The sequence below is a fragment of the Bartonella sp. CL435QHHD genome (assembly GCF_042195095.1).
In the GTDB taxonomy this organism is placed as follows: Bacteria; Pseudomonadota; Alphaproteobacteria; order Rhizobiales; family Rhizobiaceae; genus Bartonella.
The window spans coordinates 113,955-162,026 of record NZ_JBHINS010000054.1 but is presented as its reverse complement, the minus strand read 5'-3'; the positions used below and the strand labels follow the sequence as shown (position 1 = coordinate 162,026).

At 38.6% G+C, this 48,072-nt stretch carries 40 protein-coding genes and 2 pseudogenes (1 of these 42 cut by a window edge); 16 read left to right on the top strand and 26 right to left on the bottom strand.

Annotated features, from left to right (window positions below; genetic code table 11):
- Nucleotides 1–256: 256 nt before the first annotated feature.
- The 17 genes from ACFILH_RS03380 to ACFILH_RS03300 all read right to left on the bottom strand — a co-directional run bounded on the left by ACFILH_RS03380 (nt 257) and on the right by ACFILH_RS03300 (nt 9,990).
- Entirely contained in the window at nt 257–1,015 is a 759-nt protein-coding gene (locus ACFILH_RS03380; protein WP_375637539.1) for a type IV secretion system protein, read from the bottom strand.
- Nucleotides 1,012–3,483 (bottom strand): VirB4 family type IV secretion/conjugal transfer ATPase, encoded by a 2,472-nt coding sequence (locus tag ACFILH_RS03375; protein ID WP_375637540.1) that lies wholly within the window; start codon nt 3,481–3,483, stop codon nt 1,012–1,014. The genes ACFILH_RS03380 and ACFILH_RS03375 overlap by 4 nt, the downstream gene beginning before the upstream one ends.
- Before the next feature lie 2 nt (nt 3,484–3,485).
- Nucleotides 3,486–3,794, bottom strand: a complete 309-nt coding sequence (locus ACFILH_RS03370; RefSeq protein WP_375613868.1) for a type IV secretion system protein VirB3 — start codon at nt 3,792–3,794, stop codon at nt 3,486–3,488.
- A gap of 12 nt (nt 3,795–3,806) precedes the next feature.
- Nucleotides 3,807–4,115, bottom strand: a complete 309-nt coding sequence (locus ACFILH_RS03365; protein ID WP_375637541.1) for a conjugal transfer protein — start codon at nt 4,113–4,115, stop codon at nt 3,807–3,809.
- Nucleotides 4,116–4,240: 125 nt separating this feature from the next.
- Nucleotides 4,241–4,555, bottom strand: coding sequence for a VirB2 family type IV secretion system major pilin TrwL (gene trwL, locus ACFILH_RS03360; RefSeq protein WP_375637542.1), 315 nt, complete (start codon nt 4,553–4,555; stop codon nt 4,241–4,243).
- 58 nt (nt 4,556–4,613) lie between these two features.
- Nucleotides 4,614–4,928, bottom strand: a complete 315-nt coding sequence (trwL, locus tag ACFILH_RS03355) for a VirB2 family type IV secretion system major pilin TrwL (RefSeq protein ID WP_375667357.1) — start codon at nt 4,926–4,928, stop codon at nt 4,614–4,616.
- Between the two features lie 122 nt (nt 4,929–5,050).
- Nucleotides 5,051–5,365 carry a VirB2 family type IV secretion system major pilin TrwL gene (trwL, locus tag ACFILH_RS03350; protein WP_375667356.1) on the bottom strand — a complete coding sequence of 105 codons (315 nt, stop codon included), beginning with the start codon at nt 5,363–5,365 and terminating at the stop codon, nt 5,051–5,053.
- A gap of 119 nt (nt 5,366–5,484) precedes the next feature.
- Complete coding sequence (trwL, locus tag ACFILH_RS03345) at nt 5,485–5,796, bottom strand: VirB2 family type IV secretion system major pilin TrwL (protein WP_375643743.1); 312 nt, start codon at nt 5,794–5,796, stop codon at nt 5,485–5,487.
- 123 nt (nt 5,797–5,919) lie between these two features.
- Nucleotides 5,920–6,228: a VirB2 family type IV secretion system major pilin TrwL gene (gene trwL / locus ACFILH_RS03340; protein WP_375643745.1), complete on the bottom strand. Its 309-nt coding sequence runs from the start codon at nt 6,226–6,228 to the stop codon at nt 5,920–5,922.
- A 123-nt stretch (nt 6,229–6,351) separates the two neighbouring features.
- Nucleotides 6,352–6,672: a VirB2 family type IV secretion system major pilin TrwL gene (gene trwL, locus ACFILH_RS03335; RefSeq protein WP_375643747.1), complete on the bottom strand. Its 321-nt coding sequence runs from the start codon at nt 6,670–6,672 to the stop codon at nt 6,352–6,354.
- Between the two features lie 76 nt (nt 6,673–6,748).
- Nucleotides 6,749–7,063: a VirB2 family type IV secretion system major pilin TrwL gene (gene trwL, locus ACFILH_RS03330; protein ID WP_375667355.1), complete on the bottom strand. Its 315-nt coding sequence runs from the start codon at nt 7,061–7,063 to the stop codon at nt 6,749–6,751.
- 76 nt (nt 7,064–7,139) lie between these two features.
- On the bottom strand, nt 7,140–7,460 hold the full coding sequence (trwL, locus tag ACFILH_RS03325; protein ID WP_375643232.1) for a VirB2 family type IV secretion system major pilin TrwL: 321 nt from the start codon (nt 7,458–7,460) through the stop codon (nt 7,140–7,142).
- Nucleotides 7,461–7,599: 139 nt separating this feature from the next.
- Nucleotides 7,600–7,914 carry a VirB2 family type IV secretion system major pilin TrwL gene (gene trwL, locus ACFILH_RS03320; protein ID WP_375643233.1) on the bottom strand — a complete coding sequence of 105 codons (315 nt, stop codon included), beginning with the start codon at nt 7,912–7,914 and terminating at the stop codon, nt 7,600–7,602.
- Between the two features lie 135 nt (nt 7,915–8,049).
- Complete coding sequence (gene trwL / locus ACFILH_RS03315; protein ID WP_375643235.1) at nt 8,050–8,367, bottom strand: VirB2 family type IV secretion system major pilin TrwL; 318 nt, start codon at nt 8,365–8,367, stop codon at nt 8,050–8,052.
- Nucleotides 8,330–8,629 carry a KorA family transcriptional regulator gene (korA, locus tag ACFILH_RS03310; RefSeq protein ID WP_375630977.1) on the bottom strand — a complete coding sequence of 100 codons (300 nt, stop codon included), beginning with the start codon at nt 8,627–8,629 and terminating at the stop codon, nt 8,330–8,332. The genes trwL (ACFILH_RS03315) and korA overlap by 38 nt, the downstream gene beginning before the upstream one ends.
- A 117-nt stretch (nt 8,630–8,746) precedes the next feature.
- Nucleotides 8,747–9,376, bottom strand: coding sequence for a TrwN protein (locus ACFILH_RS03305; RefSeq protein WP_375667354.1), 630 nt, complete (start codon nt 9,374–9,376; stop codon nt 8,747–8,749).
- On the bottom strand, nt 9,376–9,990 hold the full coding sequence (locus tag ACFILH_RS03300) for a hypothetical protein (RefSeq protein WP_375667352.1): 615 nt from the start codon (nt 9,988–9,990) through the stop codon (nt 9,376–9,378). The genes ACFILH_RS03305 and ACFILH_RS03300 overlap by 1 nt, the downstream gene beginning before the upstream one ends.
- Before the next feature lie 128 nt (nt 9,991–10,118).
- On the opposite strand from ACFILH_RS03300, the gene ACFILH_RS03295 reads away from it, so the two are divergent.
- The gene (locus ACFILH_RS03295) at nt 10,119–10,406 is read left to right on the top strand and encodes an H-NS family nucleoid-associated regulatory protein (protein WP_015857007.1); all 288 of its coding nucleotides are present in this window, start codon (nt 10,119–10,121) and stop codon (nt 10,404–10,406) included.
- Between the two features lie 1,569 nt (nt 10,407–11,975).
- Here the strand turns inward: ACFILH_RS03295 and ACFILH_RS03290 are convergent.
- Nucleotides 11,976–13,253: a ubiquinone biosynthesis hydroxylase gene (locus ACFILH_RS03290; protein WP_375630903.1), complete on the bottom strand. Its 1,278-nt coding sequence runs from the start codon at nt 13,251–13,253 to the stop codon at nt 11,976–11,978.
- Between the two features lie 737 nt (nt 13,254–13,990).
- On the opposite strand from ACFILH_RS03290, the gene ACFILH_RS03285 reads away from it, so the two are divergent.
- The 7 genes and pseudogenes from ACFILH_RS03285 (at nt 13,991) to ACFILH_RS03255 (ending at nt 23,753) form a co-directional block, all read left to right on the top strand.
- Complete coding sequence (locus tag ACFILH_RS03285) at nt 13,991–16,432, top strand: DNA translocase FtsK 4TM domain-containing protein (protein ID WP_375643239.1); 2,442 nt, start codon at nt 13,991–13,993, stop codon at nt 16,430–16,432.
- 724 nt (nt 16,433–17,156) lie between these two features.
- Nucleotides 17,157–17,416, top strand: a pseudogene (locus ACFILH_RS03280) (DNA translocase FtsK); the annotation flags it as partial.
- 121 nt (nt 17,417–17,537) lie between these two features.
- Entirely contained in the window at nt 17,538–18,146 is a 609-nt protein-coding gene (locus ACFILH_RS03275; protein ID WP_273790530.1) for an outer-membrane lipoprotein carrier protein LolA, read from the top strand.
- Nucleotides 18,147–18,179: 33 nt separating this feature from the next.
- On the top strand, nt 18,180–18,995 hold the full coding sequence (locus tag ACFILH_RS03270; protein ID WP_273790529.1) for an exodeoxyribonuclease III: 816 nt from the start codon (nt 18,180–18,182) through the stop codon (nt 18,993–18,995).
- Between the two features lie 61 nt (nt 18,996–19,056).
- The gene (locus tag ACFILH_RS03265) at nt 19,057–20,538 is read left to right on the top strand and encodes an efflux transporter outer membrane subunit (RefSeq protein ID WP_273790528.1); all 1,482 of its coding nucleotides are present in this window, start codon (nt 19,057–19,059) and stop codon (nt 20,536–20,538) included.
- The gene (locus ACFILH_RS03260) at nt 20,535–21,761 is read left to right on the top strand and encodes an efflux RND transporter periplasmic adaptor subunit (protein ID WP_273790527.1); all 1,227 of its coding nucleotides are present in this window, start codon (nt 20,535–20,537) and stop codon (nt 21,759–21,761) included. Before ACFILH_RS03265 ends, ACFILH_RS03260 begins: the two co-directional genes overlap by 4 nt.
- A gap of 3 nt (nt 21,762–21,764) precedes the next feature.
- Nucleotides 21,765–23,753: a MacB family efflux pump subunit gene (locus ACFILH_RS03255; RefSeq protein ID WP_273790526.1), complete on the top strand. Its 1,989-nt coding sequence runs from the start codon at nt 21,765–21,767 to the stop codon at nt 23,751–23,753.
- Nucleotides 23,754–24,911: 1,158 nt separating this feature from the next.
- Here ACFILH_RS03255 and ACFILH_RS03250 read toward each other — a convergent pair.
- From ACFILH_RS03250 to ACFILH_RS03225, 6 genes and pseudogenes are all read right to left on the bottom strand, one after another.
- Nucleotides 24,912–25,134: pseudogene (locus ACFILH_RS03250) on the bottom strand (Arm DNA-binding domain-containing protein); the annotation flags it as partial.
- Between the two features lie 1,241 nt (nt 25,135–26,375).
- Nucleotides 26,376–27,041 (bottom strand): YdcF family protein, encoded by a 666-nt coding sequence (locus ACFILH_RS03245; protein ID WP_375667351.1) that lies wholly within the window; start codon nt 27,039–27,041, stop codon nt 26,376–26,378.
- 4 nt (nt 27,042–27,045) lie between these two features.
- Nucleotides 27,046–27,999 carry an ABC transporter permease gene (locus ACFILH_RS03240; RefSeq protein WP_273790524.1) on the bottom strand — a complete coding sequence of 318 codons (954 nt, stop codon included), beginning with the start codon at nt 27,997–27,999 and terminating at the stop codon, nt 27,046–27,048.
- Nucleotides 27,992–28,651, bottom strand: a complete 660-nt coding sequence (ftsE, locus tag ACFILH_RS03235; protein WP_273723097.1) for a cell division ATP-binding protein FtsE — start codon at nt 28,649–28,651, stop codon at nt 27,992–27,994. Before ftsE ends, ACFILH_RS03240 begins: the two co-directional genes overlap by 8 nt.
- A 535-nt stretch (nt 28,652–29,186) precedes the next feature.
- The gene (acs, locus tag ACFILH_RS03230) at nt 29,187–31,130 is read right to left on the bottom strand and encodes an acetate--CoA ligase (protein ID WP_375637556.1); all 1,944 of its coding nucleotides are present in this window, start codon (nt 31,128–31,130) and stop codon (nt 29,187–29,189) included.
- A gap of 1,781 nt (nt 31,131–32,911) precedes the next feature.
- The gene (locus tag ACFILH_RS03225) at nt 32,912–33,601 is read right to left on the bottom strand and encodes a YggS family pyridoxal phosphate-dependent enzyme (protein WP_375667349.1); all 690 of its coding nucleotides are present in this window, start codon (nt 33,599–33,601) and stop codon (nt 32,912–32,914) included.
- 165 nt (nt 33,602–33,766) lie between these two features.
- Between ACFILH_RS03225 and leuS the strand changes: the two genes are divergently transcribed.
- Entirely contained in the window at nt 33,767–36,409 is a 2,643-nt protein-coding gene (leuS, locus tag ACFILH_RS03220; RefSeq protein WP_375666872.1) for a leucine--tRNA ligase, read from the top strand.
- Nucleotides 36,396–37,004, top strand: a complete 609-nt coding sequence (gene lptE, locus ACFILH_RS03215; RefSeq protein ID WP_375637557.1) for an LPS assembly lipoprotein LptE — start codon at nt 36,396–36,398, stop codon at nt 37,002–37,004. Before leuS ends, lptE begins: the two co-directional genes overlap by 14 nt.
- Here lptE and fsa read toward each other — a convergent pair.
- Nucleotides 37,001–37,654 carry a fructose-6-phosphate aldolase gene (gene fsa, locus ACFILH_RS03210; RefSeq protein WP_273790517.1) on the bottom strand — a complete coding sequence of 218 codons (654 nt, stop codon included), beginning with the start codon at nt 37,652–37,654 and terminating at the stop codon, nt 37,001–37,003. The genes lptE and fsa overlap by 4 nt on opposite strands.
- A 1,152-nt stretch (nt 37,655–38,806) precedes the next feature.
- On the opposite strand from fsa, the gene ACFILH_RS03205 reads away from it, so the two are divergent.
- Nucleotides 38,807–41,002 (top strand): primosomal protein N', encoded by a 2,196-nt coding sequence (locus ACFILH_RS03205; protein WP_375667348.1) that lies wholly within the window; start codon nt 38,807–38,809, stop codon nt 41,000–41,002.
- Between the two features lie 830 nt (nt 41,003–41,832).
- On the opposite strand, the gene ACFILH_RS03200 is transcribed toward ACFILH_RS03205, so the two are convergent.
- The gene (locus ACFILH_RS03200; RefSeq protein WP_375637559.1) at nt 41,833–41,973 is read right to left on the bottom strand and encodes a hypothetical protein; all 141 of its coding nucleotides are present in this window, start codon (nt 41,971–41,973) and stop codon (nt 41,833–41,835) included.
- Between the two features lie 998 nt (nt 41,974–42,971).
- Here ACFILH_RS03200 and atpH point away from each other — a divergent pair.
- From atpH to atpC, 5 genes are all read left to right on the top strand, one after another.
- Nucleotides 42,972–43,553 (top strand): ATP synthase F1 subunit delta, encoded by a 582-nt coding sequence (gene atpH, locus ACFILH_RS03195; protein WP_273790514.1) that lies wholly within the window; start codon nt 42,972–42,974, stop codon nt 43,551–43,553.
- On the top strand, nt 43,553–45,088 hold the full coding sequence (gene atpA / locus ACFILH_RS03190; protein WP_273790513.1) for a F0F1 ATP synthase subunit alpha: 1,536 nt from the start codon (nt 43,553–43,555) through the stop codon (nt 45,086–45,088). Before atpH ends, atpA begins: the two co-directional genes overlap by 1 nt.
- A 20-nt stretch (nt 45,089–45,108) precedes the next feature.
- Nucleotides 45,109–46,020 (top strand): F0F1 ATP synthase subunit gamma, encoded by a 912-nt coding sequence (locus tag ACFILH_RS03185; RefSeq protein WP_273790512.1) that lies wholly within the window; start codon nt 45,109–45,111, stop codon nt 46,018–46,020.
- A 19-nt stretch (nt 46,021–46,039) separates the two neighbouring features.
- On the top strand, nt 46,040–47,665 hold the full coding sequence (gene atpD, locus ACFILH_RS03180) for a F0F1 ATP synthase subunit beta (RefSeq protein WP_375667346.1): 1,626 nt from the start codon (nt 46,040–46,042) through the stop codon (nt 47,663–47,665).
- Nucleotides 47,666–47,773: 108 nt separating this feature from the next.
- Nucleotides 47,774–48,072 carry the 5' portion of an ATP synthase F1 subunit epsilon gene (atpC, locus tag ACFILH_RS03175; protein ID WP_375667344.1) on the top strand. 118 nt of this gene lie beyond the right edge of the window, so the window shows 299 of its 417 coding nt (coding positions 1–299); its start codon is at nt 47,774–47,776; the stop codon falls past the right edge of the window.

Here is a 48,072-nt window from a genome sequence, read left to right as displayed (position 1 = left end):
CGTGACATATGTTTTTGTTATCTGATCAATTTTATTGAAAAGTTGCGTGAACACTGTAAAGTTCATGGAATTCCTCTTTAATGAATTTTCAACTTTTTATATGATTTTTAAGCATTTTTCGTTGATTTTTTTAGGATGGAATTAAATTTCGTAGACCTTTTCAGTTTATGAGAAAGGACTGAATATTATACATTAACTTTTTCTTTTTTCGAGCATACAAGAAAAATAATACAACGAAATATTGTTACAAAAAGCTTTATCTAATAAATCTTATGGTAGGCATTTTCGTGTTTTTACTATTTAAAATTTTTATGTTATGTTTGTCCTTCTGCTGTTTGATAAGTGCATGTTCAGCGTTGCGTAAATGTGCGACCATTTGTAGTTTTGCTGTTTCATTTTGTAGCTTAGCGAGCATTCCAATTATATATGCTTGTAACTCAGCAATACTTTTTAGATCTTTTGTTGTCTTGATTTCATTTAATAGTTCTTCAATTTGCTGAAAACGATAGTTTGCTTCTTCAAAAGTCTTTAAACTTACGGCTTTATCAGTGATGGCTGCATATTGAATACGATCGTTGATAAAACTGCTAGATTCATGGATAGAAATAGGAATTTCTTCTTCTTTTAAAATCTTTTTAAGTGATGTAGATAGCGCTGAAGATTCATTTCTATTGTAGAGCGTTTCTGGATTTTTGAGAAAAAAACTGCTGTGATCTGTTTGTGCACTTTTAAGTTTTTTAGTGTCGAACTTTTGGTTTCCCGTTATAGATTCGTGTATCTTTTTTGTTTCCTCAAGTTGTTTTTTTAGCATATCGAGAAGTTGGGCATCAGGTGGCGCTTTCTTTTGTTGTGGAGGTGTTTTCTTTGATGTTTTTGAACTCCCAAAAAAATTGGGCCACGTCGTTGGAATTGATGCAGACAAATCCGCTGCTCCAGCGCCAAAAACCCAGGCCATTGCTGGGTTTGAAATCCCTAAAGTTATTACAACTACTATTGAAATGACCTTTTTTTTCATGTTTCCCTCCTGTCATTTTTTGCGTGCTGTAAGAAAATTGGCAACCATATTGCTGGATCATCACCGACTTCCGCGATAATGCTTTCGGCTAATTCTGCGTTATCAGGTGTACCTGATAACACCAAGAGCTCGTCACTAAAGTCGTGTTCGATGGTTCTTCCATCGCGTGTCAGATGGAATTTACCAAGATTCAGTTCTGCAAGCGCAGATTGATCACCCTGCTTAATGAGGAATTGGCGACTAAACTCACCAAGTCCTTTAACGAGTTCAAATTCGGTATCTGTTAGTTTAAAGCCTTTTGTATAATCTTCATAGTTTGCTTTGGGGTTGGCTAGAAAAATGTAAGTTGCACACTGTTGAATGAGTGTTTTGGCAATATTACTTTCCAAGGCATCGCTAGGCTCTTGTGTTGCATAAACAAAAATACCATTTTGTTTACGGATAGTCTTTTGTTTATTTTTTGCTAAATCTTCAAAGTACGGATCTTGCAAAGGCTTCCAAAACTCATCAAAGATATACATAAATCGCTGTCCGCTAATCATGCCTTCTGTGCGGTAAAGCAAATACATCATCACTGGAGTGCGAGTTTCAAAATTATCTAAAAATTCCGTGATATCAAAGCCGTAAATTTGATGTGTTGAGAGATCAAGAGCATCATGGGGATTATCAAATAACCATCCATAATCACCACCTTCACACCATTTTAGTAAGCGAGCATGAACAGAAGGATGAGCATTATAATCACTTAAACGCGGATTTGGTAAAAATTGTACCAGAAAGGACAAACGACGGAGTGATTGGTCAATGTTACTGCTCATAACAGACATAACCGCTTTGTTAATTTCTTCCTCGTCGTGATGCGTGACCTCACCACCAGCTTCTGCCAATTTTTTAACAAATTGTTTCAGAAAAATAAGATTTTCTTGTGTGGGGGGGAGTTGGAAAGGATTGAAACCACTTCTCCTGCCTGGCTTGAATGTTAAATATTTTCCACCCATCGCCCGAATGGCAATTTCCATGCCACGATCTTTATCAAAAACAACAGTTGTCGGCTTAAATTTTTGTGCTTGTGCTAACAAAAAGCCGAGTAACACAGTTTTACCGGAACCAGATTGTCCGATAAGTGCGGTATTACCAAGTAAACGTTTATCTGTCGAGTCCTCTTCAAGTTTGGAGGCATGAAAATTGAAATAAAGCGGTGTTTTACTGGTTGTTTTAAGAATTGTGACAGCTGGTCCCCATGGGTTGCCAGTGGGTTTTCCTGACATAAAATTATGAAAAGATGAAAATGATAAAAAGTTCAATGATGTAATCGGAGCAGGACGTGGTCTCCATTTCCAATTGCCAGGAAGTTGCGCCCAATAGCCAGCTTCTATCGCTAAGTCTACAGGTTTGGGCAGTACCGCAACGTCTAGTAATGCTGCACTCGCTTTGGCCATATGGTCGCGTACTTGTTGAATTGTATCACCATAGATAGTCAATGTGCAGTGATGTTCTCCCATGACAAAATGCCCACTGATAAGCTGGTTTAGTGCTTCGTCAATTTGTTCAATTTGGCTCGTTGCTACATCTCGTGCATCAATAAGATTACGCTGATGCCGTTGTAAATAGTCTTTAGCAGCATGTCGAGAGAGTACTGAAAAGCTCTGCGTCAATACGAACTCGAAGTCACTTTCCAACAAAACATTTAATTGTCCTGGTTTGGTTGTTGCATCATATTCTTTAATTTCCAGCATTCCAAATCGACGCATTCCACTGGTTGTTCGCAGTTCACCAAGAGCACCCCATTTTGAGAAAAAAGGTCGATTGATAGACATATAGTCGGAAAAACGATCATGGCAAATTGGCATAGGGCGATATTCACCATTGACAAGCATTCCAAGGAATTCAAGTGCAGAAGAATAAACATGCCCATTTTTTTCATAAGCACCAAGAAGTTCTGCACCGTAACGGTTTAAAGATTGGCCTAAAGTACGGTTGATGTCATTGAGTTCTTTGATACATGTGTCTTGTCGCATCTTTTTTTGATCAAGCGTTTCACGTTCATGTTTAGAAAAGAACGACATAATTTTATCCGCTATCGGTTGAAAAATAACAGTCAGATATAAATCATTGACCATCAAATTATAACCAGTAAAGCTTTGTCGATATTTTTCATCAAGTTGATAGCAAAACATTTGATCAAATGTTGAATCGGGATATTCATAAACACGACGGCGCACAATATGCGTCCAAAATGATAAATTGGCTGATGCAAGACCCCGTAGAGTATTGTTAAGCTCTTTTATCCATTGAAAAATATCTTCTTCTGAAGCGCTTTGATGCGAACGCCCATCAATTTTCCAAATTGACAAATATTCCGCATTTTTAGTAGAAATAATCGTATCTGTAATATGATGTGAATAAGGCAGAAACAGGCTTACAGGTGTCTCTGATGCAAGGCGTTTGCTGCTTTCAACAGCTGTCATGTTTATCTCCTTTTACTATAATCAGAGGGACTATAACTTGATGCGCCCCAAAAACCTTTGTTACGATTGCGAAACTTAGTATCGATCCATAACCACCAAATACGAAACGCTTTATCATCGTTTTTAGTAATTTGCACCATAATGAACCATAATGGAGGTGCTATAATCCATAAAAAGATACTTACTGTCATGGCAATAACAGCGACCCCCATAACCATAACGATAAATGGCATCATGGGGACACCCCATATCGTTGGAACACGTGTTGCTCCCTTGAATAGGGGGAATTCTTTTTTTTCTTGCGATTTCATGGAATGTCCTCGTCACTGGAGGTGAAATAATATGTGGCTAATATAAAAAGCTGCACCAGCAATAATGACACTGAATGCCCATCGCATAAATGTAGCTCTTGCGATGATGCGAAATATATAAATAAGCAAAAGTAATAAAAGAATGATAGCAGCAACGATAGGAATAATTATACTTAATCCATATTGCATCCCTATGAAAACATCTAAACTCTTTGTTTCCGTCTGAGCATATGCAGATTGAGTTATTAATAACATAATCGAAGTGATAAAAATAGCACTAATCTTACATATTTTTGATTGAAGCGTATTTAATTGTTTCATATCTTTTATCCCCTTTTAATTAAAGTTGCTATAAATAATATTCCTTTTTTCGTAGTATGAGCGACATTATTACTGGTGCAAATCTATAATCGACGAACATTAAAAACATTACGTATTATACTAATTTATGCTTGACCTGTAAATAGCATTTTAGCAAGTTGGCTTGCTGAGCCAGCGATGACAACACCGATTGCCCACCGTATAAATGTATCTCTTTCAATGTAGCGTCCCGCATAACCAATTGCTAAGCACAAAAGTATAAGAGCAGCAGCAACAGGAATAATATTACCAATAAGATCGTTTTTCAGAGCTTCTAAAGCGTTTTTAGCATTATCTATTGCTGCATATGCAGGATACGTTATAAAAAACGCAGTTATAGTCGCAGAAATCGCAATGACTCTGTTGTTATTTTTTGATTGAAGGTTGATTAGTTTTTGCATATTTTACTCTTATTATTAGATGAGTTTTTACATTAAAAACGTTTTGTATTATAATTACTTATGGATTACCTGTAAATAGCATTGTAGCAAGTTGGCTTGCTGAGCCAGCGATGACAACGCCGACGGCCCATCGTATAAATGTATCCCTTTCAATGTAGCGTCCCGCATAACCAATTGCTAAGCACAAAAGTATAAGAGCAGCAGCAACAGGAATAATATGATCAATAAGATCTTTTTGCAGAGCATTTAAAGCGTCTTTAGCATTCTTTATTTCTGCATATGCGGGATGCGTTATAAAAAATGCAACTATAGTCACAGAAATCGCAATGACTCTGTTGTTATTTTTTGATTGAAGGTTGATTAGTTTTTGCATATTTCACTCTTATTAAATTCTTATAAATGCTTTGTATTTCTATCATAAACGGAATAGCATTTTGCCATGTCAATAATTATTAGATGAATTTTTATTTTAAAAACATTTTGTATTATACTAATTTATGCTTGACCTGTAAATAGCATTGTAGCAAGTTGGGTTGCTGAGCCAGCGATGACAACGCCGACGGCCCATCGTATAAATGTATCCCTTTCAATGTAGCGCCCTGCGTAACCAATTGCTAAGCACAAGAGGATAACGGCAGCAGCAATAGGGATAATATGGGTAGTAAGATCGTTTTTCAGAGCATTTAAAGCGTCTTTAGCATTCTTTATTTCTGCATATGCGGGATGCGTTATAAAAAATGCAACTATAGTCGCAGAAATCGCAATGACTCTGTTGTTATTTTTTGATTGAAGGTTGATTAGTTTTTGCATATTTCACTCTTATTAAATTCTTATAAATGCTTTATATTTACTATTATAAACGGAATAACATTTTGATATATTAATAATTATTAGATGAATTTTTATTTTAAAAACATTTTGTATTATATTTATTTACCTGTAAATAGCATTGTAGCAAGTTGGCTTGCTGAGCCAGCGATGACAACACCGATTGCCCACCGTATAAATGTATCTCTTTCAATGTAGCGTCCCGCATAACCAATTGCTAAGCACAAAAGTATAAGAGCAGCAGCAACAGGAATAATATTATCAATAAGATCTGTTTTCAGAGCTTCTAAAGCTTTTTTAGCATTCTGTATTTCTGCATATGCAGGATGTGTTATAAAAAATGCAGCTATAGCTGCAGAAAGTGTAGCGATTTTCTTATTATTTTCTGATTGGAGATTAATTAGTTTTTGCATATTTTACTCTCATTAAGTTCTTATGAATGCTTTGTATTTACTATTATAAATGGAATAGCATTTTGCCATGTTAATGATTACTGGATGAACTTTTATCTTAAAAACATTTTATGTTATATTTATTCATTGTTTAAATAACATTGTAGCAAGTTGGGTTGCTGAGCCAGCGATAACAACACCGATTGCCCACCGTACAAATGTGTCTTTTCCGATATAGCGTCCTGCATAACCAATTGCTAAGCACAAAAGTATAACAGCAGCAGCAATAGGAATAATATTGGTAGTAAGATCTGTTTTGAGACTTTCTAAAGCTGTTTTAGCATTATTTAACGCTGCATATGCAGGATTTGTTACAAAAAATGCGGTCATAGCTGCAGAAAGTGTGGTGATTTTTTTATTATTTTTTGATTGGAGATTAATTGGTTTTTGCATATTTTACCCTTATTAAGTTCTTATGAATACTTTGTATTTACTATTATAAATGGAATAGCATTTTGCCATGTTAATAATTACTGAATGAACTTTTATATTAAAAACATTTTGTATTATACGTATTCATGGTTTACCTGTAAATAGCATTGTAGCAAGTTGGGTTGCTGAACCAGCGATAACAACACCAATTGCCCAGCGTACAAATGTATCCTTTCCGATGTAGCGCCCTGCATAACCAATTGCTAAGCACAAAAGTATCACGGCAGCAGCAATAGGGATAATGTTTTTAATAAGGTCGTCCCGTAAAGACTCTAAAGCAGTTTTTGCATTTTTTAATGTTACTTGAGCATACACAGGATTGGCCATAAAAAACACAGTTAAAGCTGCAGAGGTTTTAGTAGCTTTATTCCGAATTATTGTTTGAAGAATTTTTAATTGTTTCATATTGTTTATCTCAATTTAGATTTCTCTTTAGAATAAAAAGATATTTTATACAGCATAACTTTAATAGTCATTCTCATTACGTGTTTATGAATAACATATTTGCAAGTTGGGTTGCTGAACCAGCGATAACAACACCAATTGCCCACCGTACGAATGTATCTTTTCCGATGTAGCGCCCTGCATAACCAATTGCTAAGCACAAGAGGATAACGGCAGCAGCAATAGGGATAATCACTTTCAAGTCTTTTTGGAGTGTCTCTAAAGCAGTTTTTGCATTTGTTAATTTTGCTTGAGCACACACAGGATTGCTCATAAAAAATACAGTTAAAGCTGCAGAGATTTTAGTAGTTTTATTTCTAATTATTGTTTGAAGGGTATTTGATTGTTTCATATTGTTTATCTCAATTTAGACTTTTCTTTAGAATAAAAAGATATTTTATACAGCATGACTTTAATAGTCATGCTCATTACACTTTTATGAATAACATATTTGCAAGTTCAGCTGCTGAACCAGCGATAACAACACCAATTGCCCACCGTACGAATGTATCTTTTCCGATGTAGCGCCCTGCATAACCAATTGCTAAGCACAAAAGTATCACGGCAGCAGCAATGGGGATAATATCTTTCAAGTCTTTTTGGAGCGCTTTTAAAGCTGTATCTGCGTTTTTCAAACCTTGTGCTGCTTGAGCCCATACGGGATTGTTCATAAAAAATACAGTTAAAGCTGCGGAGGCTGCGGTAATTTTATTATTATCTTTCAATTGAAAATTTATTAATTTTCTCATATTATTCAACCTTATCAAATTGTATTTGACGTAAGTAGTTTTTCCATGAAATAAGGAATAATTTTATTGATGTGCAATAAAAGCACTGAAACCTAAATTTCTTTTTTACGAAAGAAGCATTTCATGTTTCAAAAGATTATCATTTTGTAAATAATAAACCAGTAAGTTCAGCTGCTGAACCAGCGATAACGACACCAATTGCCCACCGTACAAATGTGTCTTTTCCGATGTAGCGCCCTGCATAACCAATTGCTAAGCACAAAAGTATAACAGCAGCGGCGATAGGGATAATCGTCTTCAAGTCTGTTTGGAGTGCAGTTAAAGCTTTGTTTGCAGGCTGTAAAACTACTGCTTGGGCTAACACAGGATTGGCCATAAAAAATACAGTTAAAGCTGTAGAGGTTTTAGTAGCTTTATTCCAAATTATTGTTTGAAGAGTTTTTAATTGTTTCATATTGTTTATTCCAATTTAGATTACAGTTGACATAAATAATCTCTTTTTTGATATAGTTTTTATTGTGCTAAATAAAAACACAGAAATCTAATCTTCTTATTTCCTGAAAGAAACATTTTATGTCTAAAATATTTATCAGTTTGGTTTAAATAATAAATCGGCAAGTTCAGCTGCTGAACCAGCGATAACGACACCAATTGCCCACCGTACGAATGTATCTTTTCCGATATAGCGCCCTGCATAAGCAATTGCTAAGCACAAAAGTATCACGGCAGCGGCGATAGGGATAATCGCTTTCAAATCTGTTTGAAGCAGCTCCAAAGCTTTTTTTGCAGGATCTAAACCTGCTGCTTGGGTATATGCGGGATTGGTCATAAAAAATACGGTTAAAGCTGCAGAAAATGCAGCAATTTTATTACGAGCTGTTGTGTGAAGAATATTTAATTGTTTCATGTCCTTTATCCTGATTAAGATTAAAACTCCCACAAATGACCCCTCGTTCATGAAGAAACTTAAAAAGATATTTTGGATCAGCCCAAGTTCTTAGTTTTCCTCTTTGTGTAAGTAACGTATATTTATTTGGCTTTCCGGTGATTGGATCGTCAGAAATAAACGTGAAATACCATTCTCTTTCTGAAAGCATCACGACTGTAATCTCACGTGCTGCTTTTTGACTAAATGCTATATCAACGCTGTTTTGTTCTATCATTTTCATTATCTTTGCCCTCAATTAGAAGAGATTTTGTTCAATCTTACTAATTAGAGCTTTAACATTTTCTTATCTACCTTTCATTATAATATCCTATCAAATTTCTGGAGTTTCGTGAAAATATCAGTCTTCACTCTGCGATCTTCTCGATGAAGAAAAATCTTCAGCTGAAAAAGCATCGCGGGCGCTACTTTCTTTATGTGTAAATGCATCTTCTTCTCCTTTTGAAGAGAGAGAAAGAGAATCTACTTTAGTTGTCTGTTCTGGTTCTTCTTTTTTAAGCTTTACAGGCTCCTGCAAGTCTTCATTTCCTCGCACAGCAGCTTTTACTCCAACATATGAAGTAATTTTTTGCATACGGGTGTGGCTTGAGTTTTCTGTATTGTAAAAATTCAGCACAGACTGCAAAGTCGCTTTTTCAAAGACGCACTTTGATGTTGTTTGTTCATAGCAGTAAGTTAAAGCGCTTTGTGCAGCTGTAAGATTTCTGCAAAAATCAAATGCATCAAAAAGAGAAAACAATTTCACATTTCCAACACCAATTTGCCCTAAAATTATGTTAAAATTATGTTCACTCTGTTCAGCTGTTGCGATTGTTTCCTTAAGCTGAGATGATTGATAGAACAAGTTATCTTTATCATCTGTTACATAGATATTGTCCCGCGCTTCTTGTTCGGCAACAACTGAAAATGCTATGGGGGGCGTATTGGATATGTATGCAGCAGCAAAAAATGTGAAATCTGGAACAATCATTAGCAATACACCTTATTACGAAGAATTTTATTAATACAAATGCTAATTCTTTGTGGTGCTTTTTCTCGTTGTCTTTTGATTGTATAAATTTGCAGAATGAGATTGTTTAGCTTAGAATATTCCTTGTGATTATTGCTTTGTTCTCTTCTAAGAAGATTTCTAATATATGCGAATATCCAACCAACAAGATAAAAGTGTTGAATAAAATAGAGCACATTACGCCAACCAATATTATTGGAATCACGAAAAAAGGCGCTGCTTTTAAAAAATAATAATCTTTGATACTGTATTGAAGCTGCTTGTTTTATATAATTCTCTAGTTGCAAAAATCTTTTCAAAAAAAATTTATACGAAGTAAAAAGCCGTTGTGTGTAAGGGGAGGTTTTACTGTTATAATGAACTACACTATCATTATACAGAGAGGGCTTGTTCTTTGTTGCGTATTGCCATAATTTATAGAGTGACGATTTATATTTACTTTTGACTACTGATTCATGAGAGTCAGAGAGGTGTGATGGTGTTTGAGCACTGCATTTAGTAGTTCCAGTAATTGAACTGAAAAAAGATGCAGTGGTGGTAGTTGATATACCAATAAACAGTTCTTTGTGGCTCAAAGCACATCTCCGTCAAAGTGATATATGTATCGTAATTTTAATTTCGATAATAAATGGACAGAAATTGTCTATAATTGTGTTTAAAATATGGCAAAAAGAAATTCTTTTTTGCAAGGGGAGTAATTAAGGTGAATGATCTCAAGAATATGAATTTTGATGAACTACAAGAGATGCGTACACAAATCGATGTGGAATTAAAAAAACGGCAAGCAAAGGAAAAGCAAAATGCGCGACGAAAAATTCTTGAAATTGCTAATGCCCATGGAATTGATATCGCTGATCTTGTGAGCAAAGAGCGCCATTATAGAAATCCCAATAACCAATGGGAATTATGGAATGGGCGTGGACGTAGACCTAAGTGGATTAAAGAGTGGTTGGAGAATGGGTATACACTTGATGAACTCGAAGTAACGTAACACGTGTGCGATATTTACAAGATAAGGGAATACTAAGGAATGTAAATGCAAGAAGTATGCTCTTTTGGGTAATTTGATTGTATAAACATACTGAACAAATATATTGAAGTATTGAGTTACCAAATACAACAATAGGGAGCGTGAACAATTTATTTAAATGCAAAGGTCTTGTTGTCATAATCTGGCAAGCATAATGATGATGCCAGGTTGAAATATTGTAATTGCTTTTGGCATTTGAGAGAGGGGGGTATTTTACTTCTTTTTATCGTTTCATTAACGTTGCTCTTTTTAGTCTATGTAAATAAAGAGTTTTATTGATTATTTACAAAAATGGTCGAAATGAGAATAATTTATTGCATAGGGATTTTAACTCAATATGTAAAATGATAATTTTATCAATTAATATGTTAATAAATTAGTATACTTATATTTTTGAAATACTGTTCTGTAGAACAAGCCTGATGTTATAGATTTTGTTTGGGCTTTTTTCTGTAAGATTATATATGAGGCATTTACTTTATTTATCGTTAGTTGAGATGAGTGAGTGTGTAGAAAATGGAAAATTTCTATGGCTGTTATGGGTTTTATAGAATTTATGACATATTTCTGAGCGTTTGTGATTAAAATTCATTTCTGAGCGTTTATGAATAATGAATAAAGAGTGTATTTGAAAATAAAAGGATTGGATCATTTCTATTGCGGTTTATCTTCTTTTATGGTGTGAAATAGGGGGGGTATGCAGGTTTACAATTGTGTGTGATGGTATAGAGTGCGGAATACTTTGTTATATGTCGGAATATTTTTTCTAAAATTGTGTGGTATTCCACAATAAGTTAAAGGGTTTGTCTGAGAAACAGAATGCCCCAAACGGAATGCATTTGTGTTTCCAATTTACGCGCTTTTTTAAAAGAAAAATTTTTCAATACAACTAAGCTTATTTTATGGCGCTTCTCGTGAATAGTATAACGTAAAAGCCCTTATGATCATATAAAATTCATTGTACACCACCATTTTTACTTCAATAAAAAGTATAAGCCGGCGTCCTTATACACTTTACTCGCCTCCAATATTGCTAAAGTCCTTAGTTCTTGAGAGAGGGAGGCTTTTGTCGCTTTGTTTAATTGTTTTTATTTATACGACACTTTCGCTTGTGATGTGCAAGCGAATGATTTTGATTGCTTCAACATGTAGAGAGATTTGAAATAAGGGTATTTTATGATCTTTAGATTTCTCACTCAATATGAGAACAATGAACTTATTATTATAAATAAAAGTGTTGTGTGCTAAAAAGTCTTGTTTATTTTATTATGCCGTGAAATGGCTTCTTTTAAAGTGTGGTGATATAAAGCAACAACCTCTTTGAGACATTAAACGTTTTTTTCAGTGCGTAGTGAATATTCTCATAATGTAGCTTGCTTGTCGAGTCTTATGTTGAGTGAAATATGGGAGGAGGAAGTCAAGAAAAAATTACTCGACAGGAATCCGGTTTGTAAACAGATTGGATGAGATAGGAATTTTTTGTTCTTTGAAGGAGGAAGGCAAAGGTTGTAAAATAGTATGAATTTTTTCTTAAAGTGGGAAGCCGTGTAGAAGACGTGGGGCATTTGGAGTGAGTCCGGCAGCTTCTTGAATGAAGTATTTTTTTATTTTTGGCGCTTGATTAATGATTCCAAGGCCGGTATCGCGGAGCATCCGTAAAAGAAGGCTATCATTAGAAAAGAGTTTATTAAGCCAATCATTGCTTAAAGCCATACGGACAATTTCAAAACGTCTCCAGCTTTGATAGCGCTCTAAAGCCGTGAGGGAGCCAATGTCAAGACCTAGTCGTGCTGTTTCAATAATCACTTCAGCGAGGGCAGCGCTATCGCGTAATCCTAAATTGAGTCCTTGTCCTGCAATGGGGTGGATGGTATGGGCGGCATCGCCAACGAGAGCAAAACGTGGTTTAACGCATTGACGTGTTAAAGAAAGACTCAAAGGAAAAGCTTGACGTTCGCCATCCCAAGAGAGTTTGCCTAACCGATGGCCAATGCGTCTTTCGAGTTCTGTTTCAAAAATAAGTGCATCAGCTTTGAGATAATATTGCGCAGTTTTATGATCTTCATTCCACACAATGGCGGATCGGTTGCCTTTGAGAGGGAGAAGAGCAAAAGGACCGGCAGGTAAAAAATGTTGAATTGCTTGACCATTATGGGGTTTTTCATGTTCAACTGTGCAGATGATTGCTGTTTGTTTATAGGGATGAGAAAAATTTTTCAGACCAGCTTTTTGGCGTAATTTCGAATGGGCTCCGTCAGCTGCAATAAGCAATTTTGTTTGCCAAACCTCTTCATTATTTAAAGTGACGGTTGTATGTTGGTGTTCTTGATGAAAATCAATGACACGCGTGTTTGTAATAACAGGGATATTGAGATCTTTGACACGTTTTTTTAGAGTGTTGATGAGTTCTCTATGCTCTACCATAGCAGCAAAGGGCTCACCGGGGGTAATGTCGCCTTCAAAGGTTAAAAGGGTGGGTTTGACAGGATCACTAGTGCTTGCATCTGTGATGATCATTGAATGAATGGGTTGCGCATAGGGTTTTATAGGTTCCCAACATTGTAATTGTTTTAACATACGAATAGAAGCAGCAGCAAGGGCAATGGTTCGTATGTTAGAAGCAGGGGGATCTCCTTGTGGAGCAGCATCAACGATTTTTATTTTCAGATTAGGGGCTGTTTGCTTGAGTGCTATCGCTAAGGTTAAACCGACAGCTGCCCCTCCGGCAATGAGCAGATCACATTGTTTAGTTTTATGAGATTTAATTTTTTTATTGGGTTGTACGTCTTTATTGCGATTAGAACACACAATACTTCTTCCATTGTTTACAGTTTGCTTTCTTTTAAAAAGAATATTTTTTTACATTGCCTAAAATAACTTAACTTTTACTTTTCTCTCTCTCTTTTTATAAAAATGAGGTTCCTTTTTAGTGCCAATCTTATGGTAGATTAATTTTTCAGAGTTTTTCTGCTTAATCATTTATGTGATTCATTTTACAGATTTATCGGATAAGCTTTTTTGAATATCTTCTTCAATTCTTTTTACACTTGGTTGATAAAAAAGAAAACTAAAAATAAACAAAGATGGTCATGTATTTTTTAAGTTGTGTGAGTTACTTCAGTATGCCTGTCCTGAAGGGGGACATTTCGTTAGTATGGTAGATAAAAAATTGTGGTCATTCGTGATGGTTAAAACAGTATTCATATTTTGCCGTTATCATGATGTAGCGTAAAAAACATCATCTGTTTAGGAAGGTGTCTATAGGACCCATGTAACACTTTACACATGAGGTGTTTTTTGGTTGATCGTGTGATAAATATCTCAGGGAGAGCTTTTTGTGCGCCTTATGAAGGATTGTCTCTTAGGGTGGTGGTATATGAATGATATGAAGTGGTTAGAAGGTAGAACGCGCTAGATAAGAAGTCGGATTGTTTACAGGCTATTTGTTTACAAATCGGCACAGAGTTTAAGCTTCATGCTTTTTTAAGAGAGAGAGGGAGTTATAACTCTTTAAAATATGAAATTTTTGTATTTGGAATTGATAGATGCACCGAAGTTCTTCTCCTTATGATTCATTAGAAGTGCGAAATTCTCAAGGTTCGCGTCTTATTGAGATGTTTTTACGTCAGATAGGGGTATTTATTGGGCTTGGGCTTTTGGGCTTTATTATTTTTTGTGTGTTTGCTTTGGCGACGTGGAATGTTGCGGATCCATCTTTAACCCATGCAAGTACAAATGAGGTTACAAACCTTATGGGGTGGATGGGGGCAATTTTTTCAGATTTTATTATGCAGTTTTTTGGCTTGGCAAGTCTTTCTGTTTTGTTGCCACCGTTATTTTGGTCTTTTCTCTTGTTGGCGCAAAAGAATATCTACAATTTGACTTTGCGCTTTTTTTTATGGGTGCTATCAACGATTTGTTTTTTAATTGCTTTTGCCCTTATGTCACCTGTTGCTTCTTTTACTTATTGGCCATTGCCAATGGGATTGGGAGGGGTTTTAGGAGATAAAGTTTTAAGTGTTGCTTCTTCAGTCTTTCCTCTTTTTCTTTCTCCTCCTTACACGGTGTTTTTCAGTGTTGTTTTTATTCTTTTAGGTTTTTTCACCGCTGCTTTTGCTGGTAATGTGATATGGCGGCGTCGAACAAAGAAAAGAAAAGAAAAAAGCATTCCAAAAGACGAAATCGTTAATCCAGTCTTTGAGTTGGAAGAAGATACTGAATATGCCGCAGAGGAGGATCGTGAAAATCATGGTTTTTTTGCGACAACTTGTGGCGCTCTTTTGCATCTTTTTTATTTTTTACAAGCGCGTTTTTTTCGTTTATTCTGTTTCAAAAGGCGTTTTCAGAGTAAAGGGCAAGGAAAGCCATTTGATCGGATTGAGCCAACTTTTTTGGGTGAAAAAGTAAAGTGTGAGAAAAATCAAAATAAAGCCTATGTTTCTCCTGTTAAAAATCGAAAGTCTTTAACAGCTTCTTCAAATGGTGGTTTTGTTCTTCCTCTTGTAGATTATCTTTCGGTTCCACCACCGTCTGTTAGGGATGCAAAACTTTCTCCTGCTGTTTTAAGAGCAAATTCTCAGGAACTTGAAGGGGTTTTGTTAGATTTTGGGGTCAAAGGAAAAATTATAGATGCTTGTCCTGGACCGGTAGTAACTTTGTATGAATTTGAACCGGCTGCAGGTATTAAGTCTTCCCGTATCATTGGTTTGGCAGATGATATTGCACGCTCGATGCGTGCGATTTCGGCGCGTGTTGCGGTGGTTCCAGGACGTAATGTTATTGGAATAGAATTGCCTAATGCAAAGCGTGAGATGGTTTATTTACGAGAAATGTTGCAGGCGCAAGAATTTATTGACAGCAAAGCAAAGCTAGGACTTGCTTTGGGTAAGACAATCGGAGGAGAAGCTGTTGTTGCAGATTTAGCAAAAATGCCCCATCTTTTGGTTGCTGGTACAACAGGATCAGGAAAGTCTGTTGCTATCAATACAATGATTTTATCATTGCTTTATCGTATGACACCTGAACAATGTCGTCTCATTATGGTGGACCCGAAAATGCTTGAGCTTTCGGTTTATGATGGCATTCCCCATTTATTAACACCCGTGGTGACAGATCCTAAAAAAGCCGTGATTGCTTTAAAGTGGGCTGTTCGTGAAATGGAAGAGCGCTATAGTAAAATGTCAAAACTAGGCGTTCGTAATATTGATGGGTTTAATGCACGTCTTAGGGAAGCTGCAAGTCAGGGAGAGACAATGGTGCGGACAATTCAAGTTGGATTTGATCGCGAGACCGGTGAGCCTCTTTATGAAACGGAAACACTTGATTTTAGTCCTATGCCCTATATTGTTGTCATTATTGATGAAATGGCTGATTTGATGATGGTTGCTGGGAAAGATATTGAAGGAGCGGTTCAACGTTTAGCACAAATGGCACGTGCTGCCGGTATCCATGTAATTATGGCGACACAGCGTCCTTCCGTCGATGTTATTACCGGGACGATCAAAGCCAATTTTCCTACACGCATTTCTTTTTCTGTGAGTTCCAAAATTGATAGCCGAACAATTTTAGGCGAACAGGGGGCCGAGCAATTATTGGGACAAGGAGATATGCTCTTTATGATGGGAGGAGGACGTATTCAGCGTGTGCATGGGCCTTTTGTTGCGGATGATGAAGTGGAGCAGGTTGTTGCGCATCTCAAAGAGCAAGCACGACCTGATTATTTAGAAACAATTACGCAAGAAGTTGAAGAGGATGGTGCTGATGTTTCTTTGTCTTCTCCTTCAGAAGATGATCCCTATAGTCAAGCTGTTGCTATTGTGCTTCGTGATCGTAAGGCTTCAACCTCTTATATTCAACGCCGTTTAGGCATTGGTTATAACCGCGCTGCGACATTGATTGAGAGGATGGAAGAAGAAGGTATTATTAGTCCAGCAAATCACGCAGGGAAACGAGAAATTTTAGTGCCGGCTGAAGAAGAACGCTTTTGAAAAATATTTATAGTTGTTTTTTATAATACCTTGTAAAACAAGTGTTTATCCTATTGTATCGTAGAAAGTCTGCATTTTCATATACCAGCTCTCAATTTGCGATAGCTCCTTGGTACTTGAGACTCCTTATAAGGGGATTCTTTATCTTATATAACTTTTATCCATACACCAACCTTGCTTGTAACGTGCAAGCAAATGATTTGAATTGATTCAATATGAGAGAGTATGTGATGAGAGAATCTTATTGTATTTGGCGTTATGATTTAAGTTAAAAAGATAAATTATTATAAATCAATATCTTGGTATAAAATAATGTCATTGCGAGTGTAGAGGGGGGGTAAAAGCATGTAAGGTTTGGTATTTAAGTGTCTTTTTAAGTGCGCTCTAAATATTTAGGGCAAGGCTGATCTGTCGAGTCTTAATATAAATGAATTATATGGGGTGGGAAGCTAAGTGAAATTTGCTAAACTCCAAACTGTTTACAGAGTGGTTCGGATGAAGATTTTTATTCTTTTGGGTGGGAAGGAAGTCAAAAAAGCATTTTTGACACTTAAAAGAGCTTTCAGGTTCGCGAGTAATATGTTTAGTCCTTAATCCATTATGTATTGACTATAATTTATGTTGCTTCATAGATTAGGGGTGGGAAAGAATATATTATGCGTTTAGAAAATCAGCAGAAAAGCAGGAAATTTTGATGATTTCGGAAACATAAACGCAGACTGGTTATTTGGAAACGATACCGAAAGAGATCGCAAGAAATAAAGGAAGGATGTTTCTTTAGCAGATGATTCCTATTGTCAAGCTGTTGCTATTGTGCTTCGTGATCGTAAGGCTTCGACTTCTTATATTCAATGTCGTTTAGGCATTGGTTATAACTGTGCTACAACATTGATTGAAAGGATGGAAGAAGAAGGCATCATTAGTCCAGTAAATGATATGGGTAAGCAAAAAGTTTTGGAGACTGTCGAAGAAGAATACTTTTGAAAATCTTTTGATATTTTTTTCAAACAATATCTTTATCTTATAAAGATAGGTATTTATTCGTCGTTGATCACTTAAGTTATGAATTATAAAGTTAATTAAGTATTGCTTGGGAGCATTTTTTATGAAAACGTCTTTTTTACCGCAAAGAAGAATCTTTGGGTTGGTGGGAATTATTATCTTTTGGTGTTTAACTTTTCCTGTTTTTTCGCAAGTATCTAATAAAGTGATAAAGGCGCAAAATGTTGTGAATCACTTTGCGGCAATCAAAACAATGACAGGTGATTTTATTCAGTTTAGTCCAAAGGGAAAAATGTCTCAGGGGACATTTTATTTAGAGCGTCCAGGGAAAATTCGTTTCATTTACAAAAAAATGCCTTTACAAATTATTGCAGATGGCCAATTTGTGGGTATTAACAATCGGGCTTTGAATACTTGGAACTTTTCACAACTTTCGCAAACGCCAATGAAGTTTTTGTTGGATGATAAAATTGATGTATCTTCTGGGCGCTTGTTGGCATTTCGCGAAGATCCAGGGGCTGTGACGATTGTTCTGCGTGATAAAACGATTGGGGCAGGGCAAATAAGGATGGTTTTTGATTCTAAAGGCTCTGCTTTGCGGCAGTGGACAATTGTTGACCAACAAAATTTGGAAACTACTGTGCAGGTTATGAATGTGCGGACAGACGTCCGGTTCGCTAATGGGATGTTCACGCTTCCTTCGAAGAAATGAAGAAAGAGTGTTACGTTATTTGGATTAAAACAAATGTTCTTTCGTATTGCGACTTGGAATATTAATTCTATTCGTTTGCGTCTTGCACAGGTTTTTCAGTATTTGGAACTCTTTTCCGCAGATGTTTTGTGTCTACAGGAAACAAAATGTCCAGATGCTTTATTTCCAGTGGAGGCTTTTGAAGCAGCGGGTTATAAGCATATCGCATTGAGTGGACAAAAATCTTATAACGGGGTGGCTATTGTTTCTCGTTTGCCTTTTAAAAAGGTAGAAAAACGTTTTTTTTGTCAAAACCAAGATTGCCGGTATATCTCAGTTATTGTGGAAGCCCATGGGAGAAGCTTGCGGATTCATAATTTTTATGTTCCTGCTGGGGGAGATATCCCTGATGCTGATGTGAATGAAAAATTTCGTCATAAGCTTGATTTTTTAGAAGAAATGTCTTCCATTCGTGCGGATCACGGCGATGGTCTTTCTTCTCTTTTGGTGGGAGATTTAAATATTGCTCCTTTGGCAGAGGATGTTTGGTCTCATCAGCAATTGTTGAAGGTTGTAAGCCATACTCCCATTGAAACCGAGCGTTTACAGGATTTGTGTTGTCAAGGTGGATGGGTTGATCTGATGCGGTTGCATATTCCTGTTCCTACCAAGCTTTATACATGGTGGAGTTATCGTGCTCGCGATTGGGCATTTACCGATTATGGGCGGCGGCTTGATCATGTTTGGTCTTCTCAAGATTTAGCACCTTTTGTTGTAGATCTTTCTATTTTTCGTGATGCGCGCGGATGGGAACGTCCTTCAGATCATATTCCTGTGCAAACTGTATTTGATTTTTCACGTCAAGTTTGAAATAAGAGGTAAATAAAGTATTAATATTAAATAATGATTCTGAAAGAATGCGGGAGACTGGATGTATATCAGAAATCTCAAATGGGGCGCTTCTCGTGGATTATTTTCTAGTGTCTTGTTGTGTTTGCTTTTGTCAGGATGTATGGTTGGTCCTAATTACCAGAAAACATCTTTTCGTGTTCCAGCAGTTTGGGGAGAAAAATCTGCACAGACTGCAGGGCAGTCCGTTGCGCTTGCCGGATGGTGGCGGCATTTGAATGACCCTGTTCTAGATGCGTTAATGGATTATGCTATTTCTGGAAATAATAATGTTGCTGTTGCCAAAGCTCGGGTACGTGAGGCGCGTGCAGGTTTAGGGCAGGTTGTGGGAACTCTTTTGCCAAATGTGTCCAATTCAATTTCAGGAACCCGTAGTCGTTCTGGACAGTCTGATGCATTGTTAAACCAGTATAGTAGTGGTTTTGATGCAAGCTGGGAGCTGGATTTTTTTGGTGGGCATAAACGTGCGGTTGAAGCAGCGCGTTATGGCCTTGATGCGGCTGTGGAAGATATGCGTGCTACCATGGTGACATTACTAGGAGATGTGGCAACAAATTATGTGCAAATGCGTGGTTGGCAACAAAAGTTGTTTATTGTGCGGCAAATTGCTGTCTCACAACGTAAAACTTATGAACTGATGCGCGCTAGATTAACAGCTGGTGATGTCTCTGAGCTTGATGTTTCAAATGCGCAAGCGCAAATGGCAAATACAGAGGCAGATATATCACAGATGGAAGCGAATGTAGCAATGAGCGTTCATCGCCTCTCTGTCTTAACTGGTCGTGTGCCTACGGCATTGAAGGATCTTTTACAAAAAAATGCTAAGCATGCAAAGATTCCACAACCACGCTGGCCGATACCAGCAGGAATTCCAGCTGATATTTTGTTAACACGTCCGGATTTACGACGGGCAGAGCGTCAATATGCGCAAGCGACAGCACGGATTGGTCAACGTGAAGCAGATCGTTATCCATCACTTACTTTAACAGGTAATATTTCAACAGCAGCAACGGCAATTGATCAATTATGGAAAAATTCAACGATTGGCTGGTCTTTTGGACCTGGTCTTCGTTTTCCTCTTTTTAATGGAGGTCAGGTCGAGGCTTCTATTGCGGTAGCGCGCGCGCAGCGTGATCAAGCTTTTATTACTTATCGAGCTGCTGTGTTGGAAGCTTTAGAAGATGTAGAAAATGCGCTTGTAAGATTAACGAAGGAACATCAACGCTTAGAAAAGCTAATCGTTGCGAATAAAGCTTCTCTTCATTCCTTAAAACTTTCACGGAGCCTTTTTGAGAATGGAAATACTAGTTTTCTTGAATTGTTAAATGCTGATCGCTCTTATTATTCTGCACAAATGGCGCTTAAAGATAGCCGTGTTTCTTTGGTTACGCAATATATCACGTTGATGAAAGCATTGGGGGGAGGCTGGGATGGCGTTGTTGATGTATCGCGTCCAGAAGTCGTTGATAATGCACCTCGTTCGCGTGCAAAGGTAGGGAAATGAAAAAAAACTTACTCAAAAATTTCATTACAAAACATAAAAAACTTTCCTTCTTTTTAACTGCTATATTTCTCATTCTCTTGTTGTTATGGTTACGTTCTGTTTTTTTTGGAACATCTACTCCAACTTATATAACAGCGGTGGTGAAGCGTGGGGATATTGAGGAAAGTGTTTTAGCTTCTGGTCTTGTACGTCCTTACCGGTTGGTGGCTGTTGGTGCGCGTGCAACAGGGCGTGTGGTGTCAATGCGTGTTTCCCCTGGGAGTGTTGTGAAAGAAGGCGATCTCTTGGCAGAAATTGATCCTACAGATCAGGAAAATGATTTAAAAAGAAAAAAAGCGGCATTATCGCATTATTATGCGAATTTGGTAGAACAAGAAGCCTATCTTTCTCTTGCACAGAAAAATTTAGAGCGTCAGAAAAAAATGATCGAAACACGTGCGATTTCACGGGCGAACCTCGATGAGGCTGCGACACAGGTGAAAATACGCGAGGCGCAAATTGAACAACTTCGTCAGCAGATTGTGCAAGCACAAATTGATGTGGAGAGTGCAGAGGTTAATTTAGGTTATACACGCATCACTGCCCCTTCAGCGGGAACGGTTTTGGCAACAGTTGTGGAAGAAGGGCAGAATGTGAATGCGGTTCAGTCGGCGCCAACAATTGTTATTTTGGGTGATTTATCAAAGATGACGATCAAGGCGCAAATCTCAGAAGCAGATATTCTTAAAGTCCGAGCTGGACAACCACTTTATTTTACAGTTTTAGGTAATTCACAGCGTCGTTATGAAGGCGTTTTAGAAAAAGTAGAGCCGGCTCCTGAAGCAATTCGTGCTGATGTGAGTATTAATCCTGGTATGGTGAGTGGTTCTAGTGCTTTAATATCATCGGCTATCTATTACAATGGAATTCTACATGTTGATAATGCGGACAATTTTTTGCGAACCTATATGACTGCTCAAGTTCATATTATCTTAGGGCGCGCGCAGAATGTCTTGTTGGTTCCAAGTGATGCTTTACGCGATGAGACAAGAGAGCGTAAAGCATGGGTTTCTGTTTTGGTGGGGGAAAATAAGGTGGTTACTAAACAGGTGAGTGTTGGGTTGAATAATAAGGTTATGGCGGAGATTATTTCAGGACTTAACGAGGGTGATGTCGTCATCACCAGTTCGTCTGATGGAGTGATGCCAGAGTCTTCTAACATGCATAGCGAAGACGAGAGTTAAAGCATGAGCACAAATCAAGCAGATGCTGTCTTCGTCTTGGAAAATATTGTGCGCAAATTTCCTGCGGGCGAAACGTTTGTTACCGTTTTGAAAAACATCAATCTTACCATTAAACGTGGTGAAATGGTGGCAATTGTAGGTGCTTCCGGTTCAGGTAAATCTACCTTGATGAATATTTTAGGCTGTCTTGATCGTCCAACTTCTGGCCGTTATTGGATCTCTGGTAAAGAAACAGCTTCTCTTTCTGCGGATGAATTGTCGGCTTTACGACGTAATCATTTTGGTTTTATTTTTCAGCGCTACCATTTGTTGAATGAATTGACAGCTCTTGGTAATGTTGAAATTCCGGCTATTTATGCGGGATGTGCCGTGGAAGCAAGAAAAAAGCGTGCACAGGATCTTTTAACGCGTTTGGGCATGGGTGATCGGATAAATCATCGTCCAAATCAGCTTTCCGGTGGTCAGCAACAACGTGTTTCTATTGCTCGGGCGCTCATGAATAATGCGGAGGTCATTCTTGCAGATGAACCAACTGGTGCATTGGACAAAAAGAGTGGGCAAGAAGTATTGCATATTTTGGATGAACTTCATCAAGAAGGGCGTACTATTATCATTGTAACCCATGATATGCAGGTGGCTGAAAGAGCAGAGCGTATTATCGAAATCAGTGATGGGGAAATTATTGCTGATAAGCGGTCAAGGGTTGCAAAAACAAAAGTTGGTAGAAAATCTCTTCAGGAACAACAAAATCTAAAAGGCCAACAAAAACTGGGCTTTTTTCGTTCTTTTTTTGAGCGATTCCGTGAGGCGTTTGTGATGGCTCTGTTGGCAATGAATGCACATCGTATGCGGACTTTTCTAACAATGCTTGGGGTGATTATCGGTATTGGGGCGATTATTGCTATGGTGGCTTTAGGGAATGGTACACGAGAGAAAATTCTGGAAAATTTTAAAAGTTTGGGTACTAATACATTAACCATTTTTCCTGGTAAAAGTTTTTCTGATCCACAAGCAGAAAAAATAACCAGTTTGGTTGAAGCTGATGCAGAAGCCTTGTCTGGATTACCTTATGTTTCTGGTGTAACACCACAGATTTCAGCAAGCTCGAAAGTGCGTTTTGGTGCAGTTGAAGTCAATGCCGTCATTGCGGGGGTGGGAGAACAATTTTTTCAGACACAGGGGCTCAAAGTTTTCAAAGGACAGTTTTTTGATCAAAAAAGTGTCCATGATCGGGCGGTTGATCTCGTGATCGAGAAAGAAGCATTGTCTGTTCTTTTCCCCCATAGCTATGAAAGCCCCCTTGGAAAGGTGGTGCATGTGGGGAATGTTCCAGCGCGTATTATTGGTGTTGTTGATTCGCAAAATAATGCAAGTGGAGATACATCAAATACGTTACAGCTTTATTTGCCCTATACAACAGTGCAGACACGTTTTCTTGGCACAACAGAAGTTCGTGCAATTACTGTTAGAATTGCTGATGATATTGATTCACATTTAGCGGAGACCATGATAAAACGTTTTCTCATTATGCGGCATGGTGGGGAGGACTTTTTCATTAGAAATTCTGAATTCTTCCGTGAACGTGTTATGGAGAGTACAAATATTTTAACACTTTTAATTTCTTCAATTGCAGCTATTTCCTTGATTGTGGGGGGTATTGGGGTGATGAATATTATGTTGGTCACTGTTTCTGAGCGGATCAATGAAATCGGCGTGCGTATGGCAGTTGGTGCACGGCAAAGTGATATTTTACAGCAATTTCTCATTGAAGCGATTTTGGTTTGTGTGATTGGTGGTGGTTTGGGGATCTTGCTTGGGCTTTCTATCGGTGGCTTATTTCTTCTGTTTAAGGCACCTATCCATTTGGTTTATACTATTGAATCGATCATTATGTCTCTTACTTTTTCAACACTCATTGGAATATGTTTTGGCTTTTCTCCAGCGCGGCAAGCTTCACGGCTTGACCCTGTTGTCGCTCTTTCACGCGATTAAGCTTTATCAATTGGGTCATGTTTGTTCGTGATGCTTTCCACTTGGATGAAGCGTTTATGAAGCGAAACATGAATGGGAAAAGTTTAGCATTATTTGCTGCTCTATTTTAGAAAACGCTTTGTTCGTTAAGTGGAGCATACCACTAGAGGTGAACGTTTCTTATAGCACACCACATCATGTGAGATATGATAGGCATATAAGCCTTCTTGAGGCATTGAATGTTTTGAGAATGCATAATGAATATTTTTAAATCTTTCTTGTCGAGTCTTATGGAAGTAAATCCTATTAAGGAGAAGTTAAATGGAACCCGTTAGAATGAGATTGCTTGCAGACTGAATTTTGTTAAAAATCTTCGTCTTCTGAGATGTGAAGAGGAGGACAAATGAAATATATTGCGCGACGATTCTTAAGATTTAATTTAAAAAGAGGCGGGGAAGTGAATAGTATATCTGCTAACAAACAAAAGAACAAAAAAGAAGGTTGATGCCAAAAACAGCTTAAACTTCCATTCTTCCAAAAAAATGAACTGGTATCGAGATAGCTGAGAAGTTTAAGAGGTTTCGTTTAGTATTTTTAAGATTTTCGGAAAAGAGGTTATGAGTATTTCTCACTTTTGGTTTTGCAGAGGGTGGTGCAAATTATAGGTGTTTAGGTTTATGCAAATAAATAATGATCATGCTCAGGTTTTAAAATGTGACCTAAGATACAGCCGTTTTCTGTTCCTTTATGCGAGTAACTTAGCTTTCTTTAGAATATTTTGTTTAAGGCATCGCTTTTTTCTGCCTTATCTCATGATTTTGGAGCTGAAGGATAAACAAGCCATTTGAGTTTCTAGGGTAAGGATGCCGTCAGATACTCGGTAGGGGGCGTGATCTTAAGAACTAATACCGTGAAACGCGGGTTTGATTTAATGGTTTTGGTGAGGAAGACAAAAAGTTTGAGAGGCGGATAGCTTCTTATTTTGAATGATGTATGAATGAAAAGGGCTTTCATTTATTGAAAAAGAATAAGCTCATATTCAGCAGGTGTGAGATGAAGTAAGAGAACATCGTAATACCAAGCTGCAGTTATGCTGCTAAAGAACATAATGGCGCTAGTGATGAGCAATGGTATGTCTAGTTGGTATGGTGGTTATTCTTCCTCCTGCTACAAGTCCGATACAGAGCGCCATTGGTTTGCACATTCACGGGCTTGTTTTAAAGAGACATCTCTTAAGGCACCCAATCCCATTTCACGACGGCGCTCGTGAATGGTACAACGGTAAATCCATTGAGCACCTCCATCTTTACGCTTATGAAGTAACAAGCCGGCACCATCATTATATTTGCCAGCTCGTGGGTGTTGCGATAGACCTTGCATTAAGACGGTTCATAAGAGCCATTTTTAGTCATTTCTTGTACAGTTTTTATCCACACACTCATCCCGCTTGTGATGTGCAAGCGGGTGGTTTTGATTGATTCAATAGAGAACAGATTTGAAATGAGAGAATCTGATGATATTGAGAGCTCTCATTCAAGTTGTAGCGTAATAAAATTTCATTATAAATCAATATGTTGTATGTAATAAAGCACCTTAGGCAGTGAGGTCACTAAAATTATGACGCATGAGCTTTAGCGGCAGTGATGAATATTCTCAGGCAGGGGTTTTCTTGTCGAGCTTTATGTGAGTAAACCATATAAATGGGGAAGCTGAGAGGAACCTGTCCAGAGAAAGTGAACTGTTTACAAATCGTTGCTGATAGGAATCATCGTCCTTTGAGATGTTGAGAGGAAATCACAATTCTTATGAAATCTGTCTTTTGAGGTGTTCTGATATTGAAGTGAGCAGGTGGAACGCGTTAGACAAGAAGCTGAGTTATTATTGTTTACAGATCAATAGAGTTTACAAATTTTCGTTCTTTTTCTGGGAGGAAACCAGATAAAAAGTGATCTTAGAGAGCGAAATGATTTCAAAAAAGATTGCGATAAAAAACGTGGGGTATTTGTAGCGGTGTGCGTTTTGAGCTTATTCCTATCTGTGATCTAAAATGCTCTTAAGAAGATGCTTTTTAGAATAAGAGATTGTTACTAATATATTGACTTATAATGATAGTTTAACATTCTCTCTGTTGAATGAGAAATCTAACTATCATAAATTTTCTCATTTTAAATCTATTAAAAGTATTTTTTTGCATGTCATACGAGGTTGGTATGTTCGTGTTTAAGAAAGGCGTAATGCATGCCTCTTACCAATCATCCCAAGAGGCTTGAGCTATCGTAATACTTGGGGGCGGCAAAATATAGGGTGGGGTGGTTTGCATTTTTATGAAGCGTAAAGACGGTGGTATAAATAGATCTCTATAACAAGTCTGAAGATCTTATAGTTGTCTGGGGGCTCTATTTACAAGAGCTTATATATTGAGATGGCATGTACAGATCCCGTGCTGTGAGATATGTTTGGGATGTAAGAGATGTTTTGGGTGAATGTGCAATACAGTGATACATGTATTGTGGGGTGTTCTGTGTTGTATGAAGGTAGCTCTGTCGAGCTTTTATAGAAGCAACCTCTTGTGGAAGAGTATGAGAGAAAGGTATGAAGAGGTCAGAAGATGGCAAGGTTTTTAAAAAGTCAGAAGGATAAAGATTAGAATGCGGTTCTGATATAGACTTGGAGCGTTTTAATATATTGGAATATGAGAATGCGGATTTGATTGATCTGTTGTATTGCGCTTTCAGCATTGTGCTTTTTAACAGGATAGGCAATGAAATGGATATCAGGCATTAAATATTTAAGTTCTCGCATCGAGCGCCACACATGGTAATCATGGGTGACGATATAAAGGGTTTTATAGTGGTGTTTTTTGATCCAATCGGCGCTTTCTTTAGCATTTCCTCTGGTGTTAATCGCTTGATGCCCGATGTCAATACAACAGGAGATAAGCCGTCGGGTAATATGCATGTTATGCATGAGACTTTTCAGGTTGGTTGTGGTATTTACACCACTGATGAGGAGACGTGAACCAAACCCCCTTTGTAAGAGATTAAGTCCTGTCTCTATTCGGTTTTCTCCGCCTGTCAGCACAATGATGGCATCAGCTTTGGGGAGAGGCTGTGGGGGAGAAAGTCGTTCAGTTTTTTCAGAAAAAATGATAAAACCGCTCCAGAAAATGAAAACAATGATTGAAAGAGTAAGGGTTGTCGGTGGAAAATAGCGAAATAAAAAGCGGGGAGACCAACTATAGTGGAGCCGTTTTGGAAGAGGACGTTCTAAATTGTTTTGCGTCAATGAGTTGTAAGTGTTGTGAGTCATAAAATTAAAATAAACCGTTTTCACATTGATCGATTTTTTTCAGTTGTGTTAAAATAGTCATGCGGTTTGTAAGGGTGGTAAGAAAAGAAACGAAAATAATAAGAAAAATGATTTTTCCGTAAGGAATGGAACTTATGGAAAGATGTCCAAACAAAGCTGTTATTTGGCTAGCTTCTACTCTTCCCAAGTTATAATTCGTCCAGAGACAAAAGGCTGAAAACAGAAATATGCTTGTAAGACCACCATATAAAGAACCACGCAGCGCGGTTTTAAAAAAATGCCAGTCAAATTGGCGAGCAATGAAAAGAGTTTCAGTACCAAGGAAATATAAGACATTGATAATATGTGTATTTTCTGCCAATGCATTGCGGGTGGCAAAAATGATGGTGAGGATAAGAGAACCTAGAACCAATGCTAAAATTGAAAAACCAATGAAAACAGTGGTGTGTGCCATGGTCGCAAAACGATGAACCCAAACACGGTGATCATCAAATTGACCTCCTGGAATTTGGGTTTTAATGGCGTGATTAATGGCTGCAAAATTGATTTTTTCATCCCCATTCAGGGTCACAATGATGAGGCGGGGAAGGGGTAGTTCATTGACATTGAAGCCTGTTCCAAGCCATGGCTCCAGTAACTTTTCTGTAGCTTTTTGGTCAACAATTTTTGCATCTTGTACACCAGAAAATGTTTTAACCAATTGTACGGCATCACGGAGTGCTTTGTTGATATCAACATTGTCAATGGGACGTATTTGTATTGTTGCTTCATAGCTAATCTGATTACTCCAATTTTGGGCAGCATGTTGGACTAAATCAACACCGATTAAGGTGAGGCTTGAAAGAAATGTCATAATAGCAATTACGGCAACCAATGCTTTTCCAGAAATATTACCACTGGGAATAATCGCTGTTGTATTTTTTTTATTGCTTGTAAAAATGGGGAAAGACTTATTCATGAATCGTCATCCGTCCGTTATGGAGAAGCATACGCCGTGCTGCAACTTGTTCCATTAAGGCAATATCATGGGTGGCAATGATAACAGCCGTTCCAAAACGGTTTAATTCAATAAACAAACGGAGGAGGCGTTTTGCCAAGGGCGGATCGACATTTCCAGTGGGTTCATCGGCAAGTAGAATTTCAGGTTGATCAATGAGTGCGCGTGCAATGGCTACCCTTTGTTTTTCCCCACCGGAAAGAACCGGTGGTAAAACATGAATATGATCTCCAAGACCTACCCAACAGAGAAGATCTTCCACTTCACTGCGATAGGTTGCTTCTTCTTGTCCTTTAATGCGTAAAGGTAAGGAGACATTTTCATAAGTGGTCATGTGGTCGAGTAAACGAAAATCTTGAAAAACCACACCGATACGTTGTCGCAGCGCAGGGAGCTCTTGTCGTTTGAGTAATGCTGTGTCTGTTCCAAAGAGATCAATATGACCGCGGGTGGGTTTGAGTGCCAAAAACATAAGACGCATCAGCGACGTTTTCCCTGCTCCAGAGGCACCTGTGAGAAATTGAAATGATCCAGGAGGAATATGAAAGCTAATATCACGAAGGACCTCAGGGCCCATTCCATAGCGTAGGCCGACATTTTCAAAATGAATCACTTTTTATTATTACTCCTGATTTTATATTGCATCATTTATTCTAAGAACTCTTACTTTCATTGCTTTAGATTTTTGTTGTAAGCTTGTTTATTTTAGATTTCATGGTTTTCAATATTTTTTATACACCCTCGTTATCGATAAATATTTTTGCTCAAGAATATTATCACTTATACTTTCTTTTTTTAGCTTTATTTATGATTTTAGCAGGAATTTCAAAGGGATTCTAGCATAAACATCAGAACTATTTTTCCTTCTTACTCAGAGGCTTTTTTTGCATTGAGTGGACATTGGGTGATTTTAAAAAGCTATGTTGCTCTTTTTATCTTACTTTCTTATTCTTGTTCGCATCCCAATCTTGAGGTTTTTGCTTAAATTATTTCTTACCTGTTATGAAAAAAAGCGTTTGTTGTTAGAATGATTGAGCTTCTCATGCATTGTTTTGTTTTTTATTCTCCTTGGTGGTTTTCGTAATAATGCTGAGATAATTTTAGCAAAAAAAACAAAAACCACCGTATGTTGTATTGCGTCGTGTTTTTTAGTTTTGTCGGTTGGCAATCAGATCTTCAACAACTTGTGGTTCGGCAAGGGTTGAAATATCTCCGAGAGTATCAAAATCGTTTTCAGCGATTTTTCGTAAAATACGTCTCATAATTTTCCCTGATCGTGTTTTGGGAAGCTGCGGAGCAAACTGAATTTTATCCAATATGGCAATAGAGCCTATTTCTTGTCTCACATGCTTGATAAGGTCTTTTTGCAATTCTTCACTTGGCTCTGTTCCTTCCATGAGAGTCACAAAACTATAAATTCCTTGTCCTTTAATGGGATGCGGGTAACCCACAATAGCTGCTTCTGATACAGCGGGATGAGAAACAAGAGCTGATTCAATTTCAGCAGTTCCTAACCTGTGCCCCGAGACATTGAGAATGTCATCAACTCGTCCTGTGATCCAATAATAACCGTCGCTATCGCGCCTACAGCTATCGCCTGAAAAATATTTTCCTTTATAGGAGGAAAAATAAGTTTGAATAAAGCGTTCATGATCCTTATAAAGTGTGCGCATTTGTCCGGGCCATGAATCACTGATACAAAGATTGCCTTCTGCTTCACCTTCTAAAACATTGCCTTGGGCATCAACAATTTGGGGTTGAACACCAAAAAAAGGACGTGTGGCCGATCCTGCTTTGAGGGGTGTTGCACCGGGCAAGGGCGTGATCATATGCCCTCCTGTTTCCGTTTGCCACCATGTATCGAGAATCGGACAACGGTCATTTCCAATTATATGATAAAACCATTCCCATGCTTCTGGATTAATCGGTTCTCCTACCGTGCCTAAAAGACGCAACGATGTTCTGTTTGAGTGTTCAACAAACGAATTTCCTGCTCCCATTAAGGCGCGGATAGCTGTTGGTGCTGTATAGAGCGTATTGACTTGGTGTTTGTCGACAATTTCCCAGAATCTGCCTTTGTCAGGAAAGGTTGGTGTGCCTTCAAACATTAAAGTGGTCGCACCATTGCATAAAGGTCCATAAACCAAGTAAGAATGACCGGTTATCCAACCAATGTCAGCCGTGCACCAGTAAACTTCATTGGGGTGGTAATCAAAAACATATTGGTGAGTCATCGAGGCAAAAACAAGATAGCCCGCTGTGGTATGCAAAACACCTTTAGGTTTGCCTGTTGAGCCTGAAGTATAAAGAATAAAAAGTGGATCTTCAGCATTCATTGGTTCTGGTGGACAAGCTGTTTTGGCATGAGCTATCTCTTCGTGGTACCAAAAATCACGCCCCTCTACCCATTGAATGGGTCCACAAGTTCGCCGTATAACCATGACTTGGTCCACCTGCACGTTTTGGCGCGCGGCTATCTCAATGGCATGATCAACATTGTCTTTTAAGTTGATCCGTTTGCTGCCACGCAAGCCTTGATCAGCGGTAATAATGAAGGTTGATTCACAATCGACAAGGCGTCCTGCTATTGCCTCAGCAGAAAAGCCAGCAAAAATAACCGAATGAATAGCTCCAATGCGAGCACAAGCAAGCATAGCATAGGCTGCTTCGGGTACCATGGGGAGATAAATGGTTACTTTATCGCCTTTCTTAATGCCACGGCTTTTCAAAAGATTAGCAAAACGACAAACATGTTCATAAAGCTCGTTATAGGTTATTTTTTTATCATGATAAGGATTATCTCCTTCCCAAATGAGCGCGATTTTGTCTCCATGGATTTTCAGGTGGCGATCAATGCAATTATAGGTAACATTTGTTATCCCATCTTCGTACCATTGAATGGAGACATCTCCGTTAAAAGAAGTGTTTTTTACTTTTGTAAAAGGTTTAAACCATTCAATGCGTTGACCATGTTTTGCCCAGAAGCTTTCTGGATCATCGATGCTTTCTCGATACCATTGTTGATAAGTTTCCTCATCGAGTAAAGTATTTTTTTTGATCTCTTCTGATACTGGATAGATTTTTTCAGTCATGTTTCCCTCTTTTTATTGTTTTGAAAATCTGCCTCTGTATTTTTGTATGGTTATATTTGTGGCAGAGTTTTCCCAAAAGCTTTTCATTGTGAGGTTAGACTAAATGACAAAGATTAGAATAGTCAATTTTTAAATCTGATACGTTTTTCTTAAAAAGGTATTTTATGCTTTTAGGATATTTAAATGTGGCAAAGTCTATTGCGGTATAGAGCCTTTTATAAACGCACAAAGGCATTAAAAAATATCATATAAAAAGGGAGATGAAGGTGCTTTATTGATTATCGCTTTAAATGTTTTTTATTTTGTATTCCCTTATTCAAATAAGAATAAGTTCATTAATAATTAATTAAACCAAAATATCAAAAATAATGAAAAGAATTACTGTATATAAAGTTTATTTTATAGTTACTTTCCAAATGTAACTACCATTTTTAAAAACCAATAGCATATAATAGGGATAAAGACAATGAGAATACAAAACATTCTTACGATTTCATAACAAATATTCATTATAAAAAAATTCTGATTATAAGATGTGATCCACAATAGATATCTCTGAAAATTATTTTATCCACAGATGTAGATATTTAATTTGGTATATTCTTACAAATATACTTACAAAATTATTTAACTTCAGAGAGATATCTTTGTCGCTATATGACCGAATGTGCTGCATGAACCAAAAATATTAATTCTCCTTAATTATCTACATTAAAAGTAGTATCATAATGATACATTTCAAATGTATATCATGTATTTTTAGAAAAATTTCAAAGATAAATTTTAAAAATAACAATAAAAATACTGTATAAATAATATCTATACTATGTATACATGAAATCTTATTCTTAAGAAGATAATAATATTATTTGCAATATTTTAAAATATAAGAAATATCCCCTGTTTTTCCTTAATTAAAGTTTAAAATTAGAAAAATTAGGCATATGAAAAGTTGAAGTTTTTCTCTTTGTTTACGAGATCGACAAAGGAATAATGATAAAGGAATATCGTTATTGAAATCGTTCTCATTTCCATTGTTTTGCGTGCATGTATTATGCGCATATGCTTGGGATTAGTTCTTTTATTTTTCAGGCGAATATTGACTGTATTTTACGCTTTGTAGAGCATGGAAAGCCTCTATGCTATCGTTGACCTTATAGATTGCTATTCATGTTGTTTAGCGCGGTTCTTGGCGCTCTATTGGGTATTTGAGATGTTTATTTTGCTCAAGTGACTTACATGAAAGAGTTTTGTTACTGTATTATGCAGCCATAAGCTTTTTTTATCTACTTTACACCATTGGCATATGGGGAAATTGTGTGCGCGTGTTGGGGAAGTTAAGAGAATTCGTGGTTTTTAATGGAAATCATTGCGATGATCTTATTAAATATTCTTTTGTAATTATTTATTTCGCGACAGTTTTTTCATTCATGCGCAACGCCCCTCTTATCATTTTGCCTTTATATAAGGATTTATTTTTTACGTTGCTTTTGCTGGAGAGGCGGTCAGAGGGGAGTAAAGTAGAGCTAATGTGCGAGAATATGAGAGCCAAATTGCAATGCTATCTTGAAGCTATTGTATGTGCCGATGAGAAATTTGAGAAGACCAGCTTTTTTGCTAACAGGATGAAAGAGGGACTGGAATCTTTTTTGCTAGAATTGCTCTTTTATTGATATTGAAGGAAATATTTTTTCTCATTTCTGCTGTTTTTGGTTTGTTCGTAGAATTTTCAATGGGAATTTATATGAAGGGGGAATGAATTTATATGAGAGGAAATTGCTTTAAACAGGGCGTTTTCCAAATAAAGCAGAGCCAATGCGAAGGACATTAGAGCCAAACTGTAGAGCGGTTTTGAAGTCACTGGACATGCCCATGGAAAGCTTTGGAAGACCTGCTTGTTTTGCTAATTTTGCTAACAGTGCGAAATAGGGGCCGGGGTTTTCATCGACAGGGGGAATGCCCATAAGTCCGATGATATCAAGTCCATAGTTGTTTTTGCATTGGTTGACAAAAGGGATCACTTCTTGTGGTGCGATACCACTTTTTTGCGGTTCTAAGCCAATGTTAACCTGAACATAGCAAGGAAGATGCCTTTTTTGTTTTTCCATTTCTTCAGCTAAGCTTTTGGCTATTTTTTCACGGTCAACCGTTTGAATAACATCAAAAAGTTTGATCGCCTCTGCTGTTTTATTTGATTGTAGGGGACCGATGAGATGAAGTTTAATATTTTCAAATTGTTGACGTAAAGCAGGCCATTTTTGTGCTGCTTCTTGTACGCGGTTTTCTGCAAACAAAGATTGACCTGCTTGCAAAAGGGGTCGTATATCAATAGCAGAAACAGTTTTTGAAACAGCGATAAGTTCAATTTCTTCTACAGGGCGTTGTAGCTCTTGGCATATTGCTGCAATGTCTTTTTGAAGGTTTTGCCATGCTTCAACGGAAGGGGCATCGAGGGGCGTTTGTGTATTCATATTTTTGTGCTTTACCTTTTTTGTTCAAGAGTTGGTCGTTTTTTTTAAAGTTTTATAAAATACTTAGGGAAATATTTCACGAAAATGTTGACGATGAGGTTAATCCATGGTCAAGCATAATAAAACAAGTTTTTGGTTCTGTTTTATTAAAAGAGTATAATGGGAATGACAATTGGACATTATAATATAGGCGAACGCTATAATCCACGTGCGAGAGAAAAAAAATGGCAAGAAATTTGGGATGAAAAGAAAATTTTTCAGACTCTTCAAGAAGATGCTCGTGAAAAATATTATGTTTTAGAAATGTTTCCTTATCCTTCTGGCCGTATTCACATGGGGCATGTGCGCAATTATGCCATGGGGGATGTGGTGGCACGCTATAAAAGGGCAAAGGGTTTTAATGTGCTTCATCCCATGGGGTGGGATGCTTTTGGTATGCCAGCTGAAAATGCTGCTCTGCAAAGTAAAGTGCATCCTAAAACTTGGACCTATCAAAATATTGCGGTCATGCGCGGGCAATTAAAACAATTAGGACTCTCACTCGATTGGGCGCGTGAATTTGCAACTTGTGATGTGGAATATTACCACCGCCAACAAATGTTGTTCCTTGATTTCTATCAAAAGGGGTTGGTAGCACGTAAAGTGGCTAAGGTGAATTGGGACCCTGTTGATCATACTGTTTTGGCCAATGAACAGGTTGTTGATGGGCGGGGATGGCGTTCTGGTGCGTTGGTGGAACAACGTGAGTTGACGCAGTGGTTTTTCAAAATTAGCGACTTTAGTGAAGATCTCTTGGCAGGGCTTGAAGAGCTGAACCAATGGCCGGAAAAAGTTCGCACCATGCAAAAAAACTGGATTGGAAAATCACAAGGTTTGTTGATTCGTTGGGCTTTAAAGTCGGCGGGTGATGCTGATGATGTTTGTGATAAATTTGATGAGGTTGTTTGTTATTCAACACGTCCTGATACACTGTTTGGCGCTTCCTTTTTGGCTCTGTCTGTTGATCATCCTATTGCACAAGCTTTGGCAAAAAAAGACAAAGCGTTGAGTGCTTTTATTGAAAATTGTCGGTGTGGTGGAACGACAACAGCAGCACTTGAAACAGCTGAAAAACAAGGGTTTCTCACGCCCCTTTTGGCTGTTCATCCTTTCGATTCAACAGTACATATTCCTGTTTATATCGCTAATTTTGTGCTCATGGATTATGGAACAGGGGTTGTTTTTGGTTGTCCGGCTCATGATCAGAGAGATTTTGATTTTGCGCGTAAATATGATCTTCCAATAAAACCCGTGGTTTTGCCAAAAGGAGAGCAAGCAGAAGATTTTGTTATTACTGAAACAGCTTATACGGGTGATGGGGTGATGATCAATTCCAGTTTTTTGGATGGTTTAACACCCCAACAAGCTTTTGAAGAAGCTGCTAAAAAGCTTGAAAAACAAATGCTCAATGGGCAACCGCAAGGGAAGAAAACAGTGCAATTTCGTTTGCGTGATTGGGGGATTTCGCGTCAACGTTATTGGGGGTGTCCCATTCCGATGATCCATTGTACAACTTGTGGGGTTGTTCCTGTTCCACGTGCCAATTTACCGGTTGTGTTGCCTGATGATGTTACTTTTGATCAACCAGGAAATCCTCTTGCACGACATGAAAGGTGGCAGAATGTTACTTGTCCTTCCTGTGGTCAACCTGCCAAACGCGAAACCGATACCATGGACACATTTGTTGACTCTTCTTGGTATTATGCACGCTTTACGGCTCCTTTTGCACAGGAACCTGTTGACAAACAAGCAACAGCTGAATGGTTGCCTGTGCAACAATATATTGGTGGAATTGAGCATGCCATTTTGCATCTTCTTTATGCGCGCTTTTTTATGCGTGCTATGAAATTGGTCGGTCATGTGACGGTAGATGAGCCTTTTAAGGGGCTTTTTACCCAAGGGATGGTGGTGCATGAAACCTATCGGGATGATCAAGGGTGGGTTTCTCCAGCAGAAATTTCGATTGTTGAAAAAGATGGAAAGCGGTGTGCTTATAAATTAACCGATCAAAGTGAAGTGACGATTGGTTTGATTGAGAAAATGTCAAAATCAAAAAAGAATGTCGTTGATCCTGATGATATTATTGCATCTTATGGCGCTGATACTGTGCGTTGGTTTGTGTTGTCAGATTCTCCTCCCGAGCGGGATGTCATTTGGACAGAATCTGGTGTTGAAGGTGCACATCGCTTTGTACAGCGTGTTTGGCGCCATGTGGCTGTGAGTGCTTCTATTTTAAAGGATGTGGCGCCTTGTGCAGGGCATCAGGGGGCGGCTTTGGAACTCTCAAAGGTCGCACATCGCACGCTTTGCGCTGTAGAAGATGATTTGGAAAAATTCGCTTTTAATCGGGCTATTGCACGCCTTTATGAATTCTTGAATATTATGGCACCGTTGTTAAATAGGATAGAAAGTGTTGACGATGAAATGAAAGCTTCTTTACGTCAAGCTATGGATTTTTTTCTTGCCATGATTGCACCCATGATGCCCCATTTAGCAGAAGAATGTCATGCTGCTTTAGGAGGAAAAACTTTAATGTCTGCGCTTGCTTGGCCTGTTTATGATCGTGCGTTAACCGTTGCGGAATGCTATACTTTGCCAGTACAAATTAATGGTAAAAAACGCGGTGAGGTGAGCGTTGCAGCAACTGCTGATGAGGTGATGATTAAAGAAGCGGTTTTGGCGTTAGATTTTGTAAAGGCGCAACTGGTTGAAAAGCCTGTGAAAAAAATCATTGTTGTTCCACAAAGGATTGTGAATGTCGTTTTTTAGAAGTTCTATTCTTGTCATTTTAGCTGGTGTATTCACACTGTTGTGTGGATGCAAAGTTGAACCGCTTTACCGTCAAGAGTTGCAGAGTGCAATGACAATGGATTCTGCTTCTTATGGGAATCCTGCTTCTGGATACCCTTCTGGACAAGCTTCTTTGGGGTTAGCGCAAAAGCTTGCTTCTATTGTTGTGGAAGAACCTTCGGATCGTTTTGGTCAAATGGTGCGCAATCATCTGCTTTTTCTTTTGTATGGAAATGGTGCTAAACCTTCTCTACCTACTTATAAATTAGCATTGCAGATATCCGTCTTTACAAGAGAATCTATGCAGATAGAGGTTGATTTCGAGAAAAAGAGAAAGGGACGACCTTCTGTTGGAACTGTTATGAGCAGAGCTTCTTATACTTTGCAGGATATGAAAAATACTCTTGTTGCAAAAGGAACAGCAATGATGAATGCATCTTTTGAGCAACTTCGTCAAGAATATGCAACGCTGCAAGCAGAAGAAGATGCAAAAAAACGTGTTGCGGAAGAGTTGGCTGAACAGATCTTTTTGTTACTTTCAAAAGATCTTTCCAATAAAATTTCTAGACATTAAGCAATATTTTGTCCTGTTTTTTTCCAGTCGTCGAGGAATATTTGCAACCCTTTGTCGGTGAGAGGATGTTTGACTAGTGCTTTTAAGATTGCTGGTGGAACTGTTGCAACGTCAGCACCGCTTAGTGCTGCTTCTTTGACATGATTAACGGTGCGGATTGAAGCGGCCAAGATTTGTGTTTCAAAGTTATAGTTATCATAAATTGTGCGAATTTCATGAAGCAGTTCACTTCCATCATTTCCACAATCATCAAGTCTACCAATAAAAGGTGAAACGAATGTTGCGCCTGCTTTGGCGGCAAGTAAGGCTTGATTGGCAGAAAAACAAAGTGTGAGATTTGTTTTTAGTCCTGCTGCTGTGAGAGCTTTACAGGCTTTTAATCCATCGAGTGTTAAAGGAAGCTTGATACAAATATTGTCGGCAACCTTTGCTAAAACAGCTGCTTCTTTCATGATGCTTTCAAATTCCGTTGCTGCAACTTCAGCAGAAACAGGTCCGCTAACGAGAGCACAAATTTCTTTTGTAACATCAAGAATATTGCGTCCTGATTTTAGGATAAGAGAGGGATTGGTGGTAACACCATCAACAAGGCTTAAATTCTGTAACTCTTGAATTTCTTCAATATTGGCGCTATCCACAAAAAATTTCATCTCTAACCTCTTTTTTTTAGCTTTATCCTATTTTTTGTTATGCGCTATTGTTGACTGCAAAAGCAAGAGAAAGAATTAATATCTGTGTAAAGAACAAGAATGCTATGGTGTTAATCATGTATCCGTTTTCGGTAAAGAAATATGATTTATCGTTTCCACACCCATTTCATAGTGTTGCTCGTGATAAGGCATAGAATTCATTGCGTACCAACATTTTTGCGTATTGGCATCTTTGCGTAGCGGTGTTTTTATATTTATGGAAATAAGCTAGCATTATCAAACACTTTGCTCATTTCCTATTTGCGATTGCTCTTGATATTTGAGAGTGCATCATAAGATACCTTCCTTTTTTAGGGGGTATGTTTAACTTTGTTTTTGATGAAAGCGGATGGATTTATTTTGTCGTAAAACACTGTTGAAGAACGCCTGTAAAATTTTACGCATGAAGGGTTTTTTTATGGTCAATTACATTGATTTATTCTGTTTTCCCCATTCTTCAAAAATACGCTTTTGTGCTGCTTGTATTGTTGCTTGATTTTCAATCAAGCTGAAAAATGTATACACGTGTTTTCACTTTTTGGCACAAAGCCAAGGTGAATATTGTAACGGCTCCATTTGCAATATTATTCTCCTTATAATTAAAATCATGGGATACTTTTTCATCAATAAGGATTTACAAATGTTCCTCGATGGGTTTGAAATGAAAAAAAATCATCGTATTGAGGGTTTTTATTACAATAGGTAAAATGATGATTATATCTTTATAAATCAGTTTGTTGAAGATAAATTGAGATATGAGGCGGTAAAAAAATAAACGTGTGCGTTGGGAAGAGGTCATACTATGGGATAGCTTTGTTGAAGGATGCACTTAACCGATAGCATGTTGAATGCTTAATAGTGATGCGTTTTATTTACACAGAAGAATAGTGCTGTTTTTTTGCTATAGAGTTTTTTGTTATAGACGATGAGATTGGTTCTTTATATTGGCACTTTGGTGAGGGAATGCGTGTTAATAAAGAATTTTTGTTAGAAAAGTGTTGTGATCGGGGGGGATTGAATCCTGCAATGAATTTTATAAGAGTGTTTAAAGATAAGGTGTAGACTTGTTGATGCTCAATAGGTCGTAGATTGGTTTACAAGATGAATTCAAGCATGATAGAGGAAAAGATTGTATCCGTATTGGTTCCTCTTCCTGTTGCTCACGCTTATAGTTATAAAGTTCCATCTTCTATGGAGGTGAACGTTGGTTCCTTTGTTCGGGTTCCGTTGATGGGGCGTGAGCTTTGCGGTTTTGTTGTGGATGTTGGAGAGCAGACAGCCGATGGGCACAAGTCTGCTTCGGTGGCGCGTGAAAAATTACGCTCTCTGCTTCATGTTTTTGATTGCCCCCCATTAAAAGCAGAAATGATCACATTTTTGCGTTTTGTTAGTCGCTATACAATGGCACCTTTTGGTCTTGTCGCACGATTGGTTTTGTCGGTACCGGCTGCTTTAGAGCCGGAAGCGCAGATGCTGGGTTTGCGATATTGTGGTGGAAATGTAGAACGTCTCACACCAGCGCGGTCACGGGTTTTGGAATTGGTGCGTAATGAGAAGATATGGACACGTTCTGGTCTGGCACATGCGGCTGGAACTTCGGTTTCTGTTGTTGAAGGTTTAAAAGCGCTAGGAATTTTTGAAGATGTTAAGGTTCCTGCTCCTGATCTTGTGGCAATGCCTGATCCTGATTTTTGTCTCCCTCAGTTGCAGGGAGCGCAAAGTGAAGCAGCAACATTATTGCGGGAAGGTGTTTTATCTTCTCAGTTTCAAGTTTTTTTGCTTGATGGTGTTACGGGTTCAGGAAAGACAGAGGTTTATTTTGAAGCGGTTTCTCAAGCCTTTAAAGAGGGCAAGCAGGTTTTAATTTTATTGCCGGAAATTGCTTTAACACAGCAGTTTTTAGATCGTTTTTATGCACGTTTTGGCGCTGCGGCAGCAGAATGGCATTCTGATTTGACGCCACGTCGTAGAGAACGCGTCTGGCGACAAGTTGCAGAAGGGCGGGTGCGTGTCGTTGCGGGGGCTCGTTCGGCGCTTTTTCTTCCCTTTCATGAGCTTGGCTTGATTGTTGTCGATGAAGAGCACGATAGCGCTTATAAACAAGAAGAGCGCATTTTTTATCATGCGCGTGATATGGCTGTTGCACGGGGCTCTTTTGAGCATTTTCCTGTTATTTTATCTTCAGCCACACCGTCGATTGAAAGCCAAGCCAATGTTTTAAAAGGGCGTTATCAAAAGGTGCATTTACCTTCCCGTTTTAAAGAAGCTGCACTTCCACAGTTGCGGGTGGTTGATATGCGCCAAGGAGGGGTGCAAAAGGGGCGCTTTATTTCCTTTGCTCTTGAAAGGGCTTTAAAACAAACGCTTGATAAGGGCGAACAAGCTCTTCTTTTTCTTAATCGTCGTGGTTATGCACCTTTAACTTTATGCCGAATTTGCGGACATCGTTTTCATTGTACCGATTGTTCAAGTTGGTTGGTCGAACATCGTGCGCAAGGGCAACTGAAATGTCATCATTGTGGATATCATGAACCACTTCCTCAAGCCTGTCCTGAATGTGGGACATTAGATCATCTCGTGGCTTGTGGACCGGGTGTGGAAAGAATTGCCGAAGAAACACAAATGCTTTTTCCTCAAGCGCGATCATTGATCCTTTCAACAGATCTCAAAGGAGGGATTGGGAAGTTGCGAAGCGAATTACAAGCCATTGCAAATGGCGATGTGGATATTATTATTGGAACACAGTTGGTCGCTAAAGGACATCATTTTCCCAAGCTCTCTCTGGTTGGCGTTATTGATGCTGATCTTGGTCTTGCCAATGGCGATTTACGCGCAAGTGAACGTACCTATCAGCTGCTTTCTCAAGTTACCGGAAGAGCAGGGCGTGTGGGATTGAAAAGTTTAGGATTATTGCAAACTTATCAACCAGATCATCCGGTCATCAAAGCCTTACTTGCATGCCAGCCAGAAGATTTTTACACACGTGAGATTGCAGCGCGTCAGCATTATCATTTGCCTCCCTATGGGCGGCTTGCCTCTTTGATTATCTCTGCACAACAGCGCCAAGCAGCAGAACATTATGCGCGCGCATTGCGTCAAGCAGCGCCACGGGAAAAAAATATCTCGGTTATGGGACCAGCAGAAGCGCCTTTGGCTTTGGTTCGGGGGCGTTATCGTTTTCGGCTTTTGCTGCAAGGACAGCGTTCTTTTGATATACAAGGGTTTATACGTGCAATGCTTAGCGGTACACCCAAAATGCCCAGTTCCGTTCGGGTTCAAATTGATATTGATCCGCAAAGTTTTTTCTAAAACCAGTATCGCATAAAGTGAAGGTCTCTTTGCTTAAGATGCTTTACTTGAACTCTTATATTATTCAGAATAAGCATCCAGGCAGCAAAATATGATACATGTACATTGCATTAAGTAGAGCTACGGGAAAAAATATCTTTGTTATAGAACCAGCAGAAGCGCCTCTCTTCTTCGAGGGCACTATCATTTCGGCTTTTACTCCTTTTTTGTATGAGGGACAGTATTCTTTTGATAGGCGGATTCTTTTTATAAGGGCTTAAAATGCTTAGCTGTACACCCAAAATGCCCAGTTCCGTTCGCGTTCAAATTGATATTGATCTATGCTTTTTCTAAATCAGTGCAATATAGTGTCATATAAAGTGACGCTATGTGGGCTTAATGAGGGACGTGTTTTTGATGTTATTTGACCTTAAAGCCTTATGAAGCAGCGTTCATAAGATGTATCAGCGCTGTACGAGTCGTACCTGCGTTTGTATGCTAGATTAGGGCGAGAATATTGCATATATCTATTTTATTTATCTTTGACGAGAACACAGACTCATTTTGGAACGTGAAGGTCAAAATGAGCATTCATCGTTGTCATCCTTATTCATTCGGCTCTAGAATTTTCAAAAGCATCCATAATAATAATTTTTATAAATAATAAATATTGATTTATAGTGATAATATGCCGTTATTCATATTATAGCCTCAACTATCGTAGGATTCTCTTATTTAAAATCTATTTATATTGATCAATCAAAACCATTCGTTTGCATGTTACAGATGGGGGAGCCTGTGTCGCGTAAAACTATACAAGAGAGGACCAAAATACCTAATCATCTCAAGAATTAAGGGCTGTCGTAAAATTGGGAGATGGCAAAGTGTGTGATGGTGCCGGCTTGTTCTTTCATAAGTGTAAAGATGGGGCTGCTCAATGGGGTTACCATTATAGCATTCATAGGCGCTGTCGTGAAATGGAGATTATCCATTGTTTCATGCTTTTATTACTTTCGTTCTCTAATGGGGGCACATTTTTCATGTAAAGCAGAACGCCCAAAGCGGAATATTACAGAACATCTATTGTATTACTACATTCATATGCTTGTTTAAGCAAATGTTTCTCAGCATACTCGAATTCATTTTACGATGTTTTTCGAGTGTAGAATATCAAAGCTTTCATGAATGAAAAAACCACGTTAAGGCTCCCCATCTTTATTTCATAAAGGTATAAAATGGCGCCATTTATTATTTAGCTTTGAGTATTACGAAAACTCTTAGTACTTGAGAGCGTTTATAAGAGGTGTTGTTTTCTTTAATCATTTCCTTTTTTGTTTGTGATGAAGCAAGGGAGTGATTTTGATAAAAAAATTTGAAAAGAGAGAATCTTTCGATATTTGAAGCTCATCCGGTATGAAAAATGATATATTATCATTATAAATCAATGTTTTGTATATTAAAAGAGTGTGCTTACAAGAAAATATTACTTGGTAAAATTTTTTAAAAGGAGTGGGTGTTTGAAGAAAAAAGATCAATGTTTTCTTTAATTTTTAGGAGGATATTCATTGTTTTTTCTTTCTTATCAGTTTGAAATAATAGACTTTTTCAGTCGCCGTCGTCTTTCGTTAAAGGTTTTGTGGTGATAAAGGGAATGTTTTGTTATGGTGACAAGAGCGTTTGGTGACAAGAGCGTTTGAAGAAAAATCAAAGAGAGTGAAAAAATCGCTCAGAGAATGTCAAAAAGAGGCATAAAAAAACTGTGATGCCATCCTGTATATCTAAAAAAATGCTTTTCAAAAATATTTTGAATATTTTATTAAAATTTTTAAAAAGCAGCGATTTGTGGTGTTGCGAGTCGGCTATGTCTATGCTAGAAACCAAGTGATTTTTGTTCTAGGTTTTAAGAAGAAGATTCTTAAGATTGAGAATGTCTGTTTCATTTCATCTGATAACTATCAGAGAGTCGCTCAAGGGAAAGAGGCGGTATTTCGTGTCGGATTCATTTTCTCTCATACCGCTGCCGTTGGTAGATCAACGCTATGCGCAAGCGCTTTTTGATTGCGTTCAAGAAGCCGGAAACGTCGAAAAGGTTGAAAAGGCAGTAGAGGATCTTTTGCTTGTTTTGGAGAATAAGGATTTAAAATTCTTTGTGCTCAGTCCATTCTTTTCAGTTAAAGAGCAAATTAAGGTGATGCAATCTGTTTGTGCAAACATCAAATTTGCTGATAAAAACGCAGGGCAGGTCATTGGTAATTTTTTACGCGTTATTGTAATAAACCGTAGGCTTAGTGCCGTATTTGGTATTTTACATGCTTTCCAGCGTTGTGTTGCACGCGCTCGTAGGCAGGTTACTGCGCAAATTGTTTCTGCGCGCCCCTTAAGTTCTCAACAAAGACAAGAGTTGTGTGAGGCTTTGGAAGGTGTTGTTGGAGGAAAAGTCTTGCTGCACATCATTGTGGATCCAACAATTCTTGGTGGATTAATCGTTCGTGTGGGGTCGTCTCAAATTGATACGTCTCTTCTCACAAAATTGTCTTCGCTTAAGCTTGCATTGAAAAAAGAGGTCAGCTGATGGATATTAGACCATCTGAAATTTCAAAAATTCTAAAAGAGCAAATCAAAAACTTTGACCAAAAGGCTGAGGTTTCAGAAATTGGTTGGGTTCTCTCTGTGGGAGATGGTATTGCTCGCGTTTATGGTTTGGATAATGTCCAAGCAGGGGAAATGGTCGCCTTTCCAAACGGTGTGCGCGGTATGGCACTCAATTTGGAAGTTGATAATGTTGGTGTGGTCATTTTTGGCTCAGATCGTGATATTCGTGAAGGTGATTGTGTAAAGCGGTTAGGCGCTATCGTCGATGTTCCTGTGGGCCCCGCTTTGCTTGGGCGTGTGGTTGATGCGTTGGGAAACCCTATAGATGGTAAGGGGCCCATTAAAGCAACAGAGCGTCGTCGTGTCGATGTTAAGGCTCCTGGAATTATTCCGCGTCAGTCTGTCCATGAACCGATGTCGACCGGATTGAAAGCGATTGACGCACTCATCCCTATTGGACGGGGGCAGCGTGAATTGGTGATTGGTGATCGCCAAACAGGAAAAACAGCAATTTTGCTCGATACATTTTTAAACCAAAAACCTTTTCATGAAAAAGGGGCTGGACGAGAGCAAGATAAAGTTTATTGTATTTATGTGGCTATCGGTCAAAAACGTTCGACGGTGGCACAGTTCGTTAAAGTTTTAGAAGAACGTGGAGCGCTGGAATATTCTATTATTGTTGCAGCGACTGCTTCTGATCCAGCACCACTGCAATTTATTGCACCTCTTGCTGGATGTGCTATGGGTGAGTATTTCCGTGATAATGGGCAACATGCTTTGATCGGTTATGATGACTTGTCAAAACAGGCGGTAGCGTATCGTCAAATGTCTCTTTTATTGCGTCGTCCTCCAGGTCGTGAAGCTTATCCGGGAGATGTTTTCTATTTGCATTCGCGTCTTTTAGAGCGGGCTGCAAAGTTGAATGCGGAAAATGGATCTGGGTCGTTGACAGCTTTGCCAGTTATTGAAACGCAAGCAAATGATGTTTCTGCCTATATTCCTACAAATGTGATTTCGATTACTGATGGACAAATTTTTCTAGAGACTAATTTGTTTTATCAAGGAATTCGTCCTGCTGTAAATGTTGGTCTTTCTGTATCGCGTGTTGGTTCTGCTGCACAAATTAAGGCGATGAAGCAAGTTGCTGGCTCGATTAAAGGTGAATTGGCGCAATATCGTGAAATGGCAGCTTTTGCGCAGTTTGGCTCTGATTTGGATGCGTCAACCCAGCGTTTGTTAAATCGGGGTGCGCGCTTGACAGAGCTGTTGAAGCAGCCGCAATTTTCTCCACTCAAAACAGAAGAACAGGTGGTGGTTATTTTCGCGGGTGTGAATGGCTATCTTGATGCTTTGGCGGTTTCTGATGTTGCGCGGTTTGAGCAGGGACTTTTGGTGCTTTTGCGTAGTGATTATCAAGATCTCTTAAAGGCAATTGCTGAGCAAAAGCAAATAACAGATGAGCTGAAAGATAAGTTGATAACTGTTCTTGATACTTATGCGAAAAATTTCTCGTGATGAATTGATGGAATGCTTGAATGGCTTCACTAAAAGATCTTAGAGACCGTATCGCTTCGGTTAAAGCAACACAAAAGATTACCAAAGCTATGCAAATGGTTGCAGCGGCAAGGTTGCATCGTGCTCAAGAGGCAGCGCAGTCTGCACGCCCTTATGCGAAGAAAATGGCTGATATTTTGACCAGTGTTGCTGCTGATGTAGATGGTGTTGATGCGCCTGCTCTTATGCGTGGTACGGGGCGCGATGATGTGCATCTTTTGGTGGTGTGTACTGCTGAGCGCGGTTTGTGTGGTGCTTTTAATGTGCAAATTGCTCGTCGTGCACGTGAACAGATTAAGGCATTGTTGGCGGCTGATAAAATAGTAAAAATTATCACTGTGGGTAAAAAGGGCGCGGATATTTTATCGCGTGATTACAAAGGCTTGATAATTGACCATATCGATTTGCATGCTGTAAAGCGAATTGGTTTTGCAGAGGCAGTGATGATTAGTCAACGGATTGTTGATTTATTCAATGAAGGCGCTTTCGATGTCTGTACGCTGTTTTATTCTGAATTTGTTTCCGTAATTAATCAGCGTCCAACAGCTTTGGATTTGATTCCAATGGTTGCTCCAAAAGCAGCTGTTGGGGCAATAGATGTTGTGGAGCAAACCGATCATAACACAGGTTCACAATCGATTGTTTATGAATATGAACCTGATGCTGCGTCTCTTTTAGAGGCCCTTGTACCACGTAATCTTTCGGTGCAAATCTTTCGGGCTTTGCTGGAAAATGTTGCTGGTGAGATGGGCGCCAAGATGACAGCTATGGATAATGCATCGCGCAATGCGGGTGAAATGATTAGTAAATTGACGGTGGCTTATAATCGTCAACGTCAAGCACAGATTACGACAGAATTGATCGAAATTATTGCGGGCGCTGAAGCGCTTTAAATGGAGAAGGTAAGGATTGATGGTAAAAGCAGTAACCTCAAGCAAAGGAACAGAAAAAGGTGAAAAAAAGAAACCAGCTGCTCGTTCCAGCGTGAAAAAAGCCGCTTCGAAATCTCAAGTGGATGTAAAGGCTTCCTCTGTACCTGCGCGTGATGCAGCTAAAGATACACCTGTAAAAAAAGATACATCCGCAAAAAAAGAAGAGCGTGCAAAAGGCGCTGTTGGTGAAATCAAGCAGATTATTGGTGCTGTCGTTGATGTGCAATTTGAAGGTGAATTGCCAAATATTCTCAACGCTTTGGAAACAGAGAATTTAGGTAATCGCTTGGTATTAGAAGTTGCGCAGCATTTGGGTGAAAATACCGTGCGTACGATTGCTATGGATACGACTGATGGTTTGATGCGGGGCCAAAAGGTTGTGGATACAGGCACACAAATTAGCGTTCCTGTAGGAGAAGCAACGTTGGGACGTATTATGAATGTGATTGGGGAGCCGGTGGATAATGTGGGACCAATCGCTTCAACCAAAACACGTTCTATTCACCAAGAGGCACCTGAATATGTTGAGCAATCGACTGTTTCGGAAATTCTCGTCACCGGTATTAAAGTCGTGGATTTGTTAGCCCCTTATTCTAAAGGGGGTAAAATTGGCTTGTTTGGTGGTGCTGGTGTTGGAAAAACCGTTCTCATTATGGAGCTTATAAACAATATTGCAAAGGCACATGGTGGCTATTCTGTATTTGCTGGTGTGGGAGAACGTACACGTGAAGGAAATGATCTTTATTATGAAATGATCGAAAGCCGCGTGAATGTGAATCCAAAAGAGAATAATGGTTCAACGGAAGGGTCAAAGTGTGCCCTTGTTTACGGGCAAATGAATGAACCACCAGGAGCACGTGCGCGTGTGGCTCTTTCAGGATTGACAATTGCAGAAAGTTTCCGTGATGAAGGACAAGATGTTCTCTTCTTTGTGGATAATATTTTCCGTTTCACGCAAGCAGGAGCTGAGGTATCTGCTCTTTTAGGGCGTATTCCTTCTGCTGTTGGGTATCAGCCTACCTTGGCAACGGATATGGGGGCGTTGCAAGAACGTATTACCAGTACAAAAACAGGCTCTATTACTTCCGTTCAGGCAATTTATGTTCCGGCAGATGACTTGACGGATCCGGCGCCTGCAGCGTCTTTTGCTCATTTGGATGCAACAACTGTGCTTTCGCGCTCTATTGCGGAAAAGGGAATTTATCCGGCGGTTGATCCGCTTGACTCTTTTTCACGTATGTTGGATCCATTGATTGTGGGGGAAGAGCATTACACAGTTGCTTGTCAAGTACAAACCATTTTACAACGTTATAGAGCGCTTCAGGATATTATTGCTATTCTTGGAATGGATGAACTTTCTGAAGATGACAAGTTGCTGGTGGGGCGGGCGCGTAAAATTGAACGTTTCCTTTCACAACCTTTCCATGTTGCGGAAGCCTTTACTGGTTCGCCGGGGAAACTCGTTCCTTTAGAAGAGACAATCAAAGGCTTTAAAGGTCTTTGTGCTGGTGATTATGATGATTTGCCAGAAGCTGCTTTTTATATGGTTGGTTCGATTGATGAAGCACTTGAAAAAGGAAAGCGTCTCTTGGCAGAGGCTTCTTAATAAGAAGCTTCTTATTCAAGAGAAAACTGTCATGGGTATTTTTCGTTAAAAAGGACGCATCGTTGAAGAAAACAGAGAGTCCTTATATCGGGTATTGTGGAGATTTTTGTGGAAAACAATAGAGAAGAGCATTTTTTATTTGAGCTTATATCGCCTGAAAAAATTGTGTTTTCAGAGCAGGTAGCGTCTGTTGTTCTTCCTTCAGCCTCAGGTTATTTGACAGTTATGGCGCATCATGCGCCATTGGTGGCAAGTATTGTGTTGGGTAGTGTTCGTGTTCGCACCTCTTTGGGTGAAAAATTATTTGCTGTATGCGGGGGCGTTGCAAATATTACCTTTTCGGGCTGCTCTTTATTGGTAGAGCACGTTGTGGCTGTAGAGAATCTTTCTTTTGATGCATTAGAACA

Bases quoted from the DNA above. Each gene is read 5' to 3' on its own strand.
- ACFILH_RS03380 (WP_375637539.1), bottom strand. From the start codon at position 1,015: ATGAAAAAAAAGGTCATTTCAATAGTAGTTGTAATAACTTTAGGGATT.
- ACFILH_RS03375 (WP_375637540.1), bottom strand. From the start codon at position 3,483: ATGACAGCTGTTGAAAGCAGCAAACGCCTTGCATCAGAGACACCTGTA.
- ACFILH_RS03370 (WP_375613868.1), bottom strand. From the start codon at position 3,794: ATGAAATCGCAAGAAAAAAAAGAATTCCCCCTATTCAAGGGAGCAACA.
- ACFILH_RS03365 (WP_375637541.1), bottom strand. From the start codon at position 4,115: ATGAAACAATTAAATACGCTTCAATCAAAAATATGTAAGATTAGTGCT.
- trwL (WP_375637542.1), bottom strand. From the start codon at position 4,555: ATGCAAAAACTAATCAACCTTCAATCAAAAAATAACAACAGAGTCATT.
- trwL (WP_375667357.1), bottom strand. From the start codon at position 4,928: ATGCAAAAACTAATCAACCTTCAATCAAAAAATAACAACAGAGTCATT.
- trwL (WP_375667356.1), bottom strand. From the start codon at position 5,365: ATGCAAAAACTAATCAACCTTCAATCAAAAAATAACAACAGAGTCATT.
- trwL (WP_375643743.1), bottom strand. From the start codon at position 5,796: ATGCAAAAACTAATTAATCTCCAATCAGAAAATAATAAGAAAATCGCT.
- trwL (WP_375643745.1), bottom strand. From the start codon at position 6,228: ATGCAAAAACCAATTAATCTCCAATCAAAAAATAATAAAAAAATCACC.
- trwL (WP_375643747.1), bottom strand. From the start codon at position 6,672: ATGAAACAATTAAAAATTCTTCAAACAATAATTCGGAATAAAGCTACT.
- trwL (WP_375667355.1), bottom strand. From the start codon at position 7,063: ATGAAACAATCAAATACCCTTCAAACAATAATTAGAAATAAAACTACT.
- trwL (WP_375643232.1), bottom strand. From the start codon at position 7,460: ATGAGAAAATTAATAAATTTTCAATTGAAAGATAATAATAAAATTACC.
- trwL (WP_375643233.1), bottom strand. From the start codon at position 7,914: ATGAAACAATTAAAAACTCTTCAAACAATAATTTGGAATAAAGCTACT.
- trwL (WP_375643235.1), bottom strand. From the start codon at position 8,367: ATGAAACAATTAAATATTCTTCACACAACAGCTCGTAATAAAATTGCT.
- korA (WP_375630977.1), bottom strand. From the start codon at position 8,629: ATGAAAATGATAGAACAAAACAGCGTTGATATAGCATTTAGTCAAAAA.
- ACFILH_RS03305 (WP_375667354.1), bottom strand. From the start codon at position 9,376: ATGATTGTTCCAGATTTCACATTTTTTGCTGCTGCATACATATCCAAT.
- ACFILH_RS03285 (WP_375643239.1), top strand. From the start codon at position 13,991: ATGCACCGAAGTTCTTCTCCTTATGATTCATTAGAAGTGCGAAATTCT.
- ACFILH_RS03275 (WP_273790530.1), top strand. From the start codon at position 17,538: ATGAAAACGTCTTTTTTACCGCAAAGAAGAATCTTTGGGTTGGTGGGA.
- ACFILH_RS03270 (WP_273790529.1), top strand. From the start codon at position 18,180: ATGTTCTTTCGTATTGCGACTTGGAATATTAATTCTATTCGTTTGCGT.
- ACFILH_RS03265 (WP_273790528.1), top strand. From the start codon at position 19,057: ATGTATATCAGAAATCTCAAATGGGGCGCTTCTCGTGGATTATTTTCT.
- ACFILH_RS03260 (WP_273790527.1), top strand. From the start codon at position 20,535: ATGAAAAAAAACTTACTCAAAAATTTCATTACAAAACATAAAAAACTT.
- ACFILH_RS03255 (WP_273790526.1), top strand. From the start codon at position 21,765: ATGAGCACAAATCAAGCAGATGCTGTCTTCGTCTTGGAAAATATTGTG.
- ACFILH_RS03245 (WP_375667351.1), bottom strand. From the start codon at position 27,041: ATGACTCACAACACTTACAACTCATTGACGCAAAACAATTTAGAACGT.
- ACFILH_RS03240 (WP_273790524.1), bottom strand. From the start codon at position 27,999: ATGAATAAGTCTTTCCCCATTTTTACAAGCAATAAAAAAAATACAACA.
- acs (WP_375637556.1), bottom strand. From the start codon at position 31,130: ATGACTGAAAAAATCTATCCAGTATCAGAAGAGATCAAAAAAAATACT.
- ACFILH_RS03225 (WP_375667349.1), bottom strand. From the start codon at position 33,601: ATGAATACACAAACGCCCCTCGATGCCCCTTCCGTTGAAGCATGGCAA.
- leuS (WP_375666872.1), top strand. From the start codon at position 33,767: ATGACAATTGGACATTATAATATAGGCGAACGCTATAATCCACGTGCG.
- lptE (WP_375637557.1), top strand. From the start codon at position 36,396: ATGTCGTTTTTTAGAAGTTCTATTCTTGTCATTTTAGCTGGTGTATTC.
- fsa (WP_273790517.1), bottom strand. From the start codon at position 37,654: ATGAAATTTTTTGTGGATAGCGCCAATATTGAAGAAATTCAAGAGTTA.
- ACFILH_RS03205 (WP_375667348.1), top strand. From the start codon at position 38,807: ATGATAGAGGAAAAGATTGTATCCGTATTGGTTCCTCTTCCTGTTGCT.
- ACFILH_RS03200 (WP_375637559.1), bottom strand. From the start codon at position 41,973: ATGGATAATCTCCATTTCACGACAGCGCCTATGAATGCTATAATGGTA.
- atpA (WP_273790513.1), top strand. From the start codon at position 43,553: ATGGATATTAGACCATCTGAAATTTCAAAAATTCTAAAAGAGCAAATC.
- ACFILH_RS03185 (WP_273790512.1), top strand. From the start codon at position 45,109: ATGGCTTCACTAAAAGATCTTAGAGACCGTATCGCTTCGGTTAAAGCA.
- atpD (WP_375667346.1), top strand. From the start codon at position 46,040: ATGGTAAAAGCAGTAACCTCAAGCAAAGGAACAGAAAAAGGTGAAAAA.